The organism is Hymenobacter sp. GOD-10R (assembly GCF_035609205.1).
In the GTDB taxonomy this organism is placed as follows: Bacteria; Bacteroidota; Bacteroidia; order Cytophagales; family Hymenobacteraceae; genus Hymenobacter.
Genome location: NZ_CP141184.1, coordinates 2,452,231 through 2,509,901 on the forward strand (window position 1 = coordinate 2,452,231; position 57,671 = coordinate 2,509,901).

Consider the following 57,671-nt stretch of genomic DNA (forward strand, 5'->3'; position numbering starts at 1 on the left):
GGTGAGCACTACGCCAATGACGCCGGCCCCAAACTCGACGGCAGCCGAGCGGAACAAGGAATCAATGGACGGGCGAAAGTTGTTCTCGTGCGGGCCCTTCGTCACGAGCAGATGCTGGCCCTTTACCAACAAGTGCCGGTCGGGCTGACAGAAGTAGACATTGCCCGGGTGCATGTGCATGTTGTGGTGCGCCACGTGGCAGGGCAGAACGGTGCTTTCGCTGAGGCGGGCAACCAGGAACTCAGATGAGGAATTGGGGGCTAGGTGCTGCACCACCACCACCGCCGCGGGCAGGGTGAGTGGCAACTGACTCAGCAGCTGAATCAGGGCAGGCATTCCTCCGGCCGAGGTGCCAATAACAATAAGAGAAGGATGGTTCGGCACGAGCAGAAAGAGCTGGTAAAGAAACCTGGGAAAAACGGATGATTCTATAAAGCTACGCATACGACGCCCTTTCAGCCGCCTCTCGAGCTAGGTTTTTTGGAAAAGCGCGCCTTCATGAAGAACGACTCCGGTGAGCCTGTTACTTTTACTGATTACTACGTACACACCCAAGCGAAAGCACCTACTTGCGACTTCAACCTGATAGAAGTCGTGTCATTGAAAGTTGTATGACTGATTTTCCCGCCGAGCTATCGTCTGACGATGAGCAACTAGAGCAAGAGCAAGAAACGATTACCGTTGACGTAACTGTCGGAGATCTAGCGGTTGGGCCAGCGGGCCCACGCATAGCGCGGGTGCGGGGCTCGGAAGACAAGTTTCCAATCGTCACCTTGGGCGGCTCGGCTGGCGTTATTAGTGCGCTGGAGAGTTTCTTTAAGGCCCTGCCCGCCAATAGCGGCCTAGCTTTCGTGGTGGTCACGCACCAGCTGCCCAGCCAAGATGGCGAGTTGGTGAAATTGCTGCAAAGCTTTACCTCCCTGCCCGTTGTCCAGGCCACGGATGGCATCATGGTGCGTCTGAATCACGTGTACGTCAATCCGCCGGATAAGGACATGAGCCTGCTCAACGGCCGGTTGCTGCTGTTTGCTCCCACGCGGCTGGCGGCCCAGCGCCTGCCCATCGACTACTTCCTGCAAAGCCTTGCCCGCGACGTCCGCGACCGGGCCATTGCCATTCTGTTGTCCGGCACGGGCTCCGACGGGGCAATCGGGCTGAAGATGGTGATGGAAAACTACGGCATGGTGATGGTGCAGGCGCCCGATACGGCGCAGTACGATTCGATGCCGCGGGCTGCCATTGCCACCGAGTTTGTCGACTACGTGTTGCCGCCCCAGGAAATGCCGCAGACGCTGCTGGAGTACGTGGCCCGTCCCGTGCCCGTACGCTCCGAGCGGGTAGAGGCCGAGTCGAGCGAAAAGCCGGCGCACGCCCTCGATAAGATTCTGGCCCTGATCCGGAATCAGACCGGGCACGACTTCATGCTCTATAAGCGCAACACGGTGCTGCGGCGCATCGAGCGGCGCATGAACTCGCACCAGATCAAAACCTACCCTAGCTACGTGCGCTTCCTCCAGGAAAATCCCCAGGAGGTGGAGCAGTTGTTCCGAGAGTTGCTCATTGGCGTTACGAAGTTCTTCCGCGACCCTGAGGCGTTTGAAGTCCTAAAAACGTACCTGGTGCCCATGTTGCAGCAAAAGCCAAATGACACCACCGTGCGGGTGTGGGCGCCTGGCTGCTCTACCGGGGAAGAGGCCTATACCCTCGCCATGGTGCTGGCGGAGTGCCTCGAGCAAGTAGACCCCAGCAAGTACCTGAAGATCCAGATCTTCGCGACCGACATTCACGCCGAAAGCATCGACTTCGCCCGGATGGGCATGTACTCCGAGAATATCACGGCCGACGTGAGCCCGGAGCGCCTCAACCGCTTTTTCCTGCGCACCGATGGCCAATATCAGATTCGCAAAGAGCTGCGCGACTTGGTGGTGTTTGCCGTGCACAACGTCAACCGCGACGCGCCCTTCACCAAGCTCGATTTGCTATGCTGCCGCAACTTGCTGATCTACTTTAGCTCGGAGTTGCAAAAGAATCTGCTGCCCATTTTTCACTACGCTCTTAACCCAAACGGCCTGCTGTTTCTCGGGCCTTCGGAGAACCTGAACGGCGTGCACGACCTGTTTACGCCGCTCGATATGCGGTGGAAGATCTCGCGTCGTACGGAGTCCATTATGCCGCTGCGGGGCCTCACGAACTTTCCCTTCTCCATGGCGCACTATCCCTCTTCCTCGTCGCAGACGCCGAGCAGCAGCTTGGGCGCTATGGTGCCGCGCCGCGGCGAGACTGGGCAGCTAGCTACGCTGGTACAGCGCGTGCTGCTAGGCCAGTATGCGCCGCCGGCTGTGCTGATCAATCCGAAAGGGGACATTCTGTACGTCAATGGCCGCACGGGCAAGTACCTGGAGCCCGCGCCGGGGCTAGGTAGCATGAACATCTTCGACATGGCCCGCGAGGAGCTGAACTACGAGCTGAGCACCGTGGTGCACAAAGTCAGCCAGCAGCGTGAGCCGGTGCGCATTGATAACGTGCGGGTTAAAACCGACGGTGGCTACCAGCTGCTGCGGCTGAGCGTGCGCTACCTCGAAGAGCCCGATCAGCTAGCCGGCTTGCTGCTGGTGGCCTTCGAAGACCTACCCACCCCGCGCAAGGTGCGCCAGGGCAAAGCCGTTGCCCCTGGCTCCGAGCTGAGCCGCGACGCGGTGGTAGCGGCCCTCGATAAGGAGCTGCAATACACTAAGAATCGCCTCCAGATGACCATCGAAGAGATGGAAAGCAGCCTGGAGGAGCTGAAAAGCACCAACGAAGAGCTGCAATCGGCCAACGAGGAGCTGCAAAGCACCAACGAGGAGGCCATGACCAACAAGGAGGAGCTGCAAAGCCTCAACGAGGAGCTGCTGACCCTGAATGCTCAGTATGAGAGCAAGACCGAAGAGCTAGCCCAGGCCGCCAATGATATGCGCAACCTGCTCGACTCGACCGAAATTGCTATCATCTTCCTCGATAATAACATGATCATGAAGCGGTTTACGCCGCGGGTGTCGCGCATCATCAACGTGCTGCCCTCCGACGTCGGCCGACCCATCACGCACTTTGCCTCTAACCTGCGCTACAGCACCCTCGTGGATGATATCCAGCAGGTACTCGACCGCCTGGTGACCGTCGAAACCGTTATCCAGACGACCACCGGCGCGTGGTATGCCATGCGTATCCTGCCCTACCGCACCCTCGATAACTACATCAGCGGCGCCGTCATCACCTTCACCGATATTTCTCACTTGCGCCGCCTCGAAGAGCAGCAGCAGCGCACCGCTTCCACCTTTGTGGAGGCCAACATCGACGGGGAGCTAGCTCCTGTGGTGGCCCTGAACCGCGACCTGAAGGTGCTGGCCGTAAGCGCCTCCTTTGCCCGCACCTTTGGCCTGAACCAAGGGGAGGCAAAGGATAGCTCTTTGTTCAAGCTCAACGGCGGCGCTTGGAACCACCCAGCCTTGCGCGACCAGATGCTGGAGTTGCTGTCGGGCGAAACCAACGAGTTCGATAACCAGGTGCTGGAAATAACCCTGCCCGAGCTAGGTTCCCGCCGCCTGACGCTGGCCGGCAGACGAACCATTAGCCCCAACAATCAAACAGACTATATTCTTCTGGAAGTAAAAGCCTTGGATTTGTTGTAATTCTCTGAGGGCCACTTTCCGCTGCCCCTGCAAACGTCGAGAATACGATCATCTTGACGGAAATAGCAAGGGCAGAGGGGTACGGTTGAGGTTGATGCGTAGAAGAATAATACCGAACTAGGTCACAGAATCACAATAAAACACTCAAGCATACGAGAAGAGATGGCGGAATCTGACGACAACGAGCGGCAGGCACACCGGCGCAATGCTGATAAAGCCTTGGCGCTGCTGCGCCAGCGGGCTGAGCGGCGCCGGGAGCTGGTGACCCAGGCTGCTGCTCACCGCACGCCAGACGACGTTATGCATCTGGTGCAGGAACTGCAAACGCACCAGATTGAGCTAGAGATGCAGTACGAAGAGCTGCTGCAAGCCCAACTGGAAGCTCAAACGGCCCGCATTCAGTACGAAGACCTATACGAGTTTGCACCCATTGGCTATCTAACGCTCACCGACACGGGCGTTATTCAGCAGCTGAACCTAGCTGCTACCCAGCAGCTGAATAGTATGCGCAAACGCGTACAGGGCCAACGCTTTATGTCTTTCGTCAGCGTAGCGTTCCACAGCCATTTCTTGCAGTTTTGGGAGGACGTGCGGCAGTCTGACCACCGCCAAACCTGCGAACTGGAGTTGCAACCCCGGGGTGGCCGACCGCTGTTCGTGCGTTTGGAAGGCGTGACCCTGAATGCTCCTACCAGCCAGGTGCCGGTGTGCCGCATCGCCATCATCGACATCTCTGAGCGCCACGCGGCTTCGCAAGCACTAGCCGCTAGCGAGGCTAAGTTTCGAATGCTGTTTGAGCAGACAACCGACGCCATTGTCTTGCTGCAAAACAACTACTTCATCGACTGTAACCCGGCCGCGCTGAAGCTGCTAGGTGCCTCGCACAAAAGCGCCCTGGTGGGTACCCAGCCTGGGCAGCACGCGCCGAAGTACCAGCCAGATGGGCAGCTCACGCAGGATTTGTTCAACAGCTCCGTACAGCAAGCCCTCGAACAGGGGTCTATGCGCTGTGAGGCGCTGATGTATACCCTGAGTGGGGAGGAAATTTGGATGGAGGCCGTGCTGACTCCCATTCGGCTGGAAGGGCAGCCCCTGGTTCACATTGTGTGGCGCGACATCAACGAGTACAAGCAATACACGGAACGCCTGCGCGAGAGCGAAGCTCAGCTTAGCGCTGCGCTGCGGGCAGGTGGCCTAGGGGTGATGAGCTGGACGCCCGACACCGATGTGCTGGAGCTGGACGAGCGCGCCCGGGTGCTGTTGCAGGCGCCACCCACCGAGCAGCTCACCTTCGACGTGATACGGTCCGTGGTGCACCCCGAAGACCTAGCGTGGGTAAGCAAAAAGCTAGGTGATATTCTGGCTAGCCACAGTGCCTTCGATTTTCAGCATCGCCTGCTGCTAGCCGACAACAGTGTGCGCTACATAGCCATCAGCGGTCAAGTGGAGCGCACCGCCTCCGGAAACGCCGCCCGTCTTATCGGCTTGTTGCACGACGTGACCCAGCTGGAGCAGCAGAAGGAGCAATTGCGGGCTGAAAAGGAATTCACCCAGGGTCTGCTCGACAACAGCGTCGATGGCATTCTAGCCTTCGACCAACAGCGGCGCCTCACGGCCTGGAACCAAGTAATGGTGCAGCAAACGGGCCTGTTGGAAGCCGACCTATTAGGGCGCGACGTGTTCGACGTGTTTCCGCATTACTGGAACAGCTCGCAGGGAGAGGCTATCCGGGAGGTGCTAGCTGGCCGGAGCATCACGCGCTACAACCTAAGCTTTTACGAGCGGCCCGGGTACTTCGAATCGTACTTGGTGCCCCTGCTCGACGCGGAAGAAAAGGTAAGTGGTGGCCTGGTGCTCATCCGTGACGTGACCGAGCGCGTGCGCCTGGCTGCCGAAGCTACGAACCTGCAGCTTCGGCAACAGCAGGAGGTGCTATCGGCCATCCTAACCACGCAGGAAGAGGAGCGCAAACGCATTGCCGAGGCGCTGCACAACGGCGTGGGCCAGCTGCTCTACGCTACCAAGCTCAATCTAGAAAATCTTTCGGAGAAGAAACCTAATCAGCGCGCCGTCATCATGACCTTGCTCGACGAAGCCATCCGGGCCACGCGCACCATCTCCTTCGAGCTGACGCCTGGCATTCTGGAAGACTTTGGCCTAAAAATCGGCTTGCAGGAGCTGAGCAAGCGCATTCCGAAGCAAAACTTGCACATCCATATGCAGCTGCATGGCTTAGAGCAGCCGCGCCCTCGCCTGCTCGATGTAGCTATCTACCGCATTGTGCAAGAGCTGCTTAACAACGTTATTAAGCATGCGGAGGCACAGGAGGTATACGTGCACGTGGTGCACGAAGAGGGCCGCGCCTCCATCTCCGTGGAAGACGACGGCGTGGGGTTCAACTCTAGCGCCGATGCGGGGTCACTCAAAGGCATTGGCCTGGCGGGTATCCGGCAGCGCGTCGATCTGCTCGGCGGTACCCTAACAGTCGATTCGCGTCCCGGCCGCGGCACCATCGTCAGCATCGAGCTAGCGGTGCGTAACTTCACTTCGGGCTTTGCTCCCTCGGAGGACGCCGGAGAGCAAGACGCTGAATAGCGGCGAGGCGCGGTGGCAACCTAGCTTACGATAACAGCGAAGCCCACGACCTAGATCGTGGGCTTCGCTGTTTGGGGCCAAAAAGCTAAACGAAAAAGAGCTACAATCGAATTCCAATGCCCGGCCCAAACAAGAAGAAGGGCGCGCGCTTGTTCATGAGGTAGCCACCACCTAGGTACAGCGGAAATGTGAGCTTGGCATCGGCGCGGGTGGGGTACACCGAGCCGAGTATGACAATGCCTAGGTCGCGCCTGACATCAGAGTTTTCACTCAGGTTGAACGCATTGAGGGCCACAAAGCCCGCCCCGATCTTATAAGGCCGTAGCTTGTTGATTTTGGTGGGGTGATAGAAGCTAAACTGCGCTAGTGAGGCCAGCGAAATACCACCAAATGAAGTAAAGCTCGACTCGTCCCTGTACTTCGTGAGCAGACCGCCAGGAAAGCTGATGTCGATGTCGAACTTCACGCGGCGCTGCAACACCAACTCTAGCTTCTGGGTGAAGCCGGGTTCCTGGTACTGGGCCTGGTTGTGGCGCACCGTGATGATGATGGTGCTCCAATCATCGAGCGAGTACGTTTTGCGGGAAGAAAGCAGGTTGTTGAGGCTGATGTTGCCTACCTGGCACAGCTTATCTTGGTAGAAGGCGGCGCGCACCGAGCTTTCGTCTGGGCACACCACAACGTTGTCGACGGTGCGCATCTCAATCAGCTCACCCTTGGCATTTTGCGTGCGAATATCAAAAATGAGGTATTGCTTGCCGTAGAGCTGCTTGTCGGAGTCGATACCCGCCGTGTTGAAGCTGAACACCACGTCGCTGATGGTGCGGTTGTAGAGTACGGGGCCGTTGAGGCGCGTAACCGGCCGCGGCGACTCCCCAAATGTCACGTTGATGAAGTCGAGAGGGTGGGGGCGTTGGAATTCGCGTACGGCTAGGCTCTGCCCGGTTGGCTGCCCGTTGTTGTAGATGGTAATACGCCGCTTATCAATGGTAACGGGCACCTGAATACGGTACACCACGGCCACGTCGGTGCGGGTGCTGGAGTCGGAGGGCACTACCTGTACATCCTCGAAGTGAAACCGCGCCCGTCCGAGCGACTCGCCTTCCAAGCGCACGTCCACCGTTTCGCCAGGACTCACGCCCGTGTTCGAAACCCAATCGCCGCCCCGGTGCCGCACGCTCACCGCGTTGATAGCGGTTTTGGGCGCAACGGTGAAGTTGGTGATATACTTCGCCTGGTCGTTTTCCTTGATATACAGGTAGCTATCGGTGAGGCGGTGGGTGTTGTATACGCGCACCCAGCACAGCACCCGGTCATTGGTGAGGTAGCTACGGGTGAAAAGCTCCGCAATCAGCGTCCCACCAGGTTCTTCCTGGTCTTCGATGCGGTAGGTGCGCCGCAGCTCAAAGCTGCGCCCGTTGTCCAGAATAATTTCGGCCCCGCGCCGGCGTGAAATATCATCGATAGTCACCTCCTTCTTATCGACGTTGAGAAAGCGCAGACGTGAGGCTTTCACCGTAAACTCCTGGCGCAACGGCGGCAAGGAGTTGCTCAGGCGGCGGTTGTTGTCGGTCAGGAAGGGACGCTCGGTTTGCACCCGTGCCGTGAGCACCCGGCTACCTAGGCTGTTGGGCAGCACGTGCAGGCGCAGCAAGCCTTTCTCTTGGGTCACTCGGTAATCAATATCCTGGCCGCGAGTCCACTCGGGAGAGGTGCGCACGTTGATGGGGTTGTTGCTGCGCAGCTCAAACACTTTTTCTTCCCCGATGTACAGCTCAGGGTCGTTGACGCGTAACTCCACCGTGGTGCGCGTGACGGGCAGCAGGTTCACCGACTGCGTTTGTAAGCCCCGGCCAGCAGTGTCGCCTACCTGCACAAAACTGAGCCGCAGAAAGCGGGCGGCCGTCAGTTCCTTAAAGCGGATCTTCGCCCGGTAGTAGCTATTGTTTACCGCCGTTACCGAGTCAACCAACTGGAAGTCGGCCGAGCGGATGAGGCGCAGCGGCGCATTCGCCCGGAATACCGTCGGGTAGATTTGCAGCTCCGCGGTTTCGTCTTCCTTTTGGTAGTAGAAGTACAGGTTGGGCTCGCCCTGCACCGCAATTGTGTTGCGACTCAGCGCATAGCTAGCCGTATCGATGCGCAACGTGAGGTCGCGCAGCAGCGGACCGGGCGTTTGCGTTTGGGTCGAAAAGGCAGTTTGGGCCTGAGTTGCGAAGGAGACAAAAAGAAGCAGTGAAACAACGGCGCCGATAAGGCCGCGAATGCCCAAAGGAAAACGCACGAGCGGTTCAGGTCAGAGGGTGAAAAAAAGCATTGGTGCACAAAGGTAGAACGCGCCGCCTGTGTACAACAATGGGAAGGTTGCGCTGCTGCGCGCAAGGAGCGCGCCAATTTGGGAATGGCTCGTTGCTCCGAAACCCGTAGCTAGCTCTGTTCCTGCCGTCTAGCTAGTAGTAGATCCGTTCACTTTTTTCAATTAATAGTACCAACTCACCGAGAAAGTGGGAGAGAAGTCGACTGCGCCCGCTTTTCGGTTGGTGTAGGAAGAAGGGGTAATCTAGGCGAGCCATTTTCGGCAAACTCAGCTGGAAAGGCAACCCGACCGGCGCCGATGCGGTACTACGCTGAATAGCCTTCCCGTTGCACGGGCCCTCGCTTATTCTCTCCTCTATGACAAAGCATACCTACGACCTAGGTCTGATTGGCAACTGCGCCTACCTAGCCCTCATTCGCAAAGACACGTCGGTGGCTTGGCTGTGCTGGCCCCGCTTCGATAGCAGTTTCATTTTCGGCGACTTACTGGATTCCAAGAAAGGCGGCGAGTTTAGCGTCCGCCCGGCGGAAAAGCAGTTCACGTCCAGCCAGTACTACGTGGAGAATACCAACGTGCTGTGCACCGAAATTGAGGATGCAAACGGCCGGTACCGCGTCACTGACTTTGCGCCGCGCTTCTCGCAGTACGACCGGTACTACAAGCCCCTCATGATCATCCGGAAGATCGAGCCGCTGTCGGGCATGCCACGGGTGAAGGTTGCCTGCAACCCCGTAGGCGAGTACGGCAGCTTGCAGCTTAGCCGTCGCCGCAGCTCCAACCACATTGCTTACCTAGGGCTGGACGAAGAAATTCGCCTCACCACCGACATCCCGCTCACCTACATCATCGACCAAGAGTGCTTCGTGCTGAACGAGACCAAGTATCTGGTGCTGACGTACGGCGCGCCCCTGGAAGCCTCTTTGGGAAAAACCGTCGAGCAGTTTTTGCGCAATACCCTGCAATACTGGCAAACGTGGGTGAAGAGCACCAGCATCAGTAACTTCTACCAGGATCAGGTGATCCGCTCGGCTTTGGCCCTGAAGCTGCACCAGTACGAAGATACCGGGGCCATCATTGCGGCTACCACCACCAGCTTGCCCGAGGCACCCGGCAGCACCCGCAATTGGGACTACCGCTACTGCTGGATGCGCGACACGTATTATATCCTCACGGCCTTCAACAACATCGGGCACTTTGAGGAAGTGGAGCGCTACTTCCAGTACATTGCCAACATCTCTACCAAGGTGCACGACAAGTACCAGCCGCTCTACGGCATTGGTGGCGCGAGCAAACTCGTGGAACAGGAGTTGGACTTGGAAGGCTACCTAGGCAATAAGCCCGTACGCATCGGCAACGACGCCTACACGCACATCCAGAACGACGTGTACGGTCAGGTGCTGGTAGCGCTGTTGCCACTCTACGTCGACCGTCGCTTCCGGGATGATGAGCGGGTGAACTCTTCGCGCATGATGTACGAGGCGCTGCGGCTGATCAAGGAAACCATGAACATGCCCGACGCGGGCCTGTGGGAGTTCCGGCACATTGCGCAATACCACTGCTACACCTACCTGTTTCACTGGGCGGGTGCCCATGCGGCGTGCAAAGTAGCTAGCTACTTGCAGAACAAGGATATGGAGAAATTAGCCAAGGAGTTGATGCGCGAAGCGGCTGAGAAGATAGAAGCCTGCTACGATCCGGCGCAGGGCGCGTACACCAACGCCATCGGCTCGCCCCACCTCGACGCCAGCGGCCTGCAGCTCATCCTGATGGGTTACCTCGACCCCGCGTCGGAGCGGGCTCGGACGCACGTTGAAGCTTTGGAAAAAGCGCTCAAAACACCCGAAGGCCTTTTCTACCGCTACCGTCACCCCGACGACTTCGGCACTCCCGAAACGACCTTCCTAATCTGTTCTTTCTGGTACGTGGAAGCGCTGGCCGTCATTGGTCGTTTGGAAGACGCAAAACGAGAGTTCGAAAAACTCATCACGTATACCAACCACCTAGGTCTGCTCTCGGAAGACGTAGACGCCAAAACGGGCAGCCAGTGGGGCAACTTCCCGCAGGCCTACAGCCACGTAGGACTGATGAACGCTGCCTACCGCATTGCTAAGAAGCTAGATCGACCGAATTTCTTGTAAGGCAACGTGAAGCCATAAAAAAAGCTAGGCTCGCTTTCGGCGGGCCTAGCTTTTTTTATGGCTTCACGTTGCCTTACAGCAGCGTCCGCAGAGTGCGGCGCACTTCACTAACGTTATCCAGATGATACAAGGCCAACGAACGACCCGTACCGCCAACTTTCACCGTAAAGGCGTCCTCGGGCATGGCGCGGAACGTGTCCTCATCGGTACGGTCGTCGCCCATAGCTAGGACGAAGTCAGTGTCGGGGTAGTTAGCCAGCCAGCGGCCGGCCGCTATGCCTTTATTGACGCCGGTGCTTTTTACCTCTACCACTTTGTTGCCTTCCATTACCTGCAAGTCGTTGTTGGTTGCCAGGAAGTTGAGGTGGGAAATCAACTCACGGGCCCGTACAGCGGCTAGCTCGGCATCGGCGCGGCGGTAGTGCCACACCAGTGAGTAGTCTTTCTCCTCAATAAAGGAGCCCGCCGTTCGGCTGACGTGCATGTTCAGGATTGGGCGAATTTCAAGCTTCCAATCGTTGCGCAGGGCCTGCGCCATGGTCCACTCTTCATCCTTCGCTTTGTACCACACGCCGTGCTCGGCAATGAAGTCAAGCGGTAGGTGACCTAGCCATTCCTGCAACGTGCTCCGGTCGCGCCCACTGATGATAACCACTCGGTTTTTCTCATCGGAACTCAACGCTCGCAGCAATTGCAACAGATCCTCATCGGGGCGGGCCTTCTGCGGATTTTTGGTGAAGGGTGCAAGCGTGCCGTCGTAGTCCAAAAATAGTAGGCGCCGCTTGGCCGTTCTGTACCGCTCGGTTATTTCTTGCAGCACTTCCGCATCGAGCCTAGTAGTGGCCAGCGTCTGCTGTTTGATCTTACTGTAGGTGAGGCGGTCCATGAAGAGCTGAACCCAGTGGTGCACATTGTACTGCTGTACCAGGGCCTGCATGCTAGCCATGCGCTGCCGCTGCTCTTGCTCCGGCATGATCAGGGCTTCGTGCATAGCCTCCGCTACCTGCTGCATGTCGCTGGGGTTGATGATAATAGCATCGGAAAGCTCACGCGCTGCTCCGGCCCGCTCGCTCAGAATGAGCACACCGGACCGGTCGCCTTTGCAAGCCACAAACTCTTTTGCTACCAGGTTCATGCCGTCGCGCATAGGTGATACCAAGGCCACTTCAGCCAAACGGTACAACCCAGCTAGGTCTTCGATGGGGAAGGAGCGGTAGAAGTATTGCACCGGATTCCACGACAGCGTGCGGTAGGTGCTAGTAATGCGCCCTACGAGCTCGTCAATCTCCTCCTTTAACTCCTTATATTTCTCTACTTGGTCGCGTGAGGGCACCACCAGCATAAACAGCGTTACTTGTTCGCGCCATTCAGGGTAGCGCTGGAGCATCAGCTCGTAGGCGAGCAAACGCTGAGCAATACCTTTGGTATAGTCGAGGCGGTCGATGGACAGGATGACGCGTACGTCGCCGAGGGCTTCCCGGTATTTCTGCTCGCTTTGCGCAGCTTCTTTCGAAACAGCTAGCTCCGCGTACTTATCGTAGTCGATGCCCATGGGGAAGGCATCCACCAGCACGCTGCGGGGACCCGCTTCAATCATGCCGTTCTGACTTGAGTAGCCGAGCAGCTGCGACACCGCACTCAGGAAGTGGCGCATGTAGCCGTAGGTGTGGAAGCCAATCAGATCGGCGCCCATCATGCCTCGCAACAACTCCTCGCGCCACGGCATGGCCCGGATAATCTCGTGTGAGGGAAACGGGATGTGCAGGAAGAAGCCAATGCTGCTATCTGGCCGCGCTTTGCGCACCATCTCGGGCAGCAGCAAAAGCTGGTAGTCGTGCACCCATATGGTGTCCTCGGGGCCGGCTTCTTGCAGCACGGCGGCGCAGAATTTCTCGTTAACGGCTACGTACGCCTCCCAATGCTGCTGGTCAAAAACAGCGTATTGGCTGAAGTAGTGGAAGGTGGGCCACAACGTCTCGTTGCTGAACCCCTCGTAGAAATCCCGAATTTCCGTTTCCGTCAGAAAAACGGGAAGCATGCTATCGGCTTGTAGTTGTTCTATTACGTGCTGCTGTTCAGCCGGCTCCTCGACCACAAGGCCAGGCCAGCCAATCCAGATATTACCATCGGCACGATAAATAGAACCCAACCCCGTTGCCAACCCCCCTTCGCTTGGTGTAAATTCTAGCCCCGCATCAGTGCGGTGAGCCTTCGTGGGCAAACGGTTGGAAACAATAATCGTTCGGGACATAAGTGCTGAAGTTTGTTTTCAATCCACCTACATACGGCAAGAGCGGCCTTTGTGCCGAAAATTTTTGTTGTGCAGCTTCATCCAAGGCGCCAAACACAACGCTACTAGTAAGTGCCAGTGCTTCTGAATGAGGCTACTCTACTGCTGCTAGGGTCATGAGTGCCTGCTTCAAACTTCGCCCGTTACCAGGCAAAAGAAAAGCGCTCTAGCTTCCCAGGTTGAGACGCTACATAATAGACGGTAGTAGCGCAACCAGTGTGACAAGCGCTTGTACTCTATCCGGATTGCTTTTGAGCAGCGGAATAGAAAAAAATATTGAATAAGTAGAAAAAATAATGGTTTTGGACTCTCTGCCACGTGGGTGCTCTAGCATCTGGATGTAAATACGCGGAGGATAAGTTGTTCTTTGCCTATAAAGCACGTGCAAGCTTAGCAACACTCATTCAGGCAGATAGCTAATTTTTGTAAATATTTAAGGATTAAATAAAACATATCTATAGATACAGACGTATATTTACTATGATCTACGGTGTGGATGGTTCGAGTTTTGAAGCAGACACGTTTTCGCCGCCTATCTACGCCATTATCCACCCAAAAACGGAAGAGTAGAAGCTCAAGAATACTTGGCTTCCACTTTGGTCCGCAGTGCCCGTGCTTATGATATTATCTACACTTACTTCGTCTGGCTGGACTCGTGTGTCAACGCATCAGTTGGTACGTGTCCTAGGTCTCGCCAACTTCTGCTTACTTCTCGGGACGGGCGTAGCGCATGCGCAAGCTCCTACTATTCAGGGCGTGTCGCCGGCCCGCAATGCCTATGCCGTGCCATGTACTACGGCTATCACGGCTACCTTCACGCAGGCTTTGCGCCCGAGCGACAACCAGCAAGGGCCAGCCCTGCGGGTATTTAGCAGCCAAGCGAACTGCCCGAAAGGTAATGTAACAAGCGTGGGAAGCAATGGGCTCAGATTTACACCCAGCACCAGCTTCAAGCCCGGCGAAACGATTTTCGCTACTGTTACCACAGGCGTCCAGGGCAGCAGTGGAGAGTATCTGGCGGCACCACATGTGTTTCAGTTTACAACGGCTACCAGCCCTAGCACGGGTACCTTCGGCGGTGGCTCCGACCCAGTGGTTGGCGACAACGCTACCAGTGTGACCCTAGGTGACATCGATGGTGATGGCTACCTCGACATGCTTGTCTCCAACTACAACACGAATGGCACCGTGAGCGTGCGGCTCAACGATGGCAGGGGCAACTTCAGTGGCAAGCAGGAGGTGAAAGTAGGCTACGGCCCTTACCAAGTGGTACTCGGCGACGTGGATAACGACGGTGACCTAGATATGCTCACGGCTAACGCCAATACGGCTACTAGCACCGTAAGCGTACGCTTAAACAACGGCAAAGGTACTTTTGGCGGCGCTCAGGAAGTCAAAACCGGCGAAAACCCGCATGCCCTAGCCCTCGCTGACGTCGATGGTGACGGTGACCTAGATTTGCTGGTAGCTGACTACGTGGATAGCAGCAGCAACTATGTTACGAGCACTGTGAGCGTGCGTCTTAATCAGGGTGCCGGCCAATTTGCTTCTGAAGGCCAGGAGGTGACAGTGGGTACGCGCCCCATGAGCGTCGCCGCTGGCGATTTAGATAATGATGGGGATATTGATTTCGTGACTATTAACTCCAATACCACAACGGCTAGTGTGCGGTTGAACGATGGAAAAGGAGTATTTGGTGGCAACCAGGAAGTAAGTGTAGGACTGAGCCCACACGCCGTCAAACTCGGGGACATCGACGGCGACGGTGACCTCGACATGGTGACCGGCGACCTGAATACAAACACGGCTAGCATCCGTTTCAATAACGGCTCCGGCTTGTTCAGCGATGGACAAGCAGTAGCACTGAGTACGGGAGCACGCAGCATCTCTCTGAACGACGTTGACGGCGACGGGGACCTCGATCTGCTAGCCGCTAACTATACAGGCAATAGCGTTGAGGTGTACACAAACAACGGTACGGGCGCCTTCACCCTCAAGCAGGAAGTGAGCGTAGGAGAGGGGCCGTACGCCTTGGCCCTGGGAGACGTGGACAACGATGGCGACCTAGATTTTGCAACGGTGAACAACGGGAGCAAAACCGTGAGTGTGCGGCTGAATCAGAGTGACAATAAGAGGCTAAGCGATGAGGTAAGCGTCTACCCAAACCCAGCCCATTTGAAAGCGCAAATGATGCTGCCCGCCCGCTTGAACAATCAGGAAGTTCGTATGCGCATCTTTAACGTGGTAGGTCAAACCATGATTGACCGTACCCTAGTGGCTGAGCAATTGACCATGCCTTCAGGCATAATACTCAAGACCCTAGCTATTGGCGTATACTTCGTTTGCCTCGACACAAGCGAAGGTCGCGTAGTTAAGCGGGTAGTCGTAGAATAGCTTTTTGGTAGCGCGCATAACAGCAAAAAGCCGGTCAGTTGGACCGGCTTTTTGCGTTTAGAATAGAGTGCGTGGCGTTAGTAGTTGGCCTCGCTGGCTGGCAAATCAATCAGAATAAACTGGGCATCTTTGCTTGCCCGAATCTCTACTACGTGTTCGTCGGTCATGCGGGCTTGGTCGTTGATACCTAGCTCCGTGCCATTGATGAAGATGGTGCCTTCTTTGACGTAAATAAAGGTGTTCCGAATAGGAAACGTTTGGAACAGAATTTCTTTATCGGCACCTAGGTTAGCCCAGTACACGGCACTGTTGGAATTCATGTATACAACATCCTCCAGCACTTTTTGCCCCGTCACGAGCGGCACAAGCTCATTTTTCGTACTCAGAAAGTCAATATCCTTTTGCTCGTAGCTGGGGCTGAGGCCTTTCTGGTTGGAAATGAACCAGAGTTGATAGATATGCAGGGCCTTGTCGGTGCGGTTGAACTCGGAGTGAGCAATGCCAGTGCCTGCCGTCATGCGCTGCACCTCACCTTTTTTAATAACAGTTTTGTTGCCCATCGTGTCCTCGTGGGTTACCTCGCCATCCAGCACCAGCGTCACAATTTCCATTTCGGAATGCGGATGCTGTGGAAAGCCCGATTGTGGGGCAATGCTATCGTCGTTGAATACGCGCAACGGACCGAAGTGAAGATTATCGGGGTCGTAGTAGTCAGCGAAGCTGAATAGGAAGTAGCTGCTGAGCCATTGCACGGGCGATGCATGGTGGCGGTCGGTAGCTGGGATGTACTTAAGCATAAGGGTCGGAATAGAGGTTAAAGGGAGTAACCCTACCTCTGCATACGCGGCCGGGCATTTGGAAGTTAGCTAGGATCTGTTACTTAACCATGCACTAAGCTGCCAAATACAAAAGAAAACCGGTCTGAAGACAAGTAACTGTCTTCAGACCGGTAGACGTAAAAGCTGGAATTCTGGAGTGTGTTATGCCTTTTTCAACGTAGTCATCTGCTTTTGCAGATCCAGTACGATGCTGGCCAAACGGTTCAGCGAGAGGTCGGCAATAGGGAAGGTGCTGCTGATATACGCCTTGGCCTCCCAGATTTCCACGACATCCTGCACGTCAATTTCATAGGGCGAGTACACGGGGTTGTCGGAGTGCAGGCTGAGGGTAGCGGCATTCTTGAGACGGTTGTACACGCGCTTGAACACGATACCTTCTTTGGCGCTCACCACGATGCACGGCGTACCGTCCTTTAAGGTCAGCCAATCATCCACGTAACGACCGACAATAACGGTACCCGAAGCAATTGGCAGCATCGAATCGCCGGAAATCTCGAAGGCGCGGTAGGTACCACCCGAACCGAGCATGGGCAGGCGGAACTTCGGCAGCTCCTCGATGAATTCAGGGTCAGCGTAGCCGTTGAGGTAACCGGCGCTAGCTTTCAGCGGAACTAGTTCAATGTTTTCGTTCTGCTCCTTATCTACCGTGAGGGCTAGCACGCGCAAGTTGCCAGCGGGGCGGGGCGGCTCCGGCGTGGTGTTCACGGGCTCCAAATGACGGATAGCAGTTTTGGCTTTACTCTTCTTGCTAAAATCGGTCGTCACGAGGGCGTCCAGCGTAATGCCAAACAAGCGGGCCATGTTGACGAGCGTAGTGAGCTTCGGCTCAGCGCGGCCCTCTTCGTAAGCGCCTACCAATGAGCGTTTAATGCCTAGCTTTTCAGCCATTTGGGCCTGCGTCAGGCTAAGCTCACGCCGCCAGTATTTAAGGTTAGTATTGATCATTGCGCAAAGAGCCGGGGAAAGGCTTCCTATTCAAGTACATATCGGCTCGTGAATTTAGTAACATCTTTGCGGTATTACTAATTCAATTAGCTTAAAGTTTTGCTAATTTTTTTGCGGTGATGCTAAGATAAGTTTCAGCAATAGTCGAGCTAGGGTTAGTGACGATGATACAGCGAAAAGCCTGGGCTTTGCCTATCGCTGAATAACCCGTAGAGTGCTATTCTCAACGGTCATCATTCAGCCATAAGCAAAGCCCAGGCTTTAGACTAAACTAGAGCTGGCTTGATGCCAAAAGTTACTCGCCGCGCAGCTTTTTCTGGTAGTGCAGCGCTAAGCGCAACTTGAAATAATCGTACTTCTCGCGCAGGTGGTCGAACAGGTCACGTAGTAATGGCGAGCCACCTAGCTGCCCAATGGCCGTCTGGATTTCGGCAAACTCATCCATCGTCAGAAACTCCTCCAGCCGGATGGGAAAGCCTTTGGCGTAAAGCGTTTCGATGTGGGCACGGATGGTGCCAGGACTTAAGTTGCGGCGCTCAGCAATGGCTTCTACGCTTAACCCTACGCGGTGCAGCTGAAGCGTTGTATCGTGCGTGTCGCCAACATCTTTCTTGCGAACAGGCCGGGCTACGGGAGCCTCTTCAACTTCTTCGGCGTCATCGGCTTCCATGGCGTCGGCTGGGTTAGGAGCGCCACCATAGGCAAGGATTTCCTTGATGAACACGTCGCCGTAGTTTTCGAATTTCTTCATGCCCACGCCCGAAATAGCGAGCATAGCCACGCGGGATATGGGGCGCTCAGCCGCCATTTCCTGCAACGTAGTATCGGTGAAGATGACGTACGGCGGCACGTTTTGCTCGTCGGCAATGCGTTTACGGAGCTGACGCAGCTTGTCAAACAACGCAGTTGTGGCGTCAACAGGCTTGGAAGCTTGCGCGGCAGCGGAAGCTTTCTTGCTGGCGCGGGTCGGCTTTTCGGCTTTCTCAGTGGGCTGGAACTTCTTCATCGCCAGCGTACGCTGGCCTTGTAGTACTTCCCGACCTAGGTCGGTGATTTTCAAAGCATAGCCCTCCTCGTACGCAATGTAGAGCAGGCCATCGTTCAGCATCTGGTGGATGTAGCTGTACCAATCCAGGTAGGGGAGGTCGGCGCCGGCGCCGTAGGTTTTGATCTGGTCGTAGCCGGCGGTGAGCACGGCCTGGTTGCGCATACCGCGCAGCACGTCGATGAGCAAGCCGATGCTGGCCCGTTCGCGCGTGCGTACTACCGCCGATAATGCCTTCTGCGCGAGCAGTGTGCCGTCGAAGGTCGTGGGCGGGTTGCGACAGATGTCGCAGTTGCCGCAGTCCTGGGGAAGCACCTCCCCGAAGTAGTTGAGCAGAATCTTGCGGCGGCAGCTAGCCGCTTCCGCAAACTGCTGCATACGCTCCAGTTTGGTAAGATTCAGCTGGGTGAGGCTAGGGTTGTCCTTGGTGAGCATGTCGCGCAGACTCATCACGTCGCCGAAGCTGTAGAACAGCAGCGCCGTAGCCGGGGCGCCGTCGCGGCCCGCGCGACCAATTTCCTGATAATAGCCCTCGATGTTCTTGGGCAAGTTGTAGTGAATTACCCAGCGCACGTTGCTCTTGTCGATACCCATGCCGAAGGCGATAGTGGCCACAATCACCTGCAAGTCGTCCTTTAGGAAGGCTTCCTGTACCGCGCCGCGCTGGTTGGGCGTCATGCCGGCGTGGTAGTGGCCCGCACGGATCTTCTTGGCTTTCAGCTTCTCGGCCATGGTTTCGCACTGCTTGCGCGAGAGGCAGTACACGATGCCGGCCTCATTGGGGTGGCGCTCCACAAACTCCACGATGCTACCCACCCGATCCTGGCCGGGGCGCACGATGAGGTTAAGGTTAGGCCGGTCGAAGCTAGAGAGGAATACCCTAGGCTCATTCAGACGGAGCTGCTGCTGAATGTCGCGCTGGGTGAGGCGGTCGGCGGTGGCCGTAAGGGCGATAATGGGTACCTGCGGAAATTGCTCGCGCAACAGCTTCAGCTGGGTATACTCGGGTCGGAAATCGTGACCCCAGGACGAAATGCAGTGCGCCTCGTCGATGGCGAACATGCTGATACGCAGGCGCCGCAAAAACTGCAAGAAGCCTTCCGATAGGAGCTTTTCCGGGCTCACGTATAATAGCTTCAGGTAGCCATTGAGGCAGTCGGAAGCAATGCTGGTCTGCTCGCCCTGACCCACGCTGCTGTTGATGTAAGCCGCCGACACACCATTGGCTTTCAGGGCTTCCACCTGATCTTTCATCAAGGCAATAAGCGGCGAAACGACCACGCACACGCCATCCTGCACAATGGCCGGTACTTGAAAACAAACCGATTTGCCGCCGCCCGTAGGCATGAGCACTACCGTGTCGCGCCCACCGAGAATGGACTCGATAATATCAGCCTGCATAGGCCGGAAAGAGTCATAACCGTAGTATTGCTTCAGGACGCGGCGAGCCGAGTCGAGAGTAGGAGCTAGGGGTTCGGGCGCAAATAACATTCGGTAAAAATACGGCGATTAGCGGGGACTTCCGAGGTTTAATAAACCATAAGCGGGCACAAATCGTGCACATCTTCCGCGTAATGGTGCACCTCTCTACCGTTGAGCACAGACGTATACTGGATGAACATTTACTTAATTCCACTACACGATGAACCAGTCTGCAACCATTGCCAACCTGCAAACCAACCAAACCATCCTCGACGCCCTAGCTCGCTGCATTGCCGCCTGCGAAATGTGCTCCGATGCCTGCCTGCACGAGGATACTATCCAGATGATGGTACCTTGTATCGAGCTGGATCGAGACTGCGCCGACATTTGTCGACTCACCTCCGCCTTCATTGCTCGCGGCTCCCAGCACGCCCAGCACGTCATCAAAGAGTGCATCGAAATCTGCCAGAAATGCGCCGACGAGTGCGGCAAGCATGAGCACGACCACTGCCAGTACTGCGCCGCCGCCTGCCGCCAGTGCGTAGAGGCATGCCGGCAATACGCTGCCTAGCAAACTGTAGAGGTGGAAACGCCGTACGTCGCGTTTCTTGGTTAAACAACTGATCTAGGTAAACAACATCAGCAACGTAGAGACGCAATATTTTGCGTCTCTACAAGCGGAAAAATTCTGCGGCTAGCTCTGCATGGGCGTTCTGTTTGATGGAATACTAAGTTGAACCGCACAGACAGTTGCGCAAGCTCAGCCTAGCGCCGTCCTTTGCGCTATGCCGTTCATCTTCAACGTTTACAGCGTCCTGCTTCTTCCTTGCTTTGTGCAAGGCATCGTGATAAGTGTGGTATTGCTTACACGCGGCCGCCAGCACGGCACGCCGGCTGATGGCTGGTTGGCGTTGCTCTTGCTGCTGAGCGTAGCGCGAGTAACACAATGGATGTTGGGCTTCGCTGGCTGGTACGATTCGCACGATGCGTTCAGTACCTTCATGTTCTACTTTCCGTTCAACAACTGGCTGGCAGTTGGGCCGGCGCTGTACTTCTACTTTCGCAGCCTCACGAACCAAGCGTTCCAGTTTCGGCGGCGTGACGGGTGGCATTTCGCGCCGGCCTTGCTGTACCTAAGTTGGCGGCTTCTGATGTTCCTCTACGATGTCGGATGGGAGCATGCCCTGCTGGGACAGCCGTTGCGCGGGCATTTTGGCACGAAAGGCACGCTATCCGTCTGGCTCCAAACGGCTCGTTTTGGTTTCTGGCCCGAGGTGCTAGGGTACGTATCTATCGCCCTTTATGCCTCTCTGACCTTGCGCGACTACCGCGCCTATGGTCGCTACGTCAACGATAACTTCTCTGATACGGAGCGAATTCGTTTTGCCTGGCTGCGCAACGTGGTAGTAGCGGTGTTGGTGGGCGTGGGCGTCACGCTGGTGTTTGAGGTAGTAAATGCGGCGCTGTTTCCACTAAACTATGTCCAGTCTTGGTACGATTACTTGTTCACGGGTATCCTCATTTACTATCTAAGCATTGCCGGCCTGCTCGCCAACCACCGGCTAACGGCGCCGCTACACTTCTCGCCCGTGCCTGACGCAGCAGAAGTAGCTGTGCCTGCTGTTGCTGCGGAGGCAACAAGCCACGAGCCTAAGCCTTTGGTGACGCTTTCCCCATCCGCCGTACCGGTCCACACTGCGTCGGCACTATCCGAAACGGCAGTAGGAGAACCTAGCCTTGCCGAACCATTAGCAACTCTCGAAGCCGACCCAGAGCTGCTACGCTGGACGGAGCGCTTGCTCGAGCACATGCGCGCCAAGCGACCTTACCTAGCACCCGAGCTGACCCTAGGTGAGCTAGCAACCCAGTTGCGCACTAATACCTCGTGGCTGTCGCGGGTCATTAATACGGGTTGTGGGCAGAACTTCAACGACTTCATCAATGAATACCGCGTGCAGGAAGCCGAACGCAAGCTGCGCGACCCTCAACTACGGCATTACACGCTGCTAGCTGTAGCGCTCGAATCGGGGTTCAACTCGAAGTCGACCTTCAACCGCGTCTTTCGCAAGTTGCGCGGCACCACGCCCAGCGAGGCAGCTCGGCGCAATGTATAAATTGGGACGTCCCAGGTCGTAAGTCGGGGCGCAGGGCGGAACGGATGGAGCTTCTTTTGGTCATCGTTTCACCTCAACTGCCGCTTATCATGACGACTCCGTTTCCCGCCCGCCGCCCACTACTAGAACTGTTGGGCATCCTGCTGCTAGCTGCTACTGCCTGCTGGGCCGGCCACATTCGCTCCGATTTATTTATCGAGCCAGGCAAACAGTTTGTGCTCGGTGGTGAGCAGCAAGGCACTTTCAAAGTAGCTGCCTACAACAAGGGCACCGTGCCGGTCACCATAAAAGAGCGCCCTCGCGGTGGGGGCATCTTCGGCAAAGCCACGCTCGCACCTGGTAAGCACGCTACGCTCAGCTTCGGAGCTGGTTCGGCGGCACTGCTCCTGAACCCTTCTGCTCAGCAAGCCAATCTCGACTTACGCGTCACCGGCGACACGAACCTGCGCATGGATTACCAACCTTCGCTGTCGCGCTAAGCCTAGCTTTATCTACTCCTCCGTTATGAAAAAGCTACTGCTTGCTACTGCCATGTCTAGCTCGTTGACTCAGGATAGTATCTATCTGTTATTTCGGATCCACGTGGGGCTGTCGATTGCCCTCGGAGCTGGGTGGTCGAAGCTCGTGAACCTGAGCGCCACGACGGAATGGGATAAACTCCTGACGCACCCTAACACCTTGGGCGCACCCGATTGGTTTGTGCAGCAAGTAGCCAACCTAGGTTTCACCTTTCCGTCTCCTTACCTGTGGGCGGCGCTGGCCGTGTGGGGCGAGTTTATGGGCGGCTTGTTGGTGGCTGCGGGTTTGTTTACTCGTCTGGCGGCTGCGCAGCTCGCTATGCAGTTCTTAGTTCTCGCCTTTTTCTGGTACGAAAAGCCTGAATTTCTGCTAGGTATGTACTACCAGCAGCTGTTATTTTGGGCGTTTGTATTACTGAGTAGTCTAGGTGGTGGGCGGTTCTCACTAGATAATTGGCTAGGTAAGCGCCGGCCCCTAGTAGTTGCTGGTTCATGGAAAGCAGGCGCGCTGACAGCCGTTTTAAGCTGTTTGACATTAGTTTGCGCCCAAGCGCAACGTCTGACAGAACCCAATGCAGTAACCCGTGCCGATCTTCAGCCGTTGCTGCAGCCCGGCTGGCAGGGTACGCTCACCTACCGCGACTACCAAAATCAACAGCTTGTTACGCTACCTACCCAGCTGAATGTAGTTGGAAGCACTCCGCAGGAGTTAACACTCAACTATACCTACCTCGAACCTAGTGGTAAAACGGTCAAGGGCATCGATCATTTGCGCGTGCAAGGTGCTGGCTCTCAACTGAGTTGGGATGGTTTGGTAATGCAGGTGCAGAGCAAGCAACAACTGCCTCAGCGCACGCTACGCTTGGTTTTGGTGGGAGAGGAGCAAGACGATAATCGGCCAGCGACCATCCGGCGTACGGTACTGTTGGCGGAGCGGCAGTACTCAGTCCGCAAAGAAGTGCGCTTCCAGGGCGACACGACCTTCTTGCTGCGCAACGAGTACCAGTTTCAGCGCTGAACGGCCAAGGCTAGCCGGTGGCTCAATTCTTCAATGTCGGACCGCCGTGCTAGCACCTGTAACCACTCCGCTGGAATAGCGGCTTCGCCGTAATACAATCCGGCTAAGCCGCCGGCTACAGCACCGGTTGTATCTGTATCGTCGCCTAGGTTCACGGCAGCCAAGACCGTTTCAGCGTACGTTTCGTAGCGCAACAGACACCAAAGTGCGGCTTCTAATGTATGCAACACGTAGCCGCTGCTGTCAATGGCTGTTCGAGGTCTATCCATCAAGCGTCCACTAAGCACTACTTCAAACCGATCAGCTTCCTGAGCAGGAATATTCAACTCGTAAAGCTTGCTTGGAGCTTCCTGACACAGACGCGCGTAGGCATCCGTTGGGGAAAGTTGATTTTGTAGATGCACAGCCATTTCTAAATACAACAAACACGCTACAGCCGAGCGAACATGTCCGTGCGTCACCGCCGAAACATCCAAAATCAATCGAAACCGTTCCCGCAATGGGGCATCGGTCTGGTAGAAAGCTAGGGGTAAAATGCGCATCAGCGCGCCATTACCGTTGCTATACTCGTCGGTTCGGCCGGCTAAAACCAGCTCAGGATGAGCTTTAGAGCGCTGAATTGCTTCGCGGGTGGTGACGCCAATATCGAATACCTCACCATGCGGAGTCCAGTAGCCGTGCTCGTACCAATTGATAAAGCGGCGGCTCAAATCTCTTAGATCATAGCCGCGACACAGACTCTCGGCTAGGCAAAACGTGAGTGAAGCATCATCCGACCAAGTGCCCGCGGGTTGATTATAGGTGCCGTACGCCCGCATCGTCACGACCGGATCGAGCTTACGTCTGGCACGACTTTCAAACTCAACCGGTACACCTAGGGCATCGCCAACCGCAAGGCCTAACAACGCAGAACGAATTTGGATTTCAAGAGTATTGGAAACCAACATAATAGGTTCAAGAGCCATTAACAAATGAATAACCTAGGCTACATCTGGTTTGATTTTGCGCGTACCCTGGTACAGCTCATACTTCAGCAGGCGGCAGTCAATCGGGCCATTATACAGCGGAATGCGGCGCGAGGTCTTCAGGCCGATGCGTTTGGCCGCTTCTAAGTTGCCGGTAAATACGTAAGCGTCGTAGCCCTGAAAGCCACTTTTGAGCGTGTCGCCAATGGTTTTGTAGAGAGCTGCCATTTCAGTCTCTTCCCCAATCCGCTCTCCGTACGGCGGATTCATGATAACGATGCCGGGCTCTTCGCGCGCGGGTGCCTTGGCGTCTTTCACGTCGCGCACGGAGAGACGGATAAAGTCTTCTAGATCAGCAGCGGCCACGTTCTGGCGAGCTAGGTTGATGAATTCGCCCGAAAGATCGGAGCCCCCTAGGTAAGCCTGTGGCTCTTCCAGCCTAGCTTGGCGCGCATCAAGCCGTACTGACTCCCACAGGGCCTGGTCGAAATCAGGCCAGTTCTCGAAGCCGAATTTGCCTTGGTGATACAGCCCAGGCGCGATGCGCTGGGCAATAAGCGCCGCTTCGGTAAGCAGCGTGCCAGATCCACACATAGGGTCAATGAGTGTTTTGTGACCATCCCAACCGGTGAGTAAAAGCAGGCCCGCAGCTAGCACCTCGTTGAGCGGCGCCACGTTGGTGCCTTGGCGGTAGCCCCGCCGGTGCAAGGAGTCGCCGGCCGCATCGAGGCTGAGCGTCACTTCGTTCTCCAGCATGTGCAGGTGCAACCGGATGTCGGGGTTTTTTACATCTACGCTGGGGCGCTGACCGGTGCGGTCACGGAACTGATCCACAATGGCGTCCTTGGTGAGCTGGGCCACAAACAGCGAGTGTTCAAAGCTTGACTTGTTCACCACAGCGGTAATGGCGAAGGTCTGGTCTGGCTGGATAAACTGCTGCCAGTCAACGCGGTTGACTTCGCGGTACAGGGCTCGTTCGTCGCGGGCGTAGAAGCCAGCGAAGGGCTTCAGGATGCGCATGGCCGTACGGCACCACAGCACCGCTTCGTAAAGCAACTGCTTGTTGCCACTGAACTCAACGGCCCTTTGGCCTACCCGGTCGATGGTAGCACCAAGTTGCCGTAGCTCATTGGCTAATACTTCTTCCAGGCCAAATTGGGTGGTGGCCGTCATATAAAAGGCGGCAGAGCGGCGGTTATCAGCCATCGAGCAAAAAAGCTAGGTGAAGGGGCAAAGGTCGGTAATGTTGACCGGCCAATAGCTATTTGCCGCTCAGAACACTAGTTTCCAAGAAGTAACTATATCTTGCTTGGGCATGCCAGAAGCCGTAAGCGAACCAGCCTAGCTAAGAGCACGCTAGTCACAAACAGTACGGAAGTATATCAGAGGGAAGTGGAGCCAACTGCCGCCGCTAATAGTAGTAAGTGACCATGTATAATGCTATAAAACAGGTAATAAAAACGGTCGTCTCGAAACAGGCTTTGTTTAAATATGAGCCACTATTTCGAGCGGCGCTTTATCAATTTTATAGAGGTAATAAGTACCAGTGCGTCATATGCACTAAAAAGTCAAAAAGGTTTATTGCCTTGGGAGAGGATAACTTATGTTCGTATTGCGGTAGCTTATCCCGCGACAGACGCTTATGGAGCATTATGTCTCTTGAGTTTATTAAACCAGGGGCGCAAGTGCTAGATTTCTCTCCTTCTAGAAGCTTGTACAGAACCCTCAAGCAGAACACCGCAATAGCGTACGCAAGCACCGATCTATCAGGAGATTTTATTTCTGACTTCCAATACGATATAACAACTATTGCTGCCGAGGATGAGCAGTATGATCTAGTAGTGTGCTACCACATACTTGAGCACATAGAGCGGGATCATAAAGCCATGCAGGAGTTATATAGAGTGCTGAAAAAGGGTGGAGTTTGTGTTATTCAAACTCCTTTTAAAGAGGGTACTATCTATGAGGATTACTCAGTAAAATCAGAGGCGGACCGATTAATTCATTTTGGTCAAAAAGACCATGTGCGTATTTATTCAGTAAATGGGCTGGTTGATAGATTAACTCAATCTGGCTTTACGGTTGACGTGAGATATTATAACGAAGCAGTTGACAACTATTTTGGATTTAAGCCGAGTGAAAAAGTTTTGGTATGCACCAAATAACCAAGGGCGTAATTGGGTTTTCTGCAACAATGTTTTTTGCCTAACACGCTTCAGTAAGCTCCGCTGCTAAAAACCTGAAAGGTTAAGCTTACTCGACTACGCTAAAATTTGTAACAACCTGAAAGGTTAAGCTTACTCGACTACGCTAAAATTTGTAACATTACCTGTGCGGCCACATGGCCGCTTCTTTTTTTGTCTGCATGGCTGCTCCTACTTCTTCCTCCTCAACGATTACCGCTACCGGCGCCGACACAACGCGCGGCTACTTCGTGCCCATGGCCGCCATGACGGCCCTGTTCTTTTTGTTCGGGTCCGTCACGAATTTCAACGACGTGTTGATGCCCTACCTCAAAGACGTGTGTCAACTCACGGATTTGCAGTCGTCGTTGGTGCAGTCAGCGTTCTTCGGGGCTTACTTCCTGATGTCGTTGCCGGCAGGGCGTATTCTGGAAAAGGTAGGATACAAGCGGGGGATTGTGCTCGGCCTGCTCGTAATGGCAGGTGGAGCGCTGCTATTCGTGCCAGCGGCTAACTCTCGTACCTTCAGCTTGTTTCTGACTGCGTTGGGGCTACTCGGTGCGGGCGTAACGCTGCTCCAAGTTGCGGCCAATCCGTACGTAGCCGTGCTAGGGCCCGCTCGGCAAGCTGCTAGCCGGGTGAGCATTGTGGGCGTGGCCAATAACCTAGGTGGTACTATCTCGCCTCTGCTTGGGGGCTTGCTGCTGTTTGGGGGCTCTACGGTCCTGAAAGCCCGCTTGGCTGCGTTGCCTCTGCAGCAGCGTCTTGCCGAGGAAGCCGCGTTGGTAAAGACGCCCTACCTAGGTTTGGCGGTGTTCCTAGCCGTGCTAGCAACCATCTTCTTCCTATTGCGTCTTCCCGATATCGAAAGCATTCCGGCCGATGATACCGCTCAGGCGGACACTCCAGTCGCAGCGCAAGGTCGGCGGTCGGCCCTCGATTATCGTCATTTGGTGCTCGGCATTGGCGCGATCTTCCTGTACGTGGGGGTTGAAGTAGGCCTAGGTTCTTTTCTGATTCGCTATGGCGAATCGCAGGGTATCAACCAACTGAGCGATTTCACGCAAGCGCTGGTGCGTGGGTTAAACGTAGCTACCAATGCCTTCGCTATTCTCTTCGGACAATCACCTGCCCCCATTGACACAACCGTGGGCTTTACCAAAGCGGTAGGGGCGGTGCTCGTGTCATCCTATTGGTTTGGGTCTATGGTGGGGCGCATTGTGGGCATTCCGCTCTTGCGCCGCTTCAACGACCGTCTGCTGCTCACGGGCGTGTGCGCGGCCGGTGCAACGCTGGTGCTTGCGTCCGTATTCTCGCACGGCGAAGCGGCGTTGTGGATGGTGGTGCTCTGCGGCTTCTGCAACTCCATTATGTGGCCGGTGATCTTCCCCTTGGCTATCAAGGGCCTAGGTATTTTTACCAAGCAAGGCTCCTCGTATCTGATTATGGCCATTGTAGGCGGTGCCATTATTCCGCCACTAATGGGCTGGATTGCCACCAACGGCGGTGGCTTGCGTGTTGCGTTCATCTTGCCAGCGCTGTGCTATGCCTACTTGGTGTACTATGCGGTGAGCGGCTACCGGGTGCGGTAGGCCTTCGGGTTGGCGCAGTTTCTCTGGAGTAGGGATATTACCTTTGCACCATGACTACGTCTCCCGTGCTTGAATCCAACGTCTCCTTACGCCCTCATAACACGTTCGGCATCGATGCCAAAGCGCGTCTTTTCGCCCGCTTTACGAGCGTGGAAGAGCTGCGTGCCCTGCTTGCGTTACCCGAAGTGCAGCAAGCAGAGAAGCTCATCCTAGGTGGAGGTAGCAACCTGCTCTTTACCAAGGATTTTGATGGCATTGTTCTGAAAAACGAGATTCAGGAGCTGGAAGTAATCGAGTATGATGAGGCTAGCAATACTGCTCTGGTACGCTCCGGAGCGGGCGAGTCGTGGCACGGCTTGGTGGAGTATGCGCTCAGTCAGGACTTGAGCGGTATTGAGAACCTGTCGTTGATACCCGGCACGGTAGGCGCCGCGCCGCTTCAAAATATTGGCGCTTACGGCGCCGAGCTGCAAGATACCTTCGAGTACCTCGAAGCGGTAGAAATCAGTACGGGCCACTTGCGCACGTTCACGCGCGTCGAATGCGGATTTGGTTACCGGGAAAGCGTGTTTAAAACAACGCTGAAGAACCAGTACATCGTAACCGCAGTCGTGTTGCGCTTGCGCCAGCAGCACCAACTCAACATGAGCTATGGTGCTATCCGGACTACACTAGAAGAGATGGGCTTGGAAGCGGACCCTACGCCCGCCAACGTAAGCGAGGCCGTCATGCGTATTCGCCGCAGCAAGCTACCCGATCCGGCCGAAATAGGAAATGCCGGTAGCTTTTTCAAAAACCCTGAGCTTTCTCAGGCCAAGTACGACGCTTTGAAAGCGGAGTATCCTGACCTGCCAGGGTATCCGGTTCCGGGGGGTGTGAAAGTGCCCGCCGCGTGGCTCATCGAGCGGGGCGGGTGGAAGGGTTTCCGACGTGGCGCCCACGGCGTGCACGATCGGCAAGCCTTGGTATTGGTAAATCACGGCGGCGCGCACGGTGCCGATATTCAATTGCTAGCCCAAGAAATCATTGCCTCCGTCCGCGCAAAATTCGGAGTGGAATTGCATCCCGAAGTTAATATCATGTAAGCGCACCGCAGATAGTTGGCAAATAGCTCATCTGCTAACTGAGTACGAACAAGCTAATTGTAATAAGATATAAGGCAAAAAGGCCTCCGAAAGCGTCGTAAAGACTATTACTTAGTTGTGAGTAATATAAATATATTTATTTATAAATATAGGCACGCGTTTTGAGTATAGAATATTCAAGGCACTTCTCCAGGTGCCGTGGTATGGTAAGTAAAAGCCCCGCATCTTTGATCGGGGCTTTTCTGCTTTTACAACTTGCCTAAAAAGAGAGTGCTTGACACTAGCACTCCTATGGAGAAACCGCAAATAGCTAGCTTTCTACTTAAACCTTACCGAACGCGGCTCGGAGCTGGCTCCTGAGTGCGAGTACGCGGATCATGCTCTACGGCGTGAGAGACTGGCTTTTCTTCGCTGCTGGCGCGCGGAGTGGTGCAAGCTTGCACCGCAAGCGTGGTAAGAAGCAAAATCAGTAAGCGTTGTAGCATAGTCAGTTAAGAGGTAAGGGTGCATCAACAAGCGTCCACCTATCGTGCCATCTTGCAAAGCTCCGGTAAGTAGATGAGTTTTGTTATAAATTATGGTATGACGATACTTAGCTAGCATGGTAGCTTAGGTGGTACCGCAAGACCATGGTGCAAAGCTGCATTAGCCGGTGGAAAGAAGCTAGGATATCCAAAGGTGCTTAGGATATATAGCTGCGCCAGAAAAGAGAGTGGGAAAGGTAAATTGATATTACGTGGCAGGGAATCTTTCCTAAGTGGTAGTATGCAACTGACTGCGAAGGATGCAAAAGCATCGTTTAAATGTACTTGCTACCAGCTTGAGGAACAGTGGAGCTGATGGAAAAGAACTGGTATATTCAGATTCTACACAATCCTTTGTGAAAGAAATAAAAGACCTCTGCTCATTGGTTAATTGTCACGTCTTCGTTAATCTTACGTAAAATATCCCCTAATAATCCTCTAAGTCCTGAAAAAGGCTATTGTCCTTGTCGAAAAAAGGACTCTAAACTCTCCCTGACTTCCCACTAATTTTCTTTTGTGATTGCCACAATTAGTTGTGATTGTTCCTAGAACACAAACGATTGTGTTATTCTCTTTTAGTTCCCACACTCACTTTCATGAAAAAGCCTGTACCTAGAATGCGCCGGTTTACGATTCCGGTCTTGCTCTGCTGCTTGCCTTTACAACCCTTCGTAGCTGCGGCGAATATTCCTATAATAAAGGATAATAGCCGGATGGGATTAGACTTTCGCCCGCTCGCTGATATCGCACTCAAAGGACGTGTGACGGATGAGAAAGGCCAAGGCCTGCCCGGTGTAAACGTTGTGGTAAAAGGTACTACGAATGGTGCCCAAACCGATGCCGACGGTAACTACACCCTCACAGCACCCGATAATGGTACGCTGGTTATTTCCTACGTTGGCTATGTTGCCCAAGAGGTAGCCATCAATGGCCGCACGACAGTCGCTATTTCATTAGCTCCTGACACCAAAGCATTGAATGAGGTAGTGGTAGTAGGTTATCTGACTGAAAACCGCCAGAACCTGAGTAGTGCGGTAAGCAGCGCCGATGTAGCTGAATCTCGTAAAACACCAGTACCTACTGTTAGTCAGGCAATTCAGGGACGAGTAGCGGGCGTGCAGGTGCAAGGGTCCAGCGGCCCTGGCGCCTCGCCAGTTATTACCATCCGGGGGGTAGGTAACCTTGGAGCAGGTAGTAACCCTCTCTATGTTATTGATGGGCTGTGGTCAGATAACATTCGTGACCTCAACCCTAATGATGTAGAGTCGCTGACAGTGCTTAAAGATGCTTCCTCAACAGCGGTGTATGGTTCGCGTGGAGCTAACGGTGTTGTTATTATTACCACTAAGAAAGGTAGTTCGGGCGCACCAAAAATAAGCTTTAACGGCTACACAGGTGTAGAAAGCGTTTACAAGCGCTATGACCTGACGAATGCTAGTGAGTGGGCTGATCGTAATGCAGCGGCATCAAGAGCGGCGGGTTTAGATCCTTTCCCCGGGGCGAATAAAGCAGCTGGTACTTTCAATCCTAACATTGATACCGATTGGCAAAAAGAGTTCTTCCAAACGGGCAAGATCAATGATTATAACTTGAGCTTTTCCGGGGGGAGTTCTACTGGAAACAATGCTTCGAATTTCTTGATTTCAGCTGGTTACTTCAACCAGCAGGGCATTGTGGAAGGGCCTTCGTTTGAACGCTATAGCCTTCGTCTGAACTCGGGCATGACCAAAGGAAAGTTCAAGATTCAGGAGAATGCTCAAATAACCCATATCAATACGAAGTTGCTCAATGGGGTTCCATTTGTGGAAGTCCTGACGGCTCTACCTGGCATTCCGGTTTATGATCCAGCTACAAGCAGCGGCTACGGATTTGGGACGGACGCTTTGCCAAACTATTCTACCAACCCTATTGGGTTGCAGAATATCATCAATAACACTCAATATAATAACAGGTTACAGGGAAGTCTATCGGCTGAATACGCCTTCTTTGACTTTCTAACGTACCGTTTGAACCTAGGTATTGAATCGCATGACTTCAAGGACCGCACCACGCAGAGAGTTGGAGCGCTGCGTCGGGGTGATGCAGTAAACCCTGCTTACTTAACTGAAAACCGCGGCGACGAAACGTTCCTATTGGCTGAGAATACTCTCAATTTCAATAAGCGTTTGGGTGAGCACAATGTGAACGTTGTGCTGGGGTATTCAGAGCAGAAGTTTCGTGCTACCAATGCCAGCGCTACCAACAGAGGATACAGTAGTGTTCCGCAATATTACTTCGTGCTAGGAGCAGGCACGTCCAACCCAGGTGTTGATGGAACGAACTACCAAAACGGTAAACGCTCTTATTTCATCCAAGCTACCTACGATTATAAAGGGCGTTACCTACTGTCGGGAAGCTTCCGTCGTGATGGTTCGTCACGCTTTTCCAAGGACAACCAATACGGTAACTTCGGTGCTGGTTCGATAGGCTGGCGTATTAGCGAAGAAGATTTCTTCAAAGAAGCCTTACCGATCATTAATAATCTGAAGCTGCGGGCTAGCTATGGCGTAAATGGCAATGATGGTTTGCCGAATGCTTACCTCTACCAAGCAACAATCAACCAGAACGTAAACTACCCCAACGCTGCGGGCGGCATCGCGCAAGGTTCGTCGCAGATTACGCTGGCGAGCAACGGGATTCAGTGGGAGGAGCGATATACAAGCGACGCTGGGTTAGACCTAAGCTTATTAGATGACCGGGTCACGTTGTCGGCTGATTACTACATCTCGAATACAAAGAAAGCGCTGGTTAATCCTCCCATTCCTGTTTACCTAGGAAACTTTGGGGGTAACCCGTACCGCAACTTTGGTAACCTCCGCAACCAAGGGTTTGAGTTGGCAGTAGGTTACCACGAGACAAAAAAGGCTTTCACCTACGGAGCTGACTTCAATCTGACCACCATCAAGAACGAAGTTACCAGCATTGCGGAGGGTGGGCAGATTCCTGATCCGGAAGGAATTACGTTTACCCAAGTTGGTCAGCCAGTAGGACAGTTCTACCTAATTCCTTTTGAAGGCATCTTCCAAACGCAGGAAGAGGTGCTGAACTACAAAAACGCGGGTGGTCAAGTAATTCAGCCTTATGCTTCGCCCGGCGATGTAAAGTACCGTGATAGCAATGGCGACGGCATTATTAACAACCGTGACCGGGTAGCCGTTGGTAACCCTTTCCCGAAGGTGCAAATGGGCCTGAACCTGACGGCAGCTTACAAAGGGTTCGACTTGTCGGTGTTCTTGCAAGGTGTAACTGGCAACAACGTCTTCAACGAGGCTAAATTCTGGCTAAGTCGCTACGATGGGGTAAGCAACTACGAGCGTGATGCTTTGCCATGGACGCCAGAAAACCCGTCGAATACAAACCCGCGTTTACTTGCTGCCAACAGCCCCAATGCTAATCTAAGCCAAGCTGCATCACAGAATAATATATTCGCGAGTACGCGGTGGCTGGAAAAAGGAGATTACGCTCGTCTACGAAATGTACAGGTAGGCTATACATTCCCCAAAACGCTGATTAGTAAAATACAAGGAGTTGGCAACGTGCGTGTGTACCTCACCGGGCGTAATATCTACACGCTCACCAACTATTCAGGGTTTGATCCAGAAACACCTGGAACAGGGTTCTTTGGTCGTGGAGTTGATAATGGATCTTATCCTAACGTGCGCAGCTTCACGGCAGGTCTGCAAGTAGATTTTTGAGCACTCCGAGTAAGGACTAATTACTGTAGAGTAGCTCACAAAGCACATTCGTTTACTTCGATTTCATCTAATGAAAATTCATAAAGTTTCCACGCTTCTTCTAGCTAGTATGCTCTTTTGGACAACTGGTTGCGAAAAAGACTTACTAGATCAATCTAATCCGAACGCTCCTACTGTAGAAAACTTCTGGCAAACAGCTGACGACGCTTCAAAAGGGGTAATTGCTGCTTACTCAGGAGTTCAGCTAACTGGGATATATGGTCGTATGTGGCATTTTGCCACAATTCCTCGCTCCGACGAAGCGTATAGCCAAAGTCCATATACAGACTTAGCAAACTACACGCGCTTCTTGCAGACTAACTACAACTTTGAGTATACTCAGTTCATGTGGAATGATTACTACCGGGGTGTTTTCCGGGCTAATCAGGTGCTCACCAGGGTGCCAGCAATTGCCATGGACGAGACGTTGAAAAAGCAAGTAATAGGAGAAGCTACGTTCCTGAGAAGTTTGCTTTACTTCGACTTAGCCCATTTGTTCGGCAATGTGCCGATGCCATTAACCGAATCTACTTCTACCGCGCGCTTCCCACAGGCAAGCAGAGAGCAAGTATTAGCGCAGATAACAGCTGATTTGGAAGCTGTAAAGCCAAACATGCCTGTGTCCTATACCGGTGCCGATCGGTATCGGGTGACCCGCGGTGCTGTGGCAGCGTTGCTTGGCAAGGTGTACATGCAGCAAAACGAATGGGCCAAAGCAGCTGCACAGTTTGACGAAATTATCAAATCGGGGCAGTACGCACTGACGCCTAACTACTTAGATAACTTCACTGCGGCAAACGAAAATAACAGCGAGTCTATCTTTGAAATTCAGTATTCGGATGCACTCCTAGGTGCAGGGCAGGATAACTCATCCGCGTCAGAAGGCTGTGAACGTGCGCAGTTCTTTGGGCCTCCTGTCGTTACTTATTCCGACGTGCAGCCCCGGCGTTGGATCTACGATGAGTTCAATGATCTGACTCGGGACGGTAAGCCTGACCCACGGCGTGATATCACGATGTTCAGTGCCACGAGTACTGATCCTTTGGTCTACGGGCAAACCTATGCACAGCGGGGCTACAATACTTCTCAGTTGTATTGGCGCAAATACCAGAATGACCGCACCAGAACCTTCGAAAACTTCGTTTCGCCCATAAATTTCCGTGTGATCCGCTACGCGGATGTGCTGCTCATGCAGGCCGAAGCGCTGAATGAAATGAAACAAACGGCTGCGGCTCTCGCACTCGTAAATCAAGTGCGCAATCGGGTTAATCTCGCGCTGCTCACAGGTTCTTCGACCTACGAAAGCATGAAAGCTCAAATTCGCCATGAGCGGGTGACAGAGCTTTCCGGTGAAGGCACTCGTTGGACGGATATCAATCGCTATGGCTTGTTGAAGAACCAAGCAGGCGTAAACGAACTCAAGGCTCGTGATGCCGATTTCAATAACTTCGTTATAGGGAAATCTGATTTGTTGCCCTTGCCACAGTCTGACACCGATTTGGACAAGAACTTAGTTCAAAACCCGGGTTGGTAACCCAACATATTTTGCTGTAATGACATGATAGGGCAGTTGGCTTGACTGAGTATGTCAAATCGACTGCCCTATTGCACTATTGTAGTGTGCTAGAAATGAGCAAGTCTGTTTATAACAAAGGGAGTTATCTTGCTGCAAAGCAACACAAACGATTGTGTGAGCTCTTTATAATTCCTACTTTACAGCCGCAAAGCACTCGCACATTCCGCTTAATCTAGATAAGACCAAGGGTGATATACCAAGAGCATCTACCATTTTAAACATGCAAAACACAGATTCAACCACGGCTGGGACTGATGCCTACGTAATTGGAGTCGACTACGGTACCGATTCCGTGCGCGCCCTGCTGGTAAATGCCCGCACGGGCCAAGAGGTAGCCCAAGCTGTGCATTACTACCAGCGCTGGAAAACCCTGCAGTACTGTAACCCCATTCATAACCAATTCCGCCAGCACCCACTCGACTACATCGAGGGCCTAGAGACGACGGTGCGCAAAGTAGCGCAGTCGGTGCCAGTCGAGCAGATTGTGGGCCTCGCTGTAGATACCACTGGGTCAACGCCTGGGCCGGTGAACGAAAAGGGAGTTGCCCTAGCGCTTACGCCCGGCTTCGAGGAAAACCCGAATGCCATGTTCGTGCTCTGGAAAGACCACACGGCGCTGGAAGAAGCAGCCGAGGTGAACCTGAAAGCCCGCACCTGGGGTGGCGAAGACTTCACCAAGTTTGAAGGTGGCATTTACTCGTCGGAATGGTTTTGGGCGAAGATCATGCACATCGTGCGTGAGGATGAAGCCGTGGCCAAAGCCGCGCACTCTTGGATGGAGCACTGCGACTGGATGACGCTGCTGCTCACCGGCAGCGACCTAGCCCACTTCAAGCGTAGCCGTTGCGCCGCTGGGCACAAAGCCATGTGGCACGAGAGCTGGGGCGGTCTGCCCATCGAAGAGTTTATCGTACACTTAGAGCCGAAGCTAGCTGAGTTGCGCGGCCACCTGTACCAAGAGACCTACACCGCCGACGAGTCCGCCGGCAACCTCTCGGAAGAGTGGGCTACGCGCCTAGGTCTAACCACTAACACGGTGGTAGCCGTGGGTAGCTTCGATGCACACGCGGGCGCCGTAGCCGGTGAAATCGAGGCGTACTCAATGGTGAAAGTGATGGGTACTTCTACCTGCGACATCGTGGTAGCACCTACTCAGGAAGTAGGAGGGAAGCTGGTGCAAGGCATCTGCGGCCAAGTGGATGGCTCCGTTATTCCCGGCATGCTAGGTCTGGAAGCTGGGCAGTCGGCTTTTGGCGACTTGCTGGCTTGGTTCCGTCAGATGCTGGAGTGGCCTTTGCAGAATGTGCTATCGTCTTCGACGGTGATTACGCCAGAGCAGCAAGAAGCTTTGCGCGAGGAAATGAGCAGCAAGCTAATCGTGGAGCTGACCAAAGCCGCCGCCCAAGTGAACCCCGCTGAATCAGCCGTGCTAGCCCTCGACTGGGTAAATGGTCGCCGCACGCCCGATGCCAACCAAGGCTTGAAAGGTGCCCTTATGAACCTAACCATGGGCACCAGCGCCCCGCAAATCTTCCGCGCGCTAGTAGAAGCCATCTGCTATGGTTCTAAGCAAATCGTAGAGCGTTTTGAGGAGGAAGGTATCCCGATCAAGCAGGTTATCGGCATCGGTGGTGTGGCTAAGAAGTCAGCCTTTGTGATGCAGACCCTCGCCGACGTGCTCAACCGCCCGATCAAAATTGCGGTGTCGGAGCAGGCTCCAGCGCTGGGTGCAGCCATGTACGCGGCCGTTGCCGCCGGCGTGCACCCCGACGTACTGACGGCTCAACGCGCCATGGGCAGTGGCTTTGCCGAAACCTACGAGCCCAACCCCGCTAGCGTAGCCGAGTACCAGGCTCGCTACGAGCAATACCAGGCCTTCGGCCGCTTCGTGGAAGATGTCACGTTGCGCGAAGGTGAAGTAGCCGAAACTACCTTAGTTGACGAAGTATAACGCATGAGTCAGTACCAAGATCTAAAGCAGGCCTGCTACGAGGCCAATATGCAATTGCCGAAGCTAGGCCTCGTGCTATTTACCTTCGGGAATGCCAGCGTGGTCGACCGCCAGCAGGGCGTATTCGCCATCAAGCCGAGCGGCGTACCCTACGACACGTTGCGCCCCGAAGACATCGTCATCGTTGACTTCGCCAACAAAATCGTGGAGGGCACCAAGCGGCCTTCGTCGGATACCAAGACGCACGCGGTGCTGTTCAGCCATTGGGAGCACATTGGCGGCATCGTGCACACGCACTCGACCTACGCTACGGCGTGGGCGCAGGCGCAGCTCGATATCCCGATCCTAGGTACGACCCACGCCGACCACCTCACCGCCGACATCCCCTGCGCGCCGCCCATGGACGACAATATGATTGCCGGCGACTACGAGCATCAGACCGGCTGGCAGATCATGAACGAGTTTCAGCGCCGTGGCATCTCGCCCGAGGAAGTGGAGATGGTGCTGCTCAGCAATCATGCGCCCTTCACCTGGGGCAAAACCGTGGAGAAAGCCGTGTACAATAGCGCCGTGCTGGAAGAAGTAGCCCGCATGGCCTACCTCAGCTGCACGCTTCGCCCCGACGTGCCGCGCCTGAAAGACGCCTTGATTCGCAAGCACTACGAGCGCAAACACGGCGTCAATTCTTACTACGGCCAGAGCTAGGTCGCTTGGTTTTTGAGAAAATAAGAACGTCATGCTGAGCGTGTAGAGACACCTACTTGTGTCTCGTCGTTGAACGGCCTGGGTTAGAACGACCCAGCCTAGGACAACCTAGGTAAACAACATCAGCAACGACGAGACACAAGTAGGTGTCTCTACACGCTCAATGACAAAACTCCTTTTTACATCCCTAATTCACCCATGATTGACATTTCGCAGTACGAAGCCTGGTTTATTACCGGCACCCAGCACCTTTACGGCCCTGAAACGCTGAAAGAAGTAGCCCAGCACTCGCAGCAGATTGCGGAAGCGCTGGATAGCAAGCTGCCAATCAAGATTATCTACAAGCCTATTCTGACGGGCCCCGAAGAAATCTATAAGCTGATTCAGGAAGCCAACACCACCGAAAATTGCGTGGGTCTGATTGCCTGGATGCACACGTTCTCACCGGCCAAAATGTGGATCAACGGCCTGAAGATCCTGCAAAAGCCGATGGCGCACCTGCACACGCAGTTCAACCGCGACATTCCGTGGGGCACCATCGACATGGACTTCATGAACACAAACCAGTCGGCGCACGGCGACCGGGAGTTCGGCTTCATCGGTACTCGTATGCGCCTGAACCGCAAAGTGGTGGTAGGTCACTGGGAAGATGGCGCGGTGCAAGATCAACTGAGCGTATGGTCGCGGGCGGCTTGCGCCTGGGCCGACTGGCAGGGTGCCCGTTTCATCCGCTTCGGCGACAACATGCGCTACGTAGCCGTGACGGAAGGCGACAAAGTAGAAGCCGAAATCAAGTTTGGCTACTCGGTAAATGGCTACGGTATCGGTGACTTGGTGGCCGTGGTAAATGCTATTCCAGAAGAGCAAGTAGACGCGCTTGTTGCGGAGTACGAGCAGCAGTACGAGCTAGCCGACACCCTGAAAGAAGGTGGTAGCCAGCGCGAATCATTGCGCGACGCGGCCCGCATTGAGGCTGGTATGCGCAAGTTCCTGCAAGACACCGGTGCCAAAGGCTTCACCGATACGTTCGAAGACCTGCATGGCATGGCGCAATTGCCTGGCATTGCTACGCAGCGCCTCATGGCGGAAGGCTACGGCTTCGGTGGCGAAGGCGACTGGAAAACCTCGGCGCTAGTACGCGCCATGAAAGTGATGGGTGCTGGCCTGCCCGGCGGCAACTCCTTCATGGAAGATTACACGTACCACTTCGCGCCCGGCAACAACCAAGTGCTCGGTTCGCACATGCTCGAAATCTGCCCCACGATTGCCGAAGGTAAGGTGCGCGCAGAGATTCACCCCCTAGGTATCGGCGGCAAGGCGGATCCGGTGCGTTTGGTATTCAACTGCCCCGCTGGCCCCGCGCTGAACGCTACGCTCATCGACATGGGCAACCGCTTCCGCATGATCGTGAACGAAGTAGAAGCCGTAGCTCCTGAGCAGGATCTGCCGAACCTGCCCGTAGCCCGCGTGCTCTGGAAAGTGAAGCCCGACCTAGCTACCGGCGCAGCTGCCTGGATCTTGGCGGGCGGTGCTCACCACACCGGCTACAGCCAGAATCTGACCACCGAGTACCTGGAAGACTTCGCCGAAATGGCTGGCATCGAGTTCGTGGTAATCGATGGCGACACGAAGCTGCGCACGTTCAAAAACGAGCTGCGCGCCAACGAAGCCGCTTTCGGTGGCCGCTACTAAGCGGAGCTAGCTTGAAGGTTTAACAAAAGACCGTCATGCTTCGACAAGCTAGCATGGCGGTCTTTTGGCTTTTTCGATTTTCTGCCAGCGTTCCATAATGCTCAGTCCCACAAGAATTCCCGCTCTTTAGCCTGCTCTTACCCTATGATGAAACGTTCGTCTTCCTATTCTTCTTTTTTGCCCTTGGGCCTAGCTATCAGTAGTCTGGTAGGTAGCCCAGCGGTAGCCCAAACCGGCGCGCCGACTACCGTGACGGTGCAGGTGAACAAGCCGGGCGCTGCCGTCCCGAAAACCATGTTTGGTTTGTTTTTCGAAGACATCAACTTCGGCGCCGATGGTGGCTTGTACCCTGAGTTGGTAAAAAATAAGTCGTTCGAAACCGACGACCATCTCATTGGCTGGAAAGCCATTAAGGGCGCCGCCGCGCTGCAAGAGTATACTATTCAAAGCCAGCAACCGCTGAGCGCTACCAACAACCATTACCTACGCCTCACCTCCAAAACGAGCAGCCCCGATGCGGGCTTCATCAACGAAGGTTTCCGGGGCATGGGCGTGAAGCAGAACGCCGAGTATAACTTCTCGGTGTATGCTCGGCGTGGGGCCGGCAGCGTAAGCGGTTTGCGCGTGATTTTGGAAGATGAGAAAGGCCAAGCTTTGGCCCAAGCTCAGATTTCGGGCCTGACGGGGGAGTGGAAGCAATACACTGCCGTGCTAAAGTCCTCCGCGACCAGCAGTAAGGCGCACTTGAAAGTTGTAGTGGATGGGGCTGGCACGGCCGACCTCGACGTGGTGTCGGTGTTCCCGAAGGAAACCTGGCAGAACCGGCCTAACGGCTTGCGTACTGACTTGGTGCAGCTCCTGAAAGACATGAAGCCCGGCTTCCTGCGCTTCCCCGGTGGCTGCATCGTGGAAGGCCGGACCCTAGATCAACGCTACCAGTGGAAGAAAACCATTGGGGCTCCTAATGACCGGGAGTCGCTGATCAACCGCTGGAACACGGAGTTCACGCACCGCTACACGCCCGACTACTACCAGTCGTTTGGCCTTGGTTTCTTCGAGTACTTTCAGCTTTCGGAAGACATTGGGGCCGAGCCGTTGCCCATCCTGAACATCGGGATGGCTTGCCAGTTTAACTCGGCCGAGCTAGCGCCACTCAGTACGACTACGCCCAAGGGCGGTCCAAATACCAGCGCTGATACGCACGTGCACAGCGCCGATGAGATTACCCTAGAAACCTTCATTCAGGATGCCTTGGATCTGGTAGAGTTTGCCAACGGGCCTGCTACCAGCACCTGGGGCGCCAAGCGCGCGGCGATGGGTCACCCAGCACCCTTCAACCTCAAGATGATCGGGGCGGGCAACGAGCAGTGGGGCCCGCAGTACTACGAGCGGTATGAGTTGTTTGCCAAAGCTGTCAAAGCTAAGTACCCCAATATCAAGTTGGTATCCAGCGCTGGTCCCGATCCGGGGGATGAGCGCTTTAAAGTAGCCACTGCCCGATTCCGCGAGATGAAGGCGGACTTCATCGACGAGCACTACTACGCCAAGCCGGAGTGGTTCCGCCAAAACGTTGGCCGCTACGACGATTACCCGCGCACTGGCCCGAAGATTTTTGCTGGTGAGTACGCCGCCCAAAGCGTGGCGGTTGCCAGCCCCAGAAACAAGAACACGTGGGACTGCGCTATTTCCGAAGCCGCCTTTATGACAGGCTTGGAGCGCAACGCCGACGTAGTAGAAATGGCTTCGTACGCCCCGTTGTTCGCCAACGTGGACGCTTGGCAGTGGACGCCCGACCTTATCTGGATGGACAACCTGCGCTCTTACGGTACGCCTAACTACTACGTGCAGAAGCTGTTCAGCGTGAACAAAGGCACGACCATGCTGCCTGTATCAAACAAAAACGGGCAGGATAACCTTTTCACCAGCGCCGTAGCCGACAAAACCACCAACGAAATCGTAGTGAAGCTGGTGAATTACTCTACTTCGGCTCGTCCGGTCAAAATCAACTTGGCGGGAGTGAAGAAGGTAGGTCAAACGGTAAAAGCTACGGTGCTAGCCAGCGATGATTTGCAGGCCGAAAACAGCCTCGATAAACCAATGTACCTAGCTCCTAAGGAGGAAACCTTCAAGGTGTCTTCGCCCACGGTGAGTTACACGCTGGCTCCTAACTCCTTCACGGTGCTGCGGATCCCGAATAAATAAAAGCGAACCTGTCGGTTAGCTACTCAAAGGGCTGGGAAAAGAGAGTTGTATTCTTTTTCCAGCCCTTTTCTTATGCTTCAACTTTCCGCTCAAAGCACCCCAACAAGTCGTCCGCCGGTCCGACGCCCTAGGCGTCCGACCGGTCGTCGTTGAACGAGCTTCGTGCACCTATTACAACCCTGACAGGAAATGCAAGTCCTGTCAGGGGTTTGGAACCAGAGGCATCTAGCGCAGATAACTGACCACAGTCGACAACCAGTCGGATGACTAGGGCGTCGGACCGGCAGACGACACTCGTTCGAGCATTCCCTTCTCCAATACACACCTCTTTGCTACTACGCAGTTCTATGTTCCCTTTCTCACCACCAAATCCCATCTTTTATGAACAACAGTACTCATTACACCAGGCTTCACCACCTAGGTGATGCTAGCAAAGCAACTCTATTTCTGCAAGTTGAGTGGTTACGCTCCGCTTGGCGCCGAATTGGATTAGTCTTCTTTCTCACCAGCTACCTAGCTATTCAGCACGTTTACGCATTACAAGGCGCCAATGGAGCGCACGACCCGAGCACCATTGTTAAGAGTGGCAATGTCTACTGGATCTTCACGACCGGGGATGGTATCTACGGCATGTACTCGACCGATCTAGTCAGCTGGACGCCAGGGCCCAAGCCTGTTTTTGCAATTGGCACCTGGCCTAGTTGGATCAACGCGAAAGTGCCCGGCTTCGCTGGTAACTTCTGGGCGCCAGAGTGTAAGTTCATGAACGGGAAGTACTACTTGTATTATTCCTGCTCTACGTTTGGCTCCAGAGTATCGGCCATTGGCTTGGCTACTAACGTTACTCTGGACCCAGCTAGCCCCAACTACAAGTGGGAAGACCAAGGCGAAGTGGTGTCGACCAACGCCAGTAGCACCGTTAACGCCATCGACCCGGCACTTTTTGAAGATGCCGATGGAAAGCTATGGCTCACGTACGGCTCCTTTTTTGGCGGTATTCGGGCTACGCAACTGGATAAGCTAACGGGTAAGCCACTGGATCTGGCTACGCAATATGCCCTTGCAAATGGTGGGGTGGAGGCCTCGTACATAATTCGCAACGGCAGCTATTACTACTTGTTTATCAACAGGGGGGCGTGCTGCCAAGGCGTTAACAGCACGTACAATGTGCAGGTAGGACGCTCTGCTAGTCCTACGGGGCCTTACCTGGATAAGAATGGCGTTAGCCTGAACAGCGGCGGTGGCACGAGCGTGTTGGCTACTTCGGGGCACTACATTGGGCCGGGCCAAGTTGGTTTTTACCAAGAGAATGGCGTGACCTACGTGAGCCATCATTACTACGAAGGCTTCGAGAACGGTGCGCCTAAGTTGAGCCTAGCTAATCTGCAATGGGATGCGGCGCAGTGGCCCGTGCTCACCCGCGACTGGGTAGGAGCCGGTCGCTACGAAATTACCAGCCGCAACAGCGGAAAGGTGTGGGATGCTTGGGGGTGCACTGGCGTGGCTGGGCAGGCTATTGCCCAAGGCAACAAAGCTAGCCTCACTTGCCAGCAGTGGGATTTTACCTCCGTAGGCAATGGCGAGTACAAAATCACAAATGCTCTGGGTGGCTTAGCGGCGGAAGTGGCAAGCTGCTCACCCTACCTAGCTGCCAAGTTGCAGCTCAATGCTTACAGCGGTCTGCTCTGCCAGCAGTTCAAGATTGAGCGCGCCAACGATGGTTCGTACGTGTTTGCCTCTATAAATGGTAATCGGGTGGTGGAAGTGCCTGGGGCTTCTCAAACGGCGGGTGTGCAGCTAGGTTTGTGGGACTACAACGGCTGCACCTGCCAACGCTGGACGCTAGGCAGCGCCATCGTGACGGCGAACACCGCGCAAAAATTGCCGGAGCTAGCTATTTACCCCAGCCCCGTGACGCAGGGTAAGTTCACGGTAGACCTAGGTAACTTGACGCTGACCGGCCAAGTGCGCGTAGAAGTGCTCAACGGGCAAGGGCAACTCGTTTATCAGCAGCAGTTCAACCCAAAGCCGCAGGTAGAAGTGACTGTTGATAAGCCACTAGCAGCCGGTATGTACTTGGTGCACCTGAGCAGCAATAGTGGCTTGCTGACGAAGAAAATTGTTGTTCAGTAATAAGAATAAGAAGCTAGGGGCTAAAACGAGAACGAAGCTCCCCTCCTTTTTTAAGGAGGGGAGCTTCGTTCTCGTTTTAGCCCCTAGCTTTTATAGCTGTACCTGCGGCCAACCCTGCGCATCCCACCCTAGCTTCTCCATTCGCAGCTTCGGGCGACCTTGGTCGCTGGCATCGTAGGCGTGGAAGACAAGGTAATCGGCGTTGTCGAAAGTGTACACGGAGTTGTGACCTAGGCCATACCACTTGTCGTCACCGGCTAGTACTTGTGTACCGCCGCCTTGCTCCAGCGACTTGCCTTCGCGGTCAACGTAGGGACCAGTCACGTTCTTGGAGCGGCCCACCATGATTTTGTAGGTGCTCTTGGGTCCACGGCAGCAATAGTCGAACGATACGAAAAGGTAGTAATAGCCTTCCTTACGGAAGATAAAGGGCCCCTCGATGGCCCCGTCGCCGGGCAAAGAGTCGGTGAGCTTTGGGTCGCGGGGGCGGCTAGCGATGGTGCGCCAGTGCTGGGGCTCGGCGGGAGCCGTGAGGTCGGGGCGGAGCTGTACCAGCTTGATGCCATCCCAGAAGGAGCCGAACGTCATCCAGGGCGTGCCTGCCTGGTCGCGGACAAGGTTGGGGTCAATGGCGTTCCACATATCCCGGCCCGGTACCGACTGCACCACTTTGCCGTGGTCGACCCACTTGAAATCGGGCGAGCTAGGGTCGAGGGTTTTGTTCGTAGCTAGGCCAATGCAGGACGTGTTCTTACCGAAAGCCGACACCGAATAAAACAGCGAGTAGACACCATTGTGCAGGGAAATATCGGGCGCCCAGATGTGGTTGCCCCGGAAACCCGGCACTGCTTGTACGGCCCAGCCCGGTGCCGTGGCAAACACCGGTTTCTCTGCCTTCCAGTTCTTTTTGTCTTGCGACGACCAAACGGCAATGCCCCGCCCGGTGCAGAACATGTAATACGTGCCGTTCTGCCGAATCATGACCGGATCGTGGGCCGAGATAAGGGGCGGCGTATTCTGAGCCTGCGCATGTAAGCCAAGCAGCAGCAACACGAAAAAGAACAATTTCTGCATTGGTATAGAAAGTTACATAAACGATTGTGTAAGCTGCCACGAAGTAAGCTTTCTTTTGGTGATTTCCATGCTACTCAGATAAATCAACGTTTTCATTTAACCTCAACTGGCGTTTATAATTTCAATTTATTAAGTTAACTCGCTTTCGATTGAGAATAGTCGCTGAATGTGGTGTCAGACTAGGACGAGCTTAAGATAATCGTTTGCGTAGCAACCGCTAAGCTTATGGATTCATTTTGCGCAGCTGAATAAGCATAGGTGCTATTTGCCGCGTAACTCGTGACAAAACGGTCGGTGAGTAGTGACTTGCTTCTTTCTGGTCAGTACCTAGCACATACATTAAATAAGCGCTAATCGATATCGGCATAATACTGTTAGCGGACCACGCTAACGGCTTACGAGTAGTATACCCCATGGCTTCACGTACGAAGAAAGACAAGGAAGTAGTAAGTAGCCCCGTTTCCATGGCCGATTTGGCTAGGGAGCTAGGGGTGTCCATGACTACCATTTCCCGCGCCCTGAGTGACCACCACAGCATTGGCCCCGCCACGAAGCTGAAGGTGCAGAAATTGGCCAAAAAGCTTAACTATCAGCCTAATCACCTAGCCGCAGCGTTGCGCAAAGGCAAGAGCAAGCTGCTCGGCGTGATCGTACCTTATATTGAAGGCCGGTTCTTTCCTTCTGTGGTCCATGGCATCGAAACGGTGGCCCGCAAAGCCGGCTATAGCGTTGTGATGTGTCAGTCGAACGAAGATGCGGCGCAAGAACGCCACAACATTGATACGCTGCTAAGTGCCCAGGTGGCCGGAGTTCTGGTTTCGCTGGCCCGCACAACAAACGACTTCCGCCACTTCGATAAAGTACGTCGGCGCGGGATTCCGCTGGTGTTCTTCGACCGGGTTATGATCGGAGACGAGGTAAATGCCGTTGTGCTCAATGACCGGACGGGCGCTTACCAGTCGACGCGGCATTTGCTGGAGCAAGGCTGCCGGCGCATTGCCCATTTTGCCGGCCCGCAACACCTGAACATTTACCAAGCACGCCGCCAAGGCTACCTCGATGCCCTTCAGAGTTACAACATCACGCCGGATGAAGAGCTGATTGCTTACTTCGATATGTCGCAGGAACAAGGTGCCGAGGAAATGGCCCGCCTGCTGGCCCTACCTAGCCCCCCCGATGCGGTTTTTGCCGCCGGCGACTCTTCTGTTCTTGGCGCCCTACAATACCTCAAGAGTCAAGGGCTGCGCGTACCCGAGGACGTGGCGCTGGCAGGCTTCAGCAACGAGGCCTTTACGTCCATTACCGAGCCCATGCTGACCTCCGTTGACCAGCGGTGTGAGGAGATGGGGCAAGCTGCCGTGCGGCTGTTTTTGGAGCTTGTCGAGTCAAAAGGAACGCCGTTTTCGCAGCGGCAGGTGGTGTTGCAGCCAGAGCTGTTCGTCCGAGGATCTTCCTTGCACGCGGCTTCTGCAAGCGCTGGTTCGAAGAAAAAAGACACCGTCGAGCAACGTAGCTAGGTTAACGCCTATCAGGCCGCCTTCCTGCCAAAAGCTAGGTCGGGCGTTACATACCTCCCCCTTAAACACCGAGGCCTACTGCAACTGCAGTAGGCCTCGGTGTTTGCGACAAGCTAGGTTTAGCTTAGTTTCCGCTGGAAGTGGCTTTTGCTTTTGGTGCCGCGGCTGGTGCCACCTGTTTAGCTGGCTTCACGCCTTCCGACGTCATGACCACCCGTTTTAGCGTGCCGTCTTTGTTGTAGTAGAGATAATCGATGCACACGGAGCGGCGGTAGCTGCTGCCCGCCGTCGGAATAGAACCGTTGTGGTAGATGATGTACGACTGGCCCTTGAAGTCGATGATAGCCTGGTGATTGGTGTTGGAGTTGCCCGCTATTTCGTTCAGAATGCCTTTGTATTCCCAAGGGCCTTCCAAGGTGCGGCTCATGGCGTAAGCCATTTTCTCTGGAAACTGGTAGGCGTACGACAGGTAGTACCAGTTGTCATGCTTATGAATCCAAGGGGCCTCGGTGAAGTTCTTTAGACCTTCTACTTTCTTAATCGGGCCGTCTAGCTCCGTCATGTTGGGCTTGAGCTTGGCATAGTAGCAGATGCTGTTGCCCCAGAACAGATACGCCTGGTTGTTGCCGTCGATGTAAACCGTTGGGTCGATATCGTCCCAGCTGATCTTCGCCTCGGTGGTCATGTCGTTGGTAATCAGTGCAGAGCCACGAGCGTCCTTGAAGGGCCCAGTAGGGCTATCGGACACCGCTACGCCAATGGATTTGCCTTTAATGGTGCCATGCTCCACCGCCGCGTACCAGTAATACTTGCCATTGCGCTCAATTACCTGCGAGGCCCAAGCGTCGTCTTTGGCCCAGGCAAAAGCCTTCACATTCAGGGGCGAAGGGTGCTCCGTCCAATGCACCATGTCTTGAGAAGAAAAGCACAGCCACTCGTGCATCACGTAGCGTTCCTGCGGGGCCGGAGCTTCATCGTGACCCGCGTAAATGTAGACCGTTCCGTCCTTCACCAATGCGGAAGGATCAGCGGTGTATTTGTGCGTGATAATGGGATTGCCACCGCTGACGGGCAGTGCTACGGGCTTTTGGTCCGTAGCGGCTGGTGTAGCAGCTTGTTGAGCTAGGGCAGTAGGGGCAGTCAGTGCAGTGGTCAGCAGGGTTGCTACCAGGCCGATGGGTGCGGCAAAAATCTTCGTTCGACTAATGGTGATTTTCATGGGCAGCAATTAACACAATCGTTTGTGAAAATCCTGTACGGCTTCCAAGTATTTTCCGCCCATTACCCAAAAAAGGCCGTTAGAAGCTATACTAGCCGACTAATTACCAGTCAACGCCAATCTAAACATCAACACCAGGTACGTGCGCCAGCCGACCTAGCTTTTTCTGTATGAACCAATACCTAATTACCGCCTACGACTACACCGATGCTGACGCCCTAGAGCGCCGCTTGGCCGCGCGCCCCGCGCACCTCGAAGGTGCTCACCAACTCCGCCAAACCGGCAACTTGCTATTCGGTGGTGCTATTCTCAACGACGAAGGCCAGATGATCGGCTCGATGATGGTGGTGCAGTTTGAAAGCCTCAAAACCCTGAACGCCTGGAAAGAGCAAGATCCGTACGTCACGGGCAGTGTGTGGGAGAAAGTCGAGATAAAGCCTTTCCGGCAGGCTGCAGTGTAGCACCGTTTTGTGCTGTGAGCAACAAAAAAAGCTAGGTTCTGGCACACAGCCAGAACCTAGCTTTTTTTGTTGGAGAATTAAGACCGACCTAAATAAGACGTGACAAAAACAGGACGTCATTTCGCCCAGCAGGAGAAACGACGGCTTGGAATAGCATCTAGGCAGTGGTAGCTAGCTTAGGAAGCATAAATCTGTTTGGCCTGCGCGGAGCCTAGTTCCTCGCCGAGCGCCCACTGAACGGCTTCCTCTTTCTGCGCTAGCGGAAAATGCCGAACCTGAATTGGAGCTAGTAGATTGCTCGCGGCGGCTAGGCCTTTGATCAAGGTGTTATCGTCGCTGGCGACGGCCACACGGTTGAAATCATTATAGTGTTTCACATCCTGTTTGATGTCTTGCCACAAAGCGGGCAGGGTGATCATATCGAGGCTGCGTACTTCCAGATACACGTTGATTTTGCCGTAACGTGCTACTTTTTGTTCGAGGGTTGGCACAACGCCGTCGTAGTCAGCTTTGGTCAGCGTGCCGGCGATGGTGAGCGTTAGGAGGTTTTGGTCAGGATAATCAGAGGCTTGAAACATGGGAGGGGAAGGATTAAGAGTTGATGGGAGCGACAACGCAAAAGCTGCGCGCTATCAGCACAAACGGGTGACTGTTTATGGAGGTTATTGTAGCGTTACAACCAAGATGCTTATCAAAATGAAGATAAGATTCTCATAAATAAACTATTATGCTTTGTGTTAAATAGCCATTAGCAACAGGGAAAAGGATAAAGAATAATTATAACGTATGACGTAAACATACGTCATACCTAGTCGTATATTTACGCCATAGGAGCAACATTGACCAATGACCTACGCCAAAACGATTGCCTTTACTGAAGAGCAGCAGCAACTTGCCCGCGTGGCTAAAGCTTTTGCTCACCCGGCACGTATTGCTATTATTCAGTTGCTAGCGAGCAAAACCACCTGCATCTCCGGCGACATTGCCGCTGAGCTTCCTTTGGCGCGCACTACCGTAACGCAGCACTTACAAGAGCTAAAAGCTCTTGACTTAATTCGGGGTGAAATTGATGGGCTCACTGTCTGTTACTGCCTGAATACGGAGCTGTTACGCCAGGTGCAGCAGCAGTTTGCCGGCTTTTTCGCGGAAGCCACCGTCGGGCCAGTGTGTGGTCCCGATGATGCTTGCGCTTGCTAATGTTCCTTCCACGTTTGTTCTGAGTACACTATGGAAACCACTGTTTTTCCCCGGATGCACGTCTCCTTATACGTCTCCGACCTAGCCGCGACGGTTAACTTCTACACGGCTTTCTTTGGGCAGCCGGCTGCTAAGATCCGGCGCGGCTATGCCAAGTACGTGCTGGATCAGCCTGCGCTGATTATTTCCTTCGTTGAAAACCCAGCGCGAGTGGCCAGCAACTTTGGTCACCTAGGTTTTCAGGTAGAAACGGTGGAGCAGCTAACCCAGCGTTTGGAAGTGGCACGCAAAGCAGGCTTGGTGCAGCGTGAAGAGATGGGAACGGCGTGCTGCTACGCCAAACAGGACAAGTTTTGGGTGAATGACCCTGATGGTGTGGAGTGGGAGGTGTACTACTTCCACGAAGATGCCGAATTCAACGATCCGCGCTACGAAGCTGAATACCAGCAAGCGAGCAGCCAGTGCTGCATTGCGACCGCCGCTCAGGCAACCACCACGGAAGTGCTGACTACCGCACCCATGGCCTTTACGCTCGTGGATACGAGTGCAGAGTGTAGCCCCAGTTGCAGCCCCGGCGGCGCATGTTGCTAGAAGCTAGGTTTTAATGATTGCCGCCGCCCAATGAATAAGCTAACATGCTCCACTAAGCTGAGCAAACTGGAGCTAGGGTTTGTTTGGCAGCAGAGGTGCTTGGCTTGCGTCTTCCTGCGGTTCGGCAAGCGCAGCAGGATAGCCAATTACTGTAGGTAGCCCTAGCCTTTGGTCTCAACTTTAGCTTGATCGTTAAATGCTAACTATTCAACCTTTTGCCGCAGTACATTGGCCGGCAGCCAAAGCCATTTACGAAGCTGGTTTAGCTACTGGCAACGCGACTTTCCAAACAGAAGCCCCAACCTGGGAGGCCTGGGACCAAGGCCACTTGGTGCATAGTCGCCTCGTTGCGACCGACGATACGGGTCGGGTGCTTGGTTGGGCAGCATTGTCGCCGGTATCGGGGCGGTGCGTGTACGGCGGGGTGGGAGAGGTGAGCGTGTACGTAGCCGCTGAGGCGCGGGGCCAAGGGGTAGGTCGCCAGCTGCTGGCCACGCTGATAGCCGAAGCAGAGGCACAAGGCATGTGGACGCTGCAGGCCGGCATCTTCCCCGAGAACATACCTAGCCTCAAGTTGCATGAAGCGCTCGGCTTCCGCACGGTTGGCTATCGGGAACGAATAGGCAAGCTGCACGGCGTTTGGCGCAATACAGTGTTGCTAGAGCGTCGAAGCACCGTAGTAGGCGTCTCGTAAGTCGCATTTCTCCGAAAGAGTATGTCTCACTGGGCTTCTTCGGATAAGGTACCTAGGAGCTAGCTTCACCACCAGCAGATAACCCCTGAATGAGGGGGCAGAAAAAAGGCTCCTTGCTGATGAAGCAAGGAGCCTTTTTTGAGCTGTTTTTGATGCAGCAGTTTTACTTCAGTACAGCTAGGGTCACACCATCGCCGCCCCGGTCGGCGTGTTCGTCGCCGACGCTGGCAATGCCGCGCACCGAGCGCAGGTAGTCGCGTGCCACTTGGCGTAGTACGCCATTGCCGCGGCCGTGCAGGATCTTGAGTTCGGGCAAGCCAAACATGATAGCATCATCCACGAACGCCATGAGCTTTTGGAGCGCATCTTCGGCCCGTTCGCCACGTAGGTCGAGGGTGGGGCTGAAGTCGGCCATGCGGCCCGTCAGGTCCAGGCCGGAGCCGGTAGTGGCGTACGCAGATTTCTCCGCTTTCTTCTCCCGTTCCTTCACCTCCGCACGGCTGAGTTTTTCGAGCTGCGCGACCTTCACCAGTGTCTTCATGCCGCCAAACATGACCTCGGCGGTTTTGCCTTTCACACTCGCGATTTCGCCGTGGCCATCCTGACCTAGCAACGCTACTTTGTCGCCGGGCTTGAGCGTGGATGCATCGGCTGCTTCGCGGGTCGGCCGTGGCTTCGGTGGCTCGATTTGCAGCTTTTCGCGCACGAAGGTGTCGAGCTGCTCACGCGCCTGTTTGGTTTGTTCCTTGTCGGCCTGGTTCCGGCGGATTTCGGCAATCGTTGCCTCAATCTGCTGGTTCGTGTCTTTCAGTAGCGTTTTCGCCTTTTGCTTGGCTTCGCGCAGCACTTCTAGCTGCGTATCTTCCAAGTGGCGCTTCAGGTCTTGATAGTCCTGAGCCGCTTTCTTCAAACGACGCTCCTGTTTGACTGCTTCGGCGGTGCGCTGTTCTAGGTCAGTCTTTTCCTTTTCCAGACCTTCTAACAGCTGGTCGTAACGAATTTTATCCTTACCGACCAAGCGCGTAGCCTGCTCCACAATCTGTTTGGGCAAACCGATTTTGCGGGCAATTTCGATGGCAAACGACGAACCCGGCTTACCGATTTCCAAGCGGTAAAGCGGCTGCAACTGCTCAGGGTCGTAGCGCATGGCCCCGTTCACGATGCCTTGCGTGCGCTCGGCAAAGTTCTTCAGGTTGGTGTAGTGCGTGGTAATGACGCCGAAGCTGCGGGCCTGGTTGAACTGATGTAGCACCGCTTCCGCAATGGCACCGCCTAGCACCGGCTCGGTGCCGGTACCAAATTCGTCGATAAGGACAAGGCTGCGCTTCCCAGCAAACAGCAGGAATTGCTTCATGCTCAGCAAGTGCGAGGAGTACGTGCTCAGATCGTTTTCCAGGCTCTGCTCGTCGCCGATATCAAGGAAGATGTCTTCGAACATGCCCGCCTCGGAGCCATCGCCGGCCGGAATGAGCAGACCGCACTGCAGCATGTACTGCACCAAGCCCACCGTCTTCATGGCCACCGACTTACCACCGGCGTTCGGACCCGAAATCAGCAGAATACGTTGGTCAGGGTTGAGCTCCATATCCAGCGGCACTACGTCGCGCGGGTTGTCTTTCTGCTCCTTGAACGTGAGGTAGAGCAGCGGGTGACGCACCTGCTTCCACTGCACCAATGGGCGCGCGTGCAGCACGGGCATCGTAGCTTCTAGGCGCTGAGCCAGTAACGCCTTGGCGCGGATGAAGTCCAGCAGACCTAGGTATTGGTAGGCCTTGCGCAAATCCGGAATGTGCGGCCGCAACTGGTCGGTCAGGACTGTTAAGATGCGGATCAGCTCGCGCTGGTAAGCATTCTCAAGGTCCTTGATGTCGTTGTTGAGCTCAAAAACGGCTTCCGGCTCGATGAACACCGTCTGGCCTGATGCCGATTCGTCGTGAATCAGACCGCGCACCCGGCGCTTGTGCTCGGCCACCACCGGCAGCACCAAGCGGCCACCCCGAATAGTTGGTTCGGCGCCTTCCGGTACCCAGCCTTGCTCACGAGCGTGGCGCAATACGCCCGCAATTTGCTTACGTAGTTGGCCTTGGCGAGTGATGAGCTCCTGGCGCAAGTGCGACAAGAAAGGCGACGCGTTTTCGCGCACCTGTCCTTCGTCGTCGACTACTTTGTCGAGCGCCGTCAGCAAGTTGCGGTCGACCTGCACCCCAATACCTAGCAAGCGCAGGGTAGGGTAGAGGCTTTCCTCCGCTTGGGTGAAGAACGTCAGGGCCTGCCGGATAGTCCGCAACGACATCTTCACGGCAAAGAACGCGGGCACATCGAGGAAGGCACCAGGTAAGTTGGCGCGTACCAGGTGCGGGTGAACGTCGTGGTAGTGCTGGCTTGGGAAATCGGCGCCGGAGTTAAGCAGTACGCGGAATTCGTCGGTTTGCTGGAGCAGTTTCTGAAGCTGATCGTGCTTGGTCAAGAACTGCATCTTGCTCACGAACTGACGACCTAGGGCACTCAGGCACAGCGAATCAAGCATTTCTCGCAGTTGCGAGAAACCTATTTTATGTTCAAAATTCTGAGGTAGAATCAAGATTGATATTCAGGGTTGGTATTACAAAAGCCTTGTAAAAGTAAACATCTGGAAGCGGCAGAAGATTCGCTCGTACTACTATATTACTATTAAGTGGCTGTTTCTTGCGCAGTAATGCAGAAAGCTAGGCCGAATTGCTGTTCACGAAAAGGCGGTGTCAGGCTGAGTTTGTGGAAGATAGACTTTGTGCGCTTCCCAATGAGAACAGCAAAAAAGCTTGGGTGGTGCCTAGGCTTATTGGTTAAAAAATGCTTGTCGTTACAAGCAGTAGCTGCGGTGCGCGCACTGTATAAACTCTTTCGTCACCACATCGACTACTTCGGTTTTAGCTTTCGCTCGGGCATCCTCCTCTCCTAGGCTGGCGGCGCAGCCTTGCCACGCCATCCCGCTTTTCTTCCCATCGACGAACTGCACGTTATTTGGCTCAGAGTTTTCGCGAATCTTGGTGAGCTGCTCAAATACACGGAAGTTGACCAACAAGTCGAAAGAACGATGCGCTAGGGTAGCCACGAGAAACCATTAGCAACTCTAGTGCTCTCCTCTGTCTTGCACTGAGAAAAGCAATGATAATCAGCAGGATGGAAGCTATCCTAAGATTGAAGGCAAAAGAGCCTTGCGCAACTTGTTTGCCGGTATTAGTTCGCCTATTTGGCCTAGGCACTAAGCGTATAAGCAGAGCCGTATAGCTACGAATTAGTAACTGAACGGTTTCGTAGTGAAGCCTTTATTTTTATGAATAGTTTGTAAAATATTTGCATTAGCCTGAGAGTATTTCTATAATTGAGAAGAATTAGTTGAAAGAATAATAAAAGGTTCTGCTTACTAGCATCTCTCATCTGCTTTAATCAGAAGCTAGCTTTCAACCCCTCGCCGCGCCGCCTTCTGCCAATTCCCACGTCAGAAGTTGCTTCTTCAGAGTTCCTCGTTCTGTCTCTGCCAATTCCCGCGCATTACCCAAATCCGCTCGCGTGAGTGCTCCTGCTCGGAGCAGTCGGGGCTGTGAGCTTTCGGCTCTGGTCATTCGCTATCCTCACTCTCACCACCTGTTTTGCAATGACACCAGCAATGCGTGTCCGGGGCTGCTTGCCCTATTGGTAACGCCCGCTGACTATTCGGGTCAACGGTGTGCCATGAGCGGAGGGAAGCTAGCTGTTTAGCTAATAACGATCTGACTGTCAAAGAGTCCCGCAGCACACGATGCAGCGGGCACGGCACTCTATTGCCTTCACCATCCAGAATCAACCCACTTCATTCTAAAGCTCAACGCATGAAAAGATTAGTACTCTTGCTTTTCGTTTGCCTTTGTACGCTGTCCGCGGCACTTGCGCAGACCCAAAAAGTTAGTGGAAAAGTGACAGAAGGTGAGAATTCTCCCTTACCCGGCGTCACCGTCCTTGTGAAAGGAACTTCCCAAGGCATGACGACCAGCGCTGATGGCACCTTTTCGATGGAATGTGCGCCTACCAGTACGCTGGTCTTTTCTTTTATCGGCTACAGCTCGCAGGAGGTACCCGTAAATGGTCGCTCGAACCTTACCGTAAAAATGGGGGCTGATACCAAGCAACTCGCTGACGTAGTAGTAGTTGGCTACGGTACTCAAACCAAAGAAGAATTCACTGGCTCGGCTGCCCGCGTAAAAGGCGACGCGGTGAAGGATCTGCCCGTACAAAGCTTTGATCAAGGCCTTGCTGGGAAGGCAACGGGCGTGAGTATCGGGCAGCCCAACGGGGTACTGAATAACGCGCCTGTTATCCGTATTCGAGGGGTAAACTCGATTTCGCTCAGCTCTTATCCGCTGGTGGTAGTGGATGGAGTGCCGATAAACACAGGCAACGTGGCGGGGAGCAGCACAGTAGCCAACAACCCGCTAGGTGACATAAACCCCTCTGATATTGAATCGATTGACGTGCTGAAAGATGCCGCGTCAACTTCTATCTACGGTTCGCGTGCTGCCGCGGGCGTCATTCTGATTACGACCAAAAGTGGCAAGGCGGGCAAGCCCAAAGTGACCTACGAAGGCTGGGCCGGCGTGACCCGGGCCGTGCGCTTGCCTAAAATGCTCAACGCGGAGCAGTTCATGATGATCAAGAACGAGGCCGTGCTGAACTCGAAAATCTCGTCGGGCAACGCTAATAACGCTAGTGTCGCCTCGGAGCTGTTCTTCCCCATGTACAACGCCGATGGTTCGCTGGTCGACACCGACTGGTACAAGGAAGTCTATCAAACGGGCTTTTCGCAAAACCACAGCCTGAGCGTTTCGGGTGGCTCAGAATCAACTAAATACTACTTCTCGACCAACTACAGCAAGCAGCGGGGCATTCTAAAAACCAATGAGTTTAGCCGCAAAGCTGTCCGCTTCAACGTTGACCACAAGCTCACCTCGTGGCTGAGCCTGACGGCCAACGCGAACTACAATAACACCTTGAACGCCTCACCGAACACGGGGTCGTTGGAAGGCAATGCGTTTGGCTTAGTTGGTTCAGCGCGCCTAGCTTGGCTCTCGGCGCCCAACGTGCCCGTGTACAACCCCGATGGCTCGTACAACCTGAGCACCGCCAACACCCTAGGTATGGGCAATAACCTGGTATCGAGTAACTTCTACAACCCGGTGCCGATGCTCGATCTGAACAAGTACACCTCCGAAAACGACCACATCCTAGGCACCTTCGCCGCCGATTTTCACCCCATCAAAGGGCTGAACTACCGCATAAGCTACGGCGTCGACCGGCTGAAGATTGAGAACATCGTGTTTGAGAGCGGTGTACACGGTCCTGGCTACGGCACGCCTACCAGCGGGGGCAGAGCATCCAACATGAGCGTCGCCGCTAACAACTGGGATTTTACCAATACCCTGGGATACAACCTGACACTGGCGGGCAAGCACAACATCGGCCTGCTAGCTGGCTACGACCGGCAGAAGTTTGACAACTCGTCGTGGGGAGCTACGCGCTCCAACTCGTCAGATATTTTCTTCAACGAATTTCAGGGCAGCTACGGCACGATTGTACCGGCAAATAACGCCTTGAACGAACGAGCCCTGGTATCGGTGTTCGGTCGCTTCACCTACGACTACGACAAGAAATACTTCCTGACGGTAAACTTCCGGCGCGACGGCAACTCGGCCCTAGGTGCGGGCAAGAAGTACGGCAACTTTGGGGGCATATCGGGGGGCTGGTCGCTGGCGGAAGAGGATTTCTACCGCAACTCGTCGCTGGCGCAAGTGATGACGGGCCTGAAGCTGCGCGCCAGCTGGGGCAAGATCGGCAACGCTAACCTCAACAACTGGTACGGCTCCCTTTCCCTGTATAACTCGGGGCTGTATGGCTCGGCTGCTACGTGGGCCTTTTCGCAGGGCGGCAACCCCGACCTAGGGTGGGAAACGGGCAAGCAAACCAACGTGGGCGCTGATATTGGCCTGTTCAACGACCGGGTTCAGCTCGATCTGACTTACTATCGCAACAACGTGGACGGCCTCATCCTGAACGTGCCGCAGTCGCCCTCGAAAGGCATCCCTAATAATGCCATGCTCATGAACGTGGGCTCTATGTACAACCGAGGCTTTGAGGTGGGCGTGACGGCCAATGTGTTGGAGCAAGGCAAGTTTAGCTGGAACACCAACTTCAACTATACTTTCAACAAAAACCAGGTAACGGCACTATACGGCGCAGGAACTGAGATTGTAGGTACCACCAGTGCCTCGGCCGAAACCTCCAATATCACCCGCGTGGGCTACTCGGTGGGCAGCCTCTACGGGGCCAAAACTGACGGCGTGAACCCCGAGAACGGTCAGCGTATTTTCATCAACAAAGAAGGCCAGAAGGTTCAATACAACCACGCCGTACCCTCGGGCCAAAGCCGCTGGACCTACCTCGATGGCTCGGCTGCGCCCGCCATTAACGTAACTGACTACCAACTGCTGGGCAACGCACTGCCAAAGTTCTACGGTGGTTTTAACAACACCTTCCGGTACGGCAACTTCGACCTAGGGGTGAACTTTACCTACTCGGGCGGCAACTACGTGATGAACGGCAGCAAAGGCACCTGGCGCGACCAGCGCTTCTGGAACAACACCACCGAAGTGCTCGACCGCTGGACGACGCCGGGCCAAAAGACGGACATTCCGCGCGTGGTGTACGGTGACCTGCTCTCCAACGGCTCGTCGTTCCCGATTTCTGAAAACGTGGAGAAAGCCGACTACATCCGTTTGCAAACCGCCTCGCTAGGCTATCGAGTGCCGGTGCAGCTGCTGAGCGGCAAGCTAGGTATCAGCTCGGTGCGGGTGTATACGCAGGTGTTCAACGCCTTCCTGATCACGAAGTACTCCGGTACGGACCCGGATATCTCCTCAAACGGCAACAACAATCTTACGCCCGGGGTGGATAAGAACTCCGTTCCGCAGGGCCGCACCTTCACCTTCGGCGTGAATGTCGGCTTCTAAGGTTCAATAACCCTGTCAGGGCTTCAAGTCCCTGACAGGGTTAACAAATCACCTAGCAGAACTCAGAAAACAATGAACATCCATACTTCTACAGCAAAAGCATTCAAGATTGGGGTAGCGTGCTTGGCGCTTACCGCGGGCCTAGGTCTGACGGCCTGCGATGAAAAGGACATCATGAACCCGGTGCCGCAGACATCCTTGCAGGATACTTTCTT

General features: G+C 54.6%; 38 protein-coding genes (2 of these 38 only partly in view). 25 read left to right on the forward strand and 13 right to left on the reverse strand.

Features of this window, described 5'->3' with window-relative positions; translation table 11 throughout:
- Window positions 1-384, reverse strand: partial view of a chemotaxis protein CheB gene (locus tag SD425_RS09910; protein ID WP_324677993.1) — the beginning only. Its footprint begins 633 nt before the window's first position; the window shows 384 of its 1,017 coding nt (coding positions 1-384); it begins with the start codon at window positions 382-384; its stop codon lies beyond the left edge, outside the window.
- 227 nt (window positions 385-611) lie between these two features.
- On the opposite strand from SD425_RS09910, the gene SD425_RS09915 reads away from it, so the two are divergent.
- A complete protein-coding gene (locus tag SD425_RS09915) occupies window positions 612-3,668 on the forward strand; it encodes a CheR family methyltransferase (protein ID WP_324677995.1) in 3,057 nt (1,018 codons plus the stop codon).
- 162 nt (window positions 3,669-3,830) lie between these two features.
- The gene (locus tag SD425_RS09920; RefSeq protein ID WP_324677997.1) at window positions 3,831-6,263 is read left to right on the forward strand and encodes a PAS domain S-box protein; all 2,433 of its coding nucleotides are present in this window, start codon (window positions 3,831-3,833) and stop codon (window positions 6,261-6,263) included.
- A gap of 100 nt (window positions 6,264-6,363) precedes the next feature.
- On the opposite strand, the gene SD425_RS09925 is transcribed toward SD425_RS09920, so the two are convergent.
- Window positions 6,364-8,547 (reverse strand): hypothetical protein, encoded by a 2,184-nt coding sequence (locus SD425_RS09925; RefSeq protein WP_324677999.1) that lies wholly within the window; start codon window positions 8,545-8,547, stop codon window positions 6,364-6,366.
- 389 nt (window positions 8,548-8,936) lie between these two features.
- Here SD425_RS09925 and SD425_RS09930 point away from each other — a divergent pair, with 389 nt between their 5' ends.
- Window positions 8,937-10,718, forward strand: a complete 1,782-nt coding sequence (locus SD425_RS09930; RefSeq protein ID WP_324678001.1) for a glycoside hydrolase family 15 protein — start codon at window positions 8,937-8,939, stop codon at window positions 10,716-10,718.
- A gap of 73 nt (window positions 10,719-10,791) precedes the next feature.
- Here the strand turns inward: SD425_RS09930 and SD425_RS09935 are convergent, their stop codons facing one another.
- Window positions 10,792-12,969 (reverse strand): bifunctional alpha,alpha-trehalose-phosphate synthase (UDP-forming)/trehalose-phosphatase, encoded by a 2,178-nt coding sequence (locus tag SD425_RS09935; RefSeq protein WP_324678003.1) that lies wholly within the window; start codon window positions 12,967-12,969, stop codon window positions 10,792-10,794.
- Window positions 12,970-13,626: 657 nt separating this feature from the next.
- Here SD425_RS09935 and SD425_RS09940 point away from each other — a divergent pair.
- Entirely contained in the window at window positions 13,627-15,402 is a 1,776-nt protein-coding gene (locus tag SD425_RS09940; protein WP_324678005.1) for an FG-GAP-like repeat-containing protein, read from the forward strand.
- Between the two features lie 77 nt (window positions 15,403-15,479).
- On the opposite strand, the gene SD425_RS09945 is transcribed toward SD425_RS09940, so the two are convergent.
- The 3 genes from SD425_RS09945 to recQ all read right to left on the reverse strand — a co-directional run bounded on the left by SD425_RS09945 (window position 15,480) and on the right by recQ (window position 19,722).
- Window positions 15,480-16,199 carry a pirin family protein gene (locus SD425_RS09945; protein ID WP_324678007.1) on the reverse strand — a complete coding sequence of 240 codons (720 nt, stop codon included), beginning with the start codon at window positions 16,197-16,199 and terminating at the stop codon, window positions 15,480-15,482.
- Window positions 16,200-16,382: 183 nt separating this feature from the next.
- Complete coding sequence (locus SD425_RS09950) at window positions 16,383-17,186, reverse strand: LexA family transcriptional regulator (RefSeq protein WP_324678009.1); 804 nt, start codon at window positions 17,184-17,186, stop codon at window positions 16,383-16,385.
- 295 nt (window positions 17,187-17,481) lie between these two features.
- Window positions 17,482-19,722: a DNA helicase RecQ gene (gene recQ / locus SD425_RS09955; RefSeq protein ID WP_324678011.1), complete on the reverse strand. Its 2,241-nt coding sequence runs from the start codon at window positions 19,720-19,722 to the stop codon at window positions 17,482-17,484.
- Between the two features lie 151 nt (window positions 19,723-19,873).
- Here recQ and SD425_RS09960 point away from each other — a divergent pair, with 151 nt between their 5' ends.
- The 4 genes from SD425_RS09960 (at window position 19,874) to SD425_RS09975 (ending at window position 23,303) form a co-directional block, all read left to right on the forward strand.
- A complete protein-coding gene (locus SD425_RS09960; RefSeq protein ID WP_324678013.1) occupies window positions 19,874-20,224 on the forward strand; it encodes a four-helix bundle copper-binding protein in 351 nt (116 codons plus the stop codon).
- A gap of 214 nt (window positions 20,225-20,438) precedes the next feature.
- Window positions 20,439-21,767, forward strand: coding sequence for an AraC family transcriptional regulator (locus tag SD425_RS09965; RefSeq protein WP_324678015.1), 1,329 nt, complete (start codon window positions 20,439-20,441; stop codon window positions 21,765-21,767).
- A gap of 89 nt (window positions 21,768-21,856) precedes the next feature.
- On the forward strand, window positions 21,857-22,246 hold the full coding sequence (locus SD425_RS09970) for a hypothetical protein (RefSeq protein WP_324678017.1): 390 nt from the start codon (window positions 21,857-21,859) through the stop codon (window positions 22,244-22,246).
- 25 nt (window positions 22,247-22,271) lie between these two features.
- Window positions 22,272-23,303 (forward strand): DoxX family protein, encoded by a 1,032-nt coding sequence (locus SD425_RS09975; protein ID WP_324678019.1) that lies wholly within the window; start codon window positions 22,272-22,274, stop codon window positions 23,301-23,303.
- On the opposite strand, the gene SD425_RS09980 is transcribed toward SD425_RS09975, so the two are convergent.
- Together SD425_RS09980 and SD425_RS09985 are read right to left on the reverse strand one after the other, a co-directional pair.
- Complete coding sequence (locus SD425_RS09980) at window positions 23,294-24,268, reverse strand: ADP-ribosylglycohydrolase family protein (protein WP_324678021.1); 975 nt, start codon at window positions 24,266-24,268, stop codon at window positions 23,294-23,296. The genes SD425_RS09975 and SD425_RS09980 overlap by 10 nt on opposite strands.
- A gap of 15 nt (window positions 24,269-24,283) precedes the next feature.
- Window positions 24,284-25,474 carry a THUMP domain-containing class I SAM-dependent RNA methyltransferase gene (locus tag SD425_RS09985; protein WP_324678023.1) on the reverse strand — a complete coding sequence of 397 codons (1,191 nt, stop codon included), beginning with the start codon at window positions 25,472-25,474 and terminating at the stop codon, window positions 24,284-24,286.
- A 446-nt stretch (window positions 25,475-25,920) separates the two neighbouring features.
- On the opposite strand from SD425_RS09985, the gene SD425_RS09990 reads away from it, so the two are divergent.
- From SD425_RS09990 to SD425_RS10035, 10 genes are all read left to right on the forward strand, one after another.
- Window positions 25,921-26,433, forward strand: coding sequence for a methyltransferase domain-containing protein (locus SD425_RS09990; protein ID WP_324678025.1), 513 nt, complete (start codon window positions 25,921-25,923; stop codon window positions 26,431-26,433).
- A gap of 176 nt (window positions 26,434-26,609) precedes the next feature.
- A complete protein-coding gene (locus tag SD425_RS09995; protein WP_324678027.1) occupies window positions 26,610-28,043 on the forward strand; it encodes a sugar MFS transporter in 1,434 nt (477 codons plus the stop codon).
- Window positions 28,044-28,093: 50 nt separating this feature from the next.
- A complete protein-coding gene (gene murB, locus SD425_RS10000; RefSeq protein WP_324678029.1) occupies window positions 28,094-29,128 on the forward strand; it encodes a UDP-N-acetylmuramate dehydrogenase in 1,035 nt (344 codons plus the stop codon).
- Window positions 29,129-30,248: 1,120 nt separating this feature from the next.
- The gene (locus SD425_RS10005; protein WP_324678031.1) at window positions 30,249-33,386 is read left to right on the forward strand and encodes a TonB-dependent receptor; all 3,138 of its coding nucleotides are present in this window, start codon (window positions 30,249-30,251) and stop codon (window positions 33,384-33,386) included.
- A gap of 70 nt (window positions 33,387-33,456) precedes the next feature.
- Window positions 33,457-34,959, forward strand: coding sequence for a RagB/SusD family nutrient uptake outer membrane protein (locus SD425_RS10010; RefSeq protein WP_324678033.1), 1,503 nt, complete (start codon window positions 33,457-33,459; stop codon window positions 34,957-34,959).
- Between the two features lie 262 nt (window positions 34,960-35,221).
- Window positions 35,222-36,952: a ribulokinase gene (locus SD425_RS10015; protein ID WP_324678035.1), complete on the forward strand. Its 1,731-nt coding sequence runs from the start codon at window positions 35,222-35,224 to the stop codon at window positions 36,950-36,952.
- Window positions 36,953-36,955: 3 nt separating this feature from the next.
- Window positions 36,956-37,657 carry an L-ribulose-5-phosphate 4-epimerase gene (locus SD425_RS10020; RefSeq protein ID WP_324678037.1) on the forward strand — a complete coding sequence of 234 codons (702 nt, stop codon included), beginning with the start codon at window positions 36,956-36,958 and terminating at the stop codon, window positions 37,655-37,657.
- Between the two features lie 198 nt (window positions 37,658-37,855).
- The gene (gene araA, locus SD425_RS10025; protein WP_324678038.1) at window positions 37,856-39,349 is read left to right on the forward strand and encodes an L-arabinose isomerase; all 1,494 of its coding nucleotides are present in this window, start codon (window positions 37,856-37,858) and stop codon (window positions 39,347-39,349) included.
- Between the two features lie 144 nt (window positions 39,350-39,493).
- Window positions 39,494-41,551 (forward strand): alpha-L-arabinofuranosidase C-terminal domain-containing protein, encoded by a 2,058-nt coding sequence (locus SD425_RS10030; protein ID WP_324678040.1) that lies wholly within the window; start codon window positions 39,494-39,496, stop codon window positions 41,549-41,551.
- A 381-nt stretch (window positions 41,552-41,932) separates the two neighbouring features.
- Window positions 41,933-43,684: a family 43 glycosylhydrolase gene (locus SD425_RS10035; RefSeq protein WP_324678042.1), complete on the forward strand. Its 1,752-nt coding sequence runs from the start codon at window positions 41,933-41,935 to the stop codon at window positions 43,682-43,684.
- 90 nt (window positions 43,685-43,774) lie between these two features.
- Here the strand turns inward: SD425_RS10035 and SD425_RS10040 are convergent, their stop codons facing one another.
- Window positions 43,775-44,758, reverse strand: a complete 984-nt coding sequence (locus SD425_RS10040; protein ID WP_324678044.1) for an arabinan endo-1,5-alpha-L-arabinosidase — start codon at window positions 44,756-44,758, stop codon at window positions 43,775-43,777.
- A 413-nt stretch (window positions 44,759-45,171) separates the two neighbouring features.
- On the opposite strand from SD425_RS10040, the gene SD425_RS10045 reads away from it, so the two are divergent.
- A complete protein-coding gene (locus SD425_RS10045) occupies window positions 45,172-46,275 on the forward strand; it encodes a LacI family DNA-binding transcriptional regulator (protein WP_324678046.1) in 1,104 nt (367 codons plus the stop codon).
- A 124-nt stretch (window positions 46,276-46,399) separates the two neighbouring features.
- On the opposite strand, the gene SD425_RS10050 is transcribed toward SD425_RS10045, so the two are convergent.
- Window positions 46,400-47,494: a glycoside hydrolase family 43 protein gene (locus SD425_RS10050; protein WP_324678048.1), complete on the reverse strand. Its 1,095-nt coding sequence runs from the start codon at window positions 47,492-47,494 to the stop codon at window positions 46,400-46,402.
- A 170-nt stretch (window positions 47,495-47,664) separates the two neighbouring features.
- Between SD425_RS10050 and SD425_RS10055 the strand changes: the two genes are divergently transcribed.
- On the forward strand, window positions 47,665-47,955 hold the full coding sequence (locus SD425_RS10055; RefSeq protein ID WP_324678050.1) for a YciI family protein: 291 nt from the start codon (window positions 47,665-47,667) through the stop codon (window positions 47,953-47,955).
- Between the two features lie 176 nt (window positions 47,956-48,131).
- Here the strand turns inward: SD425_RS10055 and SD425_RS10060 are convergent, their stop codons facing one another.
- Window positions 48,132-48,533, reverse strand: coding sequence for an STAS/SEC14 domain-containing protein (locus SD425_RS10060; protein ID WP_324678052.1), 402 nt, complete (start codon window positions 48,531-48,533; stop codon window positions 48,132-48,134).
- A 268-nt stretch (window positions 48,534-48,801) separates the two neighbouring features.
- Between SD425_RS10060 and SD425_RS10065 the strand changes: the two genes are divergently transcribed.
- The 3 genes from SD425_RS10065 (at window position 48,802) to SD425_RS10075 (ending at window position 50,437) form a co-directional block, all read left to right on the forward strand.
- Window positions 48,802-49,152: a metalloregulator ArsR/SmtB family transcription factor gene (locus SD425_RS10065; RefSeq protein WP_324678054.1), complete on the forward strand. Its 351-nt coding sequence runs from the start codon at window positions 48,802-48,804 to the stop codon at window positions 49,150-49,152.
- A 30-nt stretch (window positions 49,153-49,182) separates the two neighbouring features.
- Entirely contained in the window at window positions 49,183-49,743 is a 561-nt protein-coding gene (locus SD425_RS10070) for an ArsI/CadI family heavy metal resistance metalloenzyme (protein ID WP_324678056.1), read from the forward strand.
- Window positions 49,744-49,939: 196 nt separating this feature from the next.
- On the forward strand, window positions 49,940-50,437 hold the full coding sequence (locus SD425_RS10075; protein WP_324678058.1) for a GNAT family N-acetyltransferase: 498 nt from the start codon (window positions 49,940-49,942) through the stop codon (window positions 50,435-50,437).
- A 163-nt stretch (window positions 50,438-50,600) separates the two neighbouring features.
- Here the strand turns inward: SD425_RS10075 and SD425_RS10080 are convergent, their stop codons facing one another.
- On the reverse strand, window positions 50,601-53,018 hold the full coding sequence (locus tag SD425_RS10080; protein ID WP_416381029.1) for an endonuclease MutS2: 2,418 nt from the start codon (window positions 53,016-53,018) through the stop codon (window positions 50,601-50,603).
- A gap of 258 nt (window positions 53,019-53,276) precedes the next feature.
- Window positions 53,277-53,528: a hypothetical protein gene (locus SD425_RS10085; protein ID WP_324678062.1), complete on the reverse strand. Its 252-nt coding sequence runs from the start codon at window positions 53,526-53,528 to the stop codon at window positions 53,277-53,279.
- Window positions 53,529-54,285: 757 nt separating this feature from the next.
- Between SD425_RS10085 and SD425_RS10090 the strand changes: the two genes are divergently transcribed.
- Together SD425_RS10090 and SD425_RS10095 are read left to right on the forward strand one after the other, a co-directional pair.
- Window positions 54,286-57,456, forward strand: coding sequence for a TonB-dependent receptor (locus tag SD425_RS10090; RefSeq protein ID WP_324678064.1), 3,171 nt, complete (start codon window positions 54,286-54,288; stop codon window positions 57,454-57,456).
- Between the two features lie 72 nt (window positions 57,457-57,528).
- A protein-coding gene (locus tag SD425_RS10095) for a RagB/SusD family nutrient uptake outer membrane protein (RefSeq protein WP_324678066.1) crosses the window boundary here: on the forward strand, window positions 57,529-57,671 show its beginning. 1,312 nt of this gene lie beyond the right edge of the window; the window shows 143 of its 1,455 coding nt (coding positions 1-143); it begins with the start codon at window positions 57,529-57,531; its stop codon lies beyond the right edge, outside the window.

Bases quoted from the DNA above. Each gene is read 5' to 3' on its own strand.
- SD425_RS09915 (WP_324677995.1), top strand. From the start codon at position 612: ATGACTGATTTTCCCGCCGAGCTATCGTCTGACGATGAGCAACTAGAG.
- SD425_RS09920 (WP_324677997.1), top strand. From the start codon at position 3,831: ATGGCGGAATCTGACGACAACGAGCGGCAGGCACACCGGCGCAATGCT.
- SD425_RS09930 (WP_324678001.1), top strand. From the start codon at position 8,937: ATGACAAAGCATACCTACGACCTAGGTCTGATTGGCAACTGCGCCTAC.
- SD425_RS09935 (WP_324678003.1), bottom strand. From the start codon at position 12,969: ATGTCCCGAACGATTATTGTTTCCAACCGTTTGCCCACGAAGGCTCAC.
- SD425_RS09940 (WP_324678005.1), top strand. From the start codon at position 13,627: ATGATATTATCTACACTTACTTCGTCTGGCTGGACTCGTGTGTCAACG.
- SD425_RS09945 (WP_324678007.1), bottom strand. From the start codon at position 16,199: ATGCTTAAGTACATCCCAGCTACCGACCGCCACCATGCATCGCCCGTG.
- SD425_RS09950 (WP_324678009.1), bottom strand. From the start codon at position 17,186: ATGATCAATACTAACCTTAAATACTGGCGGCGTGAGCTTAGCCTGACG.
- recQ (WP_324678011.1), bottom strand. From the start codon at position 19,722: ATGTTATTTGCGCCCGAACCCCTAGCTCCTACTCTCGACTCGGCTCGC.
- SD425_RS09960 (WP_324678013.1), top strand. From the start codon at position 19,874: ATGAACCAGTCTGCAACCATTGCCAACCTGCAAACCAACCAAACCATC.
- SD425_RS09965 (WP_324678015.1), top strand. From the start codon at position 20,439: ATGCCGTTCATCTTCAACGTTTACAGCGTCCTGCTTCTTCCTTGCTTT.
- SD425_RS09970 (WP_324678017.1), top strand. From the start codon at position 21,857: ATGACGACTCCGTTTCCCGCCCGCCGCCCACTACTAGAACTGTTGGGC.
- SD425_RS09975 (WP_324678019.1), top strand. From the start codon at position 22,272: ATGAAAAAGCTACTGCTTGCTACTGCCATGTCTAGCTCGTTGACTCAG.
- SD425_RS09980 (WP_324678021.1), bottom strand. From the start codon at position 24,268: ATGGCTCTTGAACCTATTATGTTGGTTTCCAATACTCTTGAAATCCAA.
- SD425_RS09985 (WP_324678023.1), bottom strand. From the start codon at position 25,474: ATGGCTGATAACCGCCGCTCTGCCGCCTTTTATATGACGGCCACCACC.
- SD425_RS09990 (WP_324678025.1), top strand. From the start codon at position 25,921: ATGTCTCTTGAGTTTATTAAACCAGGGGCGCAAGTGCTAGATTTCTCT.
- SD425_RS09995 (WP_324678027.1), top strand. From the start codon at position 26,610: ATGGCCGCTTCTTTTTTTGTCTGCATGGCTGCTCCTACTTCTTCCTCC.
- murB (WP_324678029.1), top strand. From the start codon at position 28,094: ATGACTACGTCTCCCGTGCTTGAATCCAACGTCTCCTTACGCCCTCAT.
- SD425_RS10005 (WP_324678031.1), top strand. From the start codon at position 30,249: ATGAAAAAGCCTGTACCTAGAATGCGCCGGTTTACGATTCCGGTCTTG.
- SD425_RS10010 (WP_324678033.1), top strand. From the start codon at position 33,457: ATGAAAATTCATAAAGTTTCCACGCTTCTTCTAGCTAGTATGCTCTTT.
- SD425_RS10015 (WP_324678035.1), top strand. From the start codon at position 35,222: ATGCAAAACACAGATTCAACCACGGCTGGGACTGATGCCTACGTAATT.
- SD425_RS10020 (WP_324678037.1), top strand. From the start codon at position 36,956: ATGAGTCAGTACCAAGATCTAAAGCAGGCCTGCTACGAGGCCAATATG.
- araA (WP_324678038.1), top strand. From the start codon at position 37,856: ATGATTGACATTTCGCAGTACGAAGCCTGGTTTATTACCGGCACCCAG.
- SD425_RS10030 (WP_324678040.1), top strand. From the start codon at position 39,494: ATGATGAAACGTTCGTCTTCCTATTCTTCTTTTTTGCCCTTGGGCCTA.
- SD425_RS10035 (WP_324678042.1), top strand. From the start codon at position 41,933: ATGAACAACAGTACTCATTACACCAGGCTTCACCACCTAGGTGATGCT.
- SD425_RS10040 (WP_324678044.1), bottom strand. From the start codon at position 44,758: ATGCAGAAATTGTTCTTTTTCGTGTTGCTGCTGCTTGGCTTACATGCG.
- SD425_RS10045 (WP_324678046.1), top strand. From the start codon at position 45,172: ATGGCTTCACGTACGAAGAAAGACAAGGAAGTAGTAAGTAGCCCCGTT.
- SD425_RS10050 (WP_324678048.1), bottom strand. From the start codon at position 47,494: ATGAAAATCACCATTAGTCGAACGAAGATTTTTGCCGCACCCATCGGC.
- SD425_RS10055 (WP_324678050.1), top strand. From the start codon at position 47,665: ATGAACCAATACCTAATTACCGCCTACGACTACACCGATGCTGACGCC.
- SD425_RS10060 (WP_324678052.1), bottom strand. From the start codon at position 48,533: ATGTTTCAAGCCTCTGATTATCCTGACCAAAACCTCCTAACGCTCACC.
- SD425_RS10065 (WP_324678054.1), top strand. From the start codon at position 48,802: ATGACCTACGCCAAAACGATTGCCTTTACTGAAGAGCAGCAGCAACTT.
- SD425_RS10070 (WP_324678056.1), top strand. From the start codon at position 49,183: ATGGAAACCACTGTTTTTCCCCGGATGCACGTCTCCTTATACGTCTCC.
- SD425_RS10075 (WP_324678058.1), top strand. From the start codon at position 49,940: ATGCTAACTATTCAACCTTTTGCCGCAGTACATTGGCCGGCAGCCAAA.
- SD425_RS10090 (WP_324678064.1), top strand. From the start codon at position 54,286: ATGAAAAGATTAGTACTCTTGCTTTTCGTTTGCCTTTGTACGCTGTCC.